The organism is Maritalea mobilis, assembly GCF_004363175.1.
GTDB lineage: Bacteria > Pseudomonadota > Alphaproteobacteria > Rhizobiales > Devosiaceae > Maritalea > Maritalea mobilis.
In genome coordinates this window covers 57,672-115,342 of record NZ_SNYR01000004.1, presented here as the reverse complement: position 1 = coordinate 115,342, position 57,671 = coordinate 57,672, and the positions used below count along the sequence as shown (strand labels likewise).

General features: G+C 49.1%; 43 protein-coding genes and 1 other annotated feature (2 of these 44 cut by a window edge). Of the genes, 15 read left to right on the top strand and 28 right to left on the bottom strand.

The window, feature by feature from the left end; all coding sequences use genetic code 11:
• The 3 genes in view from ATL17_RS16545 to ATL17_RS16535 are tightly spaced (at most 51 nt apart) and all read right to left on the bottom strand, a layout consistent with a single transcriptional unit that may run on beyond the window.
• A protein-coding gene (locus tag ATL17_RS16545; protein ID WP_133573963.1) for an SDR family oxidoreductase crosses the window boundary here: on the bottom strand, positions 1–536 show its 5' portion. 250 nt of this gene lie to the left of the window's left edge; the window shows 536 of its 786 coding nt (coding positions 1–536); its start codon is at positions 534–536; its stop codon lies beyond the left edge, outside the window.
• 51 nt (positions 537–587) lie between these two features.
• Positions 588–1,952, bottom strand: coding sequence for a dihydroorotase (locus ATL17_RS16540; protein ID WP_133573962.1), 1,365 nt, complete (start codon positions 1,950–1,952; stop codon positions 588–590).
• A complete protein-coding gene (locus ATL17_RS16535; RefSeq protein ID WP_133573961.1) occupies positions 1,945–2,610 on the bottom strand; it encodes an aspartate/glutamate racemase family protein in 666 nt (221 codons plus the stop codon). The genes ATL17_RS16540 and ATL17_RS16535 overlap by 8 nt, the downstream gene beginning before the upstream one ends.
• Before the next feature lie 116 nt (positions 2,611–2,726).
• Between ATL17_RS16535 and ATL17_RS16530 the strand changes: the two genes are divergently transcribed.
• The gene (locus ATL17_RS16530; RefSeq protein WP_133573960.1) at positions 2,727–3,413 is read left to right on the top strand and encodes a GntR family transcriptional regulator; all 687 of its coding nucleotides are present in this window, start codon (positions 2,727–2,729) and stop codon (positions 3,411–3,413) included.
• Positions 3,414–3,518: 105 nt separating this feature from the next.
• Here the strand turns inward: ATL17_RS16530 and ATL17_RS16525 are convergent, their stop codons facing one another.
• On the bottom strand, positions 3,519–3,728 hold the full coding sequence (locus ATL17_RS16525; RefSeq protein ID WP_133573959.1) for a cold-shock protein: 210 nt from the start codon (positions 3,726–3,728) through the stop codon (positions 3,519–3,521).
• A gap of 323 nt (positions 3,729–4,051) precedes the next feature.
• Here ATL17_RS16525 and ATL17_RS16520 point away from each other — a divergent pair, with 323 nt between their 5' ends.
• On the top strand, positions 4,052–5,410 hold the full coding sequence (locus ATL17_RS16520; RefSeq protein ID WP_133573958.1) for a sulfatase-like hydrolase/transferase: 1,359 nt from the start codon (positions 4,052–4,054) through the stop codon (positions 5,408–5,410).
• Between the two features lie 6 nt (positions 5,411–5,416).
• Here ATL17_RS16520 and ATL17_RS16515 read toward each other — a convergent pair whose 3' ends face one another.
• Genes ATL17_RS16515 through ATL17_RS16490 form a run of 6 tightly spaced genes read right to left on the bottom strand, consistent with a single transcriptional unit; the run spans position 5,417 to position 11,245 of the window.
• Entirely contained in the window at positions 5,417–5,863 is a 447-nt protein-coding gene (locus ATL17_RS16515; RefSeq protein WP_208111235.1) for a phosphatase domain-containing protein, read from the bottom strand.
• Entirely contained in the window at positions 5,851–6,459 is a 609-nt protein-coding gene (locus tag ATL17_RS16510; protein WP_133573957.1) for a histidine phosphatase family protein, read from the bottom strand. Before ATL17_RS16510 ends, ATL17_RS16515 begins: the two co-directional genes overlap by 13 nt.
• On the bottom strand, positions 6,456–7,526 hold the full coding sequence (locus ATL17_RS16505) for an MBL fold metallo-hydrolase (protein WP_133573956.1): 1,071 nt from the start codon (positions 7,524–7,526) through the stop codon (positions 6,456–6,458). Before ATL17_RS16505 ends, ATL17_RS16510 begins: the two co-directional genes overlap by 4 nt.
• The gene (locus tag ATL17_RS16500; RefSeq protein WP_133573955.1) at positions 7,519–8,580 is read right to left on the bottom strand and encodes an ABC transporter ATP-binding protein; all 1,062 of its coding nucleotides are present in this window, start codon (positions 8,578–8,580) and stop codon (positions 7,519–7,521) included. The genes ATL17_RS16505 and ATL17_RS16500 overlap by 8 nt, the downstream gene beginning before the upstream one ends.
• Positions 8,568–10,277 carry an ABC transporter permease gene (locus ATL17_RS16495; RefSeq protein ID WP_133573954.1) on the bottom strand — a complete coding sequence of 570 codons (1,710 nt, stop codon included), beginning with the start codon at positions 10,275–10,277 and terminating at the stop codon, positions 8,568–8,570. Before ATL17_RS16495 ends, ATL17_RS16500 begins: the two co-directional genes overlap by 13 nt.
• Positions 10,274–11,245, bottom strand: coding sequence for an ABC transporter substrate-binding protein (locus tag ATL17_RS16490; RefSeq protein ID WP_133573997.1), 972 nt, complete (start codon positions 11,243–11,245; stop codon positions 10,274–10,276). The genes ATL17_RS16495 and ATL17_RS16490 overlap by 4 nt, the downstream gene beginning before the upstream one ends.
• 197 nt (positions 11,246–11,442) lie before the next feature.
• On the opposite strand from ATL17_RS16490, the gene ATL17_RS16485 reads away from it, so the two are divergent.
• The 3 genes from ATL17_RS16485 to ATL17_RS16475 all read left to right on the top strand — a co-directional run bounded on the left by ATL17_RS16485 (position 11,443) and on the right by ATL17_RS16475 (position 14,779).
• Positions 11,443–12,222 carry a DeoR/GlpR family DNA-binding transcription regulator gene (locus tag ATL17_RS16485; RefSeq protein WP_166639085.1) on the top strand — a complete coding sequence of 260 codons (780 nt, stop codon included), beginning with the start codon at positions 11,443–11,445 and terminating at the stop codon, positions 12,220–12,222.
• Positions 12,223–12,305: 83 nt separating this feature from the next.
• Positions 12,306–12,363: a sequence feature (sul1 is cis-regulatory element that is thought to sense ions involved in sulfur or methionine metabolism; They are found in Alphaproteobacteria), on the top strand.
• Positions 12,364–12,418: 55 nt separating this feature from the next.
• Complete coding sequence (locus ATL17_RS16480) at positions 12,419–13,909, top strand: SulP family inorganic anion transporter (RefSeq protein WP_133573953.1); 1,491 nt, start codon at positions 12,419–12,421, stop codon at positions 13,907–13,909.
• 9 nt (positions 13,910–13,918) lie between these two features.
• The gene (locus ATL17_RS16475; protein WP_133573952.1) at positions 13,919–14,779 is read left to right on the top strand and encodes a universal stress protein; all 861 of its coding nucleotides are present in this window, start codon (positions 13,919–13,921) and stop codon (positions 14,777–14,779) included.
• Between the two features lie 72 nt (positions 14,780–14,851).
• Here ATL17_RS16475 and ATL17_RS16470 read toward each other — a convergent pair whose 3' ends face one another.
• The 4 genes from ATL17_RS16470 to ATL17_RS16455 all read right to left on the bottom strand — a co-directional run bounded on the left by ATL17_RS16470 (position 14,852) and on the right by ATL17_RS16455 (position 19,804).
• Entirely contained in the window at positions 14,852–15,265 is a 414-nt protein-coding gene (locus tag ATL17_RS16470) for a PilZ domain-containing protein (RefSeq protein ID WP_133573951.1), read from the bottom strand.
• Positions 15,266–15,271: 6 nt separating this feature from the next.
• Complete coding sequence (locus tag ATL17_RS16465) at positions 15,272–16,657, bottom strand: MotA/TolQ/ExbB proton channel family protein (protein WP_133573950.1); 1,386 nt, start codon at positions 16,655–16,657, stop codon at positions 15,272–15,274.
• Positions 16,658–16,771: 114 nt separating this feature from the next.
• On the bottom strand, positions 16,772–17,536 hold the full coding sequence (locus ATL17_RS16460; RefSeq protein ID WP_133573949.1) for a hypothetical protein: 765 nt from the start codon (positions 17,534–17,536) through the stop codon (positions 16,772–16,774).
• 9 nt (positions 17,537–17,545) lie between these two features.
• Positions 17,546–19,804 (bottom strand): ATP-binding cassette domain-containing protein, encoded by a 2,259-nt coding sequence (locus tag ATL17_RS16455; RefSeq protein WP_133573948.1) that lies wholly within the window; start codon positions 19,802–19,804, stop codon positions 17,546–17,548.
• A 117-nt stretch (positions 19,805–19,921) separates the two neighbouring features.
• On the opposite strand from ATL17_RS16455, the gene ATL17_RS16450 reads away from it, so the two are divergent.
• Positions 19,922–21,253, top strand: a complete 1,332-nt coding sequence (locus tag ATL17_RS16450) for an HlyD family type I secretion periplasmic adaptor subunit (RefSeq protein WP_166639084.1) — start codon at positions 19,922–19,924, stop codon at positions 21,251–21,253.
• Positions 21,254–21,291: 38 nt separating this feature from the next.
• Here ATL17_RS16450 and ATL17_RS16445 read toward each other — a convergent pair whose 3' ends face one another.
• Positions 21,292–34,875, bottom strand: coding sequence for a calcium-binding protein (locus tag ATL17_RS16445; protein WP_133573946.1), 13,584 nt, complete (start codon positions 34,873–34,875; stop codon positions 21,292–21,294).
• 589 nt (positions 34,876–35,464) lie between these two features.
• Here ATL17_RS16445 and ATL17_RS16440 point away from each other — a divergent pair.
• Positions 35,465–36,715 carry a TolC family protein gene (locus tag ATL17_RS16440; protein WP_166639083.1) on the top strand — a complete coding sequence of 417 codons (1,251 nt, stop codon included), beginning with the start codon at positions 35,465–35,467 and terminating at the stop codon, positions 36,713–36,715.
• Positions 36,716–36,738: 23 nt separating this feature from the next.
• Here ATL17_RS16440 and ATL17_RS16435 read toward each other — a convergent pair whose 3' ends face one another.
• Complete coding sequence (locus tag ATL17_RS16435) at positions 36,739–37,176, bottom strand: hypothetical protein (protein WP_133573944.1); 438 nt, start codon at positions 37,174–37,176, stop codon at positions 36,739–36,741.
• A 175-nt stretch (positions 37,177–37,351) separates the two neighbouring features.
• Between ATL17_RS16435 and ATL17_RS16430 the strand changes: the two genes are divergently transcribed.
• From ATL17_RS16430 to ATL17_RS16970, 7 genes are all read left to right on the top strand, one after another.
• A complete protein-coding gene (locus ATL17_RS16430) occupies positions 37,352–37,909 on the top strand; it encodes a TetR/AcrR family transcriptional regulator (RefSeq protein ID WP_133573943.1) in 558 nt (185 codons plus the stop codon).
• Positions 37,910–38,121: 212 nt separating this feature from the next.
• The gene (locus tag ATL17_RS16425) at positions 38,122–39,123 is read left to right on the top strand and encodes an IS30 family transposase (RefSeq protein WP_133573942.1); all 1,002 of its coding nucleotides are present in this window, start codon (positions 38,122–38,124) and stop codon (positions 39,121–39,123) included.
• A 405-nt stretch (positions 39,124–39,528) separates the two neighbouring features.
• Positions 39,529–39,849: a helix-turn-helix domain-containing protein gene (locus ATL17_RS16420; protein ID WP_133573941.1), complete on the top strand. Its 321-nt coding sequence runs from the start codon at positions 39,529–39,531 to the stop codon at positions 39,847–39,849.
• Positions 39,850–40,401: 552 nt separating this feature from the next.
• A complete protein-coding gene (locus tag ATL17_RS16415; RefSeq protein WP_133573940.1) occupies positions 40,402–40,824 on the top strand; it encodes a hypothetical protein in 423 nt (140 codons plus the stop codon).
• A gap of 54 nt (positions 40,825–40,878) precedes the next feature.
• Positions 40,879–41,223, top strand: a complete 345-nt coding sequence (locus tag ATL17_RS16410) for a hypothetical protein (protein WP_133573939.1) — start codon at positions 40,879–40,881, stop codon at positions 41,221–41,223.
• A gap of 150 nt (positions 41,224–41,373) precedes the next feature.
• Positions 41,374–41,526, top strand: coding sequence for a hypothetical protein (locus tag ATL17_RS16975; protein WP_166639082.1), 153 nt, complete (start codon positions 41,374–41,376; stop codon positions 41,524–41,526).
• A gap of 38 nt (positions 41,527–41,564) precedes the next feature.
• Complete coding sequence (locus ATL17_RS16970; RefSeq protein WP_166639081.1) at positions 41,565–41,750, top strand: hypothetical protein; 186 nt, start codon at positions 41,565–41,567, stop codon at positions 41,748–41,750.
• 232 nt (positions 41,751–41,982) lie between these two features.
• On the opposite strand, the gene ATL17_RS16405 is transcribed toward ATL17_RS16970, so the two are convergent.
• The 11 genes from ATL17_RS16405 to ATL17_RS16355 form a co-directional block, all read right to left on the bottom strand.
• Positions 41,983–43,176, bottom strand: a complete 1,194-nt coding sequence (locus ATL17_RS16405) for a sugar transferase (protein ID WP_133573938.1) — start codon at positions 43,174–43,176, stop codon at positions 41,983–41,985.
• A gap of 37 nt (positions 43,177–43,213) precedes the next feature.
• Positions 43,214–44,410 carry a glycosyltransferase family 4 protein gene (locus tag ATL17_RS16400; protein WP_208111234.1) on the bottom strand — a complete coding sequence of 399 codons (1,197 nt, stop codon included), beginning with the start codon at positions 44,408–44,410 and terminating at the stop codon, positions 43,214–43,216.
• A gap of 22 nt (positions 44,411–44,432) precedes the next feature.
• Complete coding sequence (locus ATL17_RS16395) at positions 44,433–46,094, bottom strand: heparinase II/III family protein (protein ID WP_133573937.1); 1,662 nt, start codon at positions 46,092–46,094, stop codon at positions 44,433–44,435.
• An 80-nt stretch (positions 46,095–46,174) separates the two neighbouring features.
• Complete coding sequence (locus tag ATL17_RS16390) at positions 46,175–48,301, bottom strand: bi-domain-containing oxidoreductase (RefSeq protein ID WP_133573936.1); 2,127 nt, start codon at positions 48,299–48,301, stop codon at positions 46,175–46,177.
• The gene (locus ATL17_RS16385) at positions 48,298–49,452 is read right to left on the bottom strand and encodes an O-antigen ligase family protein (protein ID WP_133573935.1); all 1,155 of its coding nucleotides are present in this window, start codon (positions 49,450–49,452) and stop codon (positions 48,298–48,300) included. Before ATL17_RS16385 ends, ATL17_RS16390 begins: the two co-directional genes overlap by 4 nt.
• The gene (locus ATL17_RS16380; protein WP_133573934.1) at positions 49,442–50,731 is read right to left on the bottom strand and encodes an MATE family efflux transporter; all 1,290 of its coding nucleotides are present in this window, start codon (positions 50,729–50,731) and stop codon (positions 49,442–49,444) included. Before ATL17_RS16380 ends, ATL17_RS16385 begins: the two co-directional genes overlap by 11 nt.
• Positions 50,712–51,755: a glycosyltransferase family 4 protein gene (locus ATL17_RS16375; RefSeq protein ID WP_133573933.1), complete on the bottom strand. Its 1,044-nt coding sequence runs from the start codon at positions 51,753–51,755 to the stop codon at positions 50,712–50,714. The genes ATL17_RS16380 and ATL17_RS16375 overlap by 20 nt, the downstream gene beginning before the upstream one ends.
• A complete protein-coding gene (locus ATL17_RS16370) occupies positions 51,755–52,798 on the bottom strand; it encodes a glycosyltransferase family 4 protein (protein WP_133573932.1) in 1,044 nt (347 codons plus the stop codon). The genes ATL17_RS16375 and ATL17_RS16370 overlap by 1 nt, the downstream gene beginning before the upstream one ends.
• A 15-nt stretch (positions 52,799–52,813) precedes the next feature.
• The gene (gene wecC / locus ATL17_RS16365) at positions 52,814–54,073 is read right to left on the bottom strand and encodes a UDP-N-acetyl-D-mannosamine dehydrogenase (RefSeq protein ID WP_133573931.1); all 1,260 of its coding nucleotides are present in this window, start codon (positions 54,071–54,073) and stop codon (positions 52,814–52,816) included.
• Positions 54,070–55,200: a non-hydrolyzing UDP-N-acetylglucosamine 2-epimerase gene (wecB, locus tag ATL17_RS16360; protein WP_133573930.1), complete on the bottom strand. Its 1,131-nt coding sequence runs from the start codon at positions 55,198–55,200 to the stop codon at positions 54,070–54,072. Before wecB ends, wecC begins: the two co-directional genes overlap by 4 nt.
• Positions 55,197–55,568 (bottom strand): MarR family EPS-associated transcriptional regulator, encoded by a 372-nt coding sequence (locus ATL17_RS16355; RefSeq protein WP_133573929.1) that lies wholly within the window; start codon positions 55,566–55,568, stop codon positions 55,197–55,199. The genes wecB and ATL17_RS16355 overlap by 4 nt, the downstream gene beginning before the upstream one ends.
• Positions 55,569–55,762: 194 nt before the next feature.
• Between ATL17_RS16355 and ATL17_RS16350 the strand changes: the two genes are divergently transcribed.
• Positions 55,763–57,028: an O-antigen ligase family protein gene (locus ATL17_RS16350; RefSeq protein WP_133573928.1), complete on the top strand. Its 1,266-nt coding sequence runs from the start codon at positions 55,763–55,765 to the stop codon at positions 57,026–57,028.
• Between the two features lie 92 nt (positions 57,029–57,120).
• On the opposite strand, the gene repC is transcribed toward ATL17_RS16350, so the two are convergent.
• Positions 57,121–57,671, bottom strand: partial view of a plasmid replication protein RepC gene (gene repC / locus ATL17_RS16345; protein WP_133573927.1) — the end only. The gene runs 649 nt beyond the window's last position; the window shows 551 of its 1,200 coding nt (coding positions 650–1,200); the start codon falls outside the window, past its right edge — the gene reads right to left on this strand; the stop codon is at positions 57,121–57,123.

Here is a 57,671-nt window from a genome sequence, read left to right as displayed (position 1 = left end):
ATGCCATCTTTACCCACTTCGCGGGCCAAAGTTTTTGACCAGCCCACCAATGACAAACGCAACGCGTTTGAAAGGCCCAAATTTGGAATAGGCGCCACGACGCCTGATGATGTTGAGGTGATGATCCGGCCCCAACCGCGCTCTTTCATGCCCGGCAACACCCGATCTGTGATGGCGATAACGGACATGACCATCATATCAAAGCTTTCGCGCCACAGGTCTGGCGCTTGGCCTGAAACAGTGCTTGGCTTTGGACCACCCGTATTGTTGACCAAAATATCCACTGAGCCCAACTCAGATTCAATTTTTGAAATATTGATGTCAATTTGATCGAGCTTGCTCAAATCCCATTCAAGCGCGATGGCGTCGCCGCCATTGTCGCGAATGGCTTTGGCGTTGGCTTCTGCTGCGTCCAGATTAATGTCGCCAAGGGCCACTTTCACCCCTTCTTTTGCCAAAGAATTGGCCATTGCGCCGCCAAGGCCACCGCCTGCGCCCAACACCAACGCCACTTTGCCCTTAATTCCAAAATCCATGTTTAACTCCTAACTTTAGTCAAGTTTCTCGCAGGCGAAATCACCCGTGTCTTAATCTTCAAACCAATTGCTGTCGCCACGGCGCACATAGCCGCCATCGCCCGCGGCGTTGCAGACTTTTTCGCCATCCCAAGCCAATTGGCCGCGCAAATAAGTGCGGTCCACCGTCACGCTGAAGGTGCGGCTATCAAAGGGGCTCCACTTGAGATCGTCATGGGCTTTGGCTGAATCCCAGATTTGTGGCTCATTTTTCAAAATGGCGAAATCTGCATCGGCGCCCAATTGAATGCCGCCCTTTTGCGGCCAGATGCCGAAAAAGCGGGCCGGGCGTTCGCACAACATTTCTGCTGTCAGCGACGCCGCTTCTAAACCGCGCTGTTCGGCGGCGGTGTAGAAACAGGGCAGCAAGGTTTCGAGGCCGGGAATGCCCGCACCCGCATCAAAGATGGAGGGGGTAAACTTATTGTCGATCGGCCAGCTTGAATGGTCAGAGCTGATAAAGCCGACGCGGCCCGCCAAAATCTCTTCCCACAACGCGTCGATTTCACCGGGGCGAATAGGTGGGTTCACCTTCATTTTCGCGCCCAATTCCTCACCATCAATCTCCGGGTCAAACCACAAATAATGCACGCACAACTCGCCCGTGGCGCGATAGCCATCAAAGGCATAATTGTCCACCAGCTGGAAACCGCGTGCGGTGGTGAGATGCACAATATGTGCGTGGGCGTGTGCCGCCGCGCCCAGTTCCAAGAATTGCGCTGTCGCTGACATTTCGGCAGAAGCCGGGCGGCTTTCAGAATGAGCGACCAGCCCATTTTTGCCCTCAGCTTTTGCTTTGGCCATATAGGCATGGACCATGTCCTGATCTTCATTGTGCACGCCCAACGGAATATCGGTTGGGGCCAATGCTTCAAATATTTCCAAGATTTGCGGCGTTTGAATGCGCGGGAAACGGGTGGGGTTGCTTTCAAAAGTGGAGATTTTAAAGGCCACCACGCCCCCTTCAATCAGCGCACCAATTTCGCTCACATCCTGCCCGGGGGCCACGGTGGCATAAAGCGCCATATCCGCATGAGCGACATCTTCGATCACGCGCACTTTGTCGTCCAACCGCGCTTTAGTGTTCAGCGGGTCTGGATTGTCATAGGGCATATCTACGAGTGTGGTCACACCGCCAGCGATGGCCGAGCGAGTGGTGCTTTCAATACCGGGCAAGCCGCCATAAGAGCAGGCATGGGTTTGACCATCCACCACGCCGGGCAAGATCAACCCATTGGTGACTTTATGCTGCTCTTTCGCATCAGGCGCATCGCCTTCACCGATTGCGGTGATTTTGCCGTTTTTGACGCCAATCCACACATTGTCACGCACGCCTTCCGGCAATACGGCCGTGCCTTGCACCACCAAATCAAACATTGCTTGTTCTCCCATAATTTAAATCGAGGGCATTGATGGCCATGATTGTGCCTGCCTGCACCGGGTCCACCACCGGCACATGCAGGTGCGCTTGCAGCGCCTCACGATAAAGGCCCAAGCCCGCGCAACCCAAAATCACCACATCTGCCCCATTTTGATCCCGCAACGTGGCGCCAATTTCACCCAAGCCCTGGGTGACATCACTGGCCATCAATTCCGGCACGCTGATATTGATCGCGCGGTCGCCCGCCATGCGCTTTTCAAGTTTCAATTTCTCCAAATAGCGAAGGTGCCGTCCAATGGACGAGGGCCCCATGGAGATGATGCCAAAGGCACCGCCCAATCCAAGGGCGGTGAGATAGGCGCTTTCGGCAATGCCAAACACAGGTTTGTTGGTCGCCGCACGTACAGCGTCAATGCCCGGATCAGAGAAGCAGGCGATGACAAATGCATCGGCATCGCTTTGCGCCACCGCGTCCAAAATATGTGGCACTACTTCAATCACATGATCATCATTTTCAATGCCCGGAGGTGATTTTGCCAACTCGATACAGTCTACCTGATGCGCTGTGCGTTGTTTCAACTCTGCCAAACATTCATCCATCGACTTGGTCACCGATTTGGAGCTGTTTGGATTGATCACCAAAATTTTTGCCATTGGGTCCTCCGATGAGTCCGCTTTTAAAATATTACGTAATATATCACAAGCATATTATTTTGACTTTCGGGCAATGATTGGCCAAAAGAGAGAGACAAGACGCGCAGGACGGGCCCATGGACCAAGAGATAAAAACAAAAAAATCTACATCTTTGACCGAGCAAGCCTATTTAGCGCTGCGTGAAAAGGTGATTACGTGCGAGTTGGCGCCGGGGTCGGATGTGTCAGAGCCGGAACTGGCGGAACAGCTCGCCATGAGCAAAACGCCCGTGCGCGAAGCCATGAGCCGCTTGTGCCTTGAAGGCTTAATGGAAGCTTTTCCCCGTCGCGGCTATCGCGTGACGCCGGTTACGGTGAAAGACATGAATGATCTATTTGCCGTACGCGCCATATTGGAAGGGGCAGCCGCAGCACTGGCCGCCACGCATATCAATGCTGATGAGCTATCCGTTTTGGAGGAATTGGCCGAGGCAGAATATGTGATGGGGGAGGGCATGAGCACTAAGGGCTTTGTGGCCCGCAACCAAATGTTCCACGCGGCCATCGCCCAAGGATCAAAAAATCCGCGATTGCACACGCTGATCATGCGGCATTTGGAAGAGGGAACCCGCTTTTTATATATGGGCACCCGCGCCCGAGACGTGAATTTTGAGACCAATAGCGATCACCAAAAAATTGTGACCGCCTTGCGTGAGCGTAATGTTGAGCAGGCGCGCGCGGAAATGGCTCAGCATATTGAAAATACAAGGCAAGGCCTGCTGCAAGCGCTGATTTCGCAAACAGAATTGAACGTAACGTTCTAGTGCAGCACTGCAAATTGCTTTTCAGCTTGCTCACGTGCTTTTTCAGTATCGGTCATCTTGTGACCTTTCAAAAAAAGGGCCGCAAAAGATGCGGCCCAAATCGTCTTAGTCAGCCAAAGAAAGATTGGCAGCAGATTGCTTGCCATCACGGCCGCTCTCTAGCTCATAAGAAACTTTTTGACCTTCAGCGAGGCCAGAAAGTCCAGCTTGTTCAACAGCTGAAATATGAACGAAAGCATCTTTTGTGCCATCTTCAGGTGAAATAAAGCCGAAGCCTTTGGTTGCATTGAAAAATTTAACTGTGCCGATTGTCATGGCGAATACCTTATATAGAAAGCTCAGCGCACATTGGGCGCATGAGCGAATTTCCCCGCAGGCAACATGCCCGAAGGGTGCAACGTTTTTAGAAATCAGGGAGAAGCCAAGCAAACCGGTTAACCGGTAGATCAGATCGCCAATGATGGCGTTAAACGTGCGTCTGTTATGCGCCTCATTGCACAAAATAGCAAGCGCAATAATTTTTAGCCAATAATTGCGACGGAAAAGAATGTGATTTCAACTTCCGCGAGTGTAACCCAAATTTAAGCGCTTGGACGTAGTTTAATCGCCATCTTCGCAATATAGATTTGGAACATAGCTTGTCGAATATTTCAGAACGCACCGTTGAAAACAGCTTCTGGCAAGAATTTCGCGCGCCCGGCGCATGGCTTTTTGCCCTTTGCGCAGTTCTGCTGCCCAATCTAGTGTTCATCGTCCTATCGTTTCTGACCTATATCGACCGGACCGTGGTCCTCTGCCTCTATCTATTGGCGGGAATTTTGGCGCTTCGGGTGCCGATTTGGCTCACGGCCATTCTTTATCTCGGCATTTTGGCCTTTGATGTGATCATCGTCATCTCATCCATATTTATGCTGCATCCCAAATTGCTGCTGCATTCCTTGCATTATATGGTGTCGTTCAACCTGTTTGCCTCGACCACCTATTTGCTGATTGCTGGCGGACTTTTGATCAGTTTCAGCGCGGCGCTCTATCTGCTCAAGCGGCATCGCACTGCCATGCGCGATGTCAGCCTACTGCCTGCCTTCTTTTGCGTATTTGTGATTGTGGGAGCCAATGCGATGAGTGGCGTGCGGCCACTAATGCTGCTGACACACGATCTTGGCGCTCCACCGACCTTCGGCTCCGCCATACAGGAAAGTCAGTTGGTTTCACCAAATGTACTGCCGGAAAACAACGTGCTGTTTGTGATGGTTGAAGGCATGGGTGCCTTCGAAAACCCCGAACACCAAAATTATCTGGCCAGCCGACTTCAAGGTAAGGGACTGGAAAGTCGCTATGAGATTTCAGCCGGCACCGCACCTTATACCGGTTCGACCACAAGCGGTGAAATGCGTGAGCTTTGCGGCCGCTGGGGAGATTATCTCGACTTTCTAGAAGGCCAATCTATCGATTGCTTGCCGCAACGGCTGCAAAAAAACGGATTTGAAACGGCATCCTTCCACGCCTATTTCGGCTCGTTCTTCTCCAGGTCAGATTGGTACCCTAAAGTCGGATTTGAACAATCCTATTTCGCCACAGATCTGGCCAAACGCTATACGGCAGACCAATTGCCCTTATGCGGCGTCACCTTTGAGGGCTTGTGCGATATGGCCGTTGCCGATCAGCTTCAAGCCTATTTGACCGATGGGGCAACCAAACCGCGTTTCACCTATTGGCTGACGCTCAACTCGCACATTCCCATCGCCCCGGATGAAGGCACTGAATATTTCGCATGCGAAACGGGCGGGCCGTTTGGTGATCGGTTCATTTGCGACATGACCGAAATGTGGATGGATGTGATCGATCGTGTTGCTGAAATTGCAAACGATCCAGACCTGCCGCCAACCGACATCATTGTGGTTGGCGACCATCATCCGCCTTTATGGACCCGCAATGGTCGCGGCAAGTTTCAGAAGGATAAGGTGGCCTGGTTCGCGCTGAAAGCGAAAGCCGAATAACTTGGCTTAGAAATCGCCCGGTGCACATTGCAGGCACACCAAGCCTGCATCGCGCCAGAATTGCACAACAGCAGAACGGTCATCCACCACAAGCCATGGGTTGAACCCGGCTTGTCGAATATCGTCCAACAATTTTTGCTTCACGGCCGGATCGCTAAGGTGATCATCTTCTTCATGGCGCAGGAAAATGCCGTCATACGGAATTTCTTCTTGCTGCAACCACGCCTCTGTTTGGGCTTGCCAACCCGCCGGGCGGCCGGAGCAAAGCACGATCTTATCGCCACTTTTATGGAGCTTTTTCAAAAGCGTTGCGACAGCATCAATCACAGGCGCGGTGGCCATTTCAGTGTGGAATTCATCCCAAAATTTGGTTTCACCATGCACCAGATGGCCCAAGCGCGGCGCATCAAAATGCGCCAAGGTGCCATCTATATCAAATATTACGCAGTCCACATTTCTTCCTTTTGATTTTCTGTCATAAGCGCCGAAATATTGGTCGACCGCGTCAACCGATATTCGCGCCAATTTTGTTGCCCATCAGGGGAGTAAAAGATTGGTTGGCCATTGGCCGGGCGGGGGCCATCAAAATCCAAGCCCAGCAAAAACCGGACAGCTCTGATCGTGCCCGAATGCGCCACGATTACAGGCAAGCCGGGAGAACTGCGCAGCAATATTTTGGTGAGCGCACATTGCTTTCGCTCCACAAAATCGGCCCAGGACTCGCCCTTTGGCGGCGTGTGCTGTCGCGGACAAAGCTGAGACAAATCTTGCCCCTCAAGTGCGCCCCAATCCCGCTCTTTCAATTTGATATCGAGAATTGGCTCATGGTCCAAAAAGCCCAATTGTGCCGTTTGCATGGCCCGCTTCAGAGGGCTGGCATAAAGCACCAATTGCGATGGCCATTGAAACTGCCGAAGCATCTTTGCTTCCGCAAGACCTTGCACTGTCAATTCAACATCCCAATGACCTGCAATCAGCCCATCACGATTGGCGACAGTTTCCCCATGGCGAATGAGACAAAAGGTGCGTTTTGGTAAAATCATGCTCATAGAGAAATTCGCTCCGTGCCGATCATCTGAGCGGAAATCTCTGGCCGTTCATTGTACGCTTCCGGCCCATCGCAAAAAAGCGGGGCATAATATTTGGCGTCTAAGCGGTTCAGCATTTTGACCTGATCTTGCAATGGCGGATGCACATTCCAACGGCAAAAATGCCCTTGATATTGGGCCTTAAGATTGCGGGCATGCACCGTCATATGGCCAGTAAAAATCAAGTGCACATCCACACCCAATCGATTTGCTGCGGCGTATTTTTGGGTCAGCTCCCAAGCAAGGCCTCCATCGGCATTCGGGTTGTCGCAAATCAAAAAACGCGCATCGGAATTGAAGGGATGCAACAGGCGCTCTGCCTTGAGTTGCCCTTCGGCGCAAAGCCCATCCAATTCACCCATCGCCAATGCCTGGTTCACTGCGGCTTGGCACGTTTGATCCAAACTCACCTCGCCAAATTGGCTGAGGAACAAGGCCAGTTCCGCTGCACGCCCAGAAGGGGGCACCGGGAACAGCATTTGCCCGTCAAGCTGCGCGATCAGCGCCACCATATTTTGCCGATGCATCGCCTGCGGCACATTGTTTAAATGATAGGAGGCATCGAGCAAAGCAAGCTCCGCTTTAGGCGGCACATCAAAGGCAAACCAGTTGCTTTCCTCTGACCAATCGCCGGAATAGAACAGCCCATCCCCCAATGCAAAATGAAACCACACACCGCCCAAGGCATGGCCATTGCGCCCGGTGGTGAGTTTCACCCCGTCAATTATGGTTTCGCCACGCTCAGGCAACAGATGCAATTTTGCCCCCTCGGGCAAAGCTTTGGCGGTGGTTGCAGTGCAATAGATCGGGATATTGCTCGCGATCACATGGCCCGCGCCGCCAATATGGTCAATATGATCATGGCTAATGAAAACCTTGGCTGCGCCTTCAAGCCAGTTTGGATCAAACGGTGTATGATCTTCCGGCCCATGCCCACAATCGAGCAACCAAATTTCATCGTTAATATGCAGGCGAATACAGGCGGGGCCTTTTGCGCCCAAGCCTGACAGAATTTCAATTTTAGCCATGGCTGACCTCGCCATCGGCAAAGGCCCATGGGGACACAATGTCCAACCCAATGGCCATATCATTTTGCAGGCGATGGGGGCTGAGCGCCACCAGCATTTGGCCGCACAATGTTTCCAATTTCACCCGAAATTTGCCGCCCAAATAGGTGGTGGTTTTCACCTTTGCACGCAAAGGGGCGTCATCATCAAAGCGCAAATGTTCGGGACGAATGCACACATGAGTTGGCGCATCGATTTTGGCCCGCGCCGTAAAGCGATGACCCAAAAACTGCATTTCAATTTGATCATGTGTTCGCGTGCCAATAGCGCGCGCGGGGACCACAGCACCTTCACCCACAAAGTCTGCCACAAAGCTATTGTCCGGCTCATTATAAAGCTGTTCCGGCGAAGCAAACTGACGGATTTTACCTTTTTCCATCACCGCCACCCGATCAGCCATGGCCATCGCCTCGGTCTGGTCGTGGGTGACATAAACCATGGTCGCGCCCGTGCGTTGATGGAACTGCGCAAAGGCTTCTTGCATGGTCGCACGCAATGCTAAATCCAAATTGGCCAAGGGCTCATCCAGCAGAACGGCACGCGGATCCGTGACCAAGCATCGCGCTAGGGCAACCCGTTGCCTTTGCCCACCAGAAAGCGCGGCAGGGGAACGATTTGCATAAGGCCCTAAGCCAGTTAAGGCCAATGCTTCCTCTACTTTTTTGTCGCGCTCTTGCTTTGGCATGCGGCGCACTTCCAGCGGGTAGGCAATATTGCGCTTTACGCTCATATGCGGCCACAAGGCATAGGACTGAAACACAATGCCAATATTGCGCTCTTCCGGTGGCACAAACAGGTTTGAGCGGGCGCACGCGACTTGCTGATCACCAATATGCAGACGGCCTTCGCTTGGCTGTTCGAATCCAGCCAATAAGCGCAGCAAGGTGGTTTTGCCGCAGCCTGACGGGCCGAGCAAAGCAACAAATTCGCCATCTGAAATTTGCGCATCAATGCCCGCAAGGGCAGGCGCGCCATCAAAATGCTTTTGCACATTTTCCATGATTAATTCTGCCATGGCACAACTCCTTTAGGCAGTCTTTGGGCCAGCAATTGAATGCCCCCCATCAGCGCGATCACCACCGCCACCACGGCCACTGAAACAGCAGAGGCCATGACGGTTTCGCCACTATCGTCCAAATTAAAAATCACCACGCCGAGCGTTTCAGTGCCGGAGGACCATAAAAGCGCCGACACAGTGAGCTCATTAAAGGCAGTTAGAAACACAAGGATTGCCCCTGCCGCCGCACTCGGCGCCACCAAAGGCAGCAACACAGTGCGCAACCGCTTAAACAGCCTTGCCCCCACCGCTTGCGCTGCTTCTTCCATGGTGGGATCAAGCTGCGACAGGCTGGATTGAATGGGCCGCAACATCACGGTCATAAACCGCGCCAAATAGGCGATAAAGATGATCCAAATGGTGCCGTATAGACTCCAGTCGGTGAAGGGCAGATTGATGAAGGTGAGGATGCAGGCGATGGCCAGCACAACACCGGGCAAGGCATAAGGCAGATCCACAATTGAATCGATAAAACGCGTCAATTGCGAAGGCCGCCGCTGCATCATCCATGCTAGTGGCAAACACAACGTCATCAACACAATGGCAGCCCCCGCAGCCAGCATAAATGAGTTGCTGAAAGCGCGCATGGTGACGGGCTGACGGAACAACGCTTCGTGCCAGCCCTTAAAGCTCAATGTCTCCAGCGTAAGCGGCACACCATAAGCAGGCACCAAAGAGGTCATCACCAATGCAATCAGCGGTAAAACCAAAATGCAAAAAATGATCAACCATAGGCCCAACTCGGTGAGGAAGCGCCATTTGCCAAGGGAAATAGACAAAGGGCGCGAGGAGGTGCCGACCAAGCCGTAGGCTTTCCGCTTCAACAGCAATTTGTGGGCCAAAACGCCAACGAGAGCGATTGCGCCGATAATCACAGCCAAAACCGCCACTTCGGAAAGAACGGAAGGGCCGAGACCTGCCAAGCGTTGATAGATCAATGTGGGCAATGTGGAATAGCGTGCCGGGATGCCCAGCATGGCGGGAATACCAAAATTGCCCAAAGCGGTGACGAAGGCCATTGCCGTGCCAGCCGCCAAGCTGGGTAGGCTTAGTGGCACAATAATTTGCCACCAAACGCGCAAACCTTTTGCGCCAGAAATGCGCGCCGCTTCAACGGCTTCAGCCGGGATCATCCGCAAGCCAGCGCGCAGGGTGAGGAAAATAATCGAGGTATGTTGGATGCCCAACAAAAGGGCGATGCCCCAGTCAGAATAAAGCGGCTGCGGCGCGCCCAAGGGCGGCGCAAGGCCAACGCTTTTTAATAAAACAGAAGAAGGGCCCATCATTTGCGTCCAGGCCAGCGCGGTGATCTGCGGCGGGATCATCATGGGGATCATCAAGCAAAACACCAATGCTGCTTTACCGCGCAAATCGGTGAGCGCCACCACGAAGGCAAAAAGGCTGCCCAAAACGATAGAAATCAATGTGCCCACACCAGCCGTGAACAAGGAATGCCACAAAGCCGTTTGCGTGCTTTCCGCTGCGAAAATTTTGGCGAAGTGAGACAGCCCCCAACCAGATGGGCCATCAAACGCCTCCAGCAGCAGCCGGGCGACCGGCGCAAGGATCAACAGAATTAGGGGCAGTAAAACAAGAGGGAGCAGCCGATCCTCGAACCGGCTACCCTTTGTATGTGACGCAAAAATTGCGGTCATTTCACACCGAAAGTTTCTGCGAATTTTTCTTTGTTGCTCTCCGCATTTTTCAATGCGTCGGCTGGATCAAATGCCATCAATTTGATCTCGTCACGGCTTGGGAAACCAGCAGGCACAGCCATGTCGTTGCGGGCAGGGATGTAACCCATATCCAGCACCAATTCTTGGCCTTCTTGGCTCAACACAAAGTCGACGAACTTTTGCGCCGCATCCACATTTTTGGCGCTTTCCAAAATAGCCACTGGCTCTGTTACATAGGTTACGCCTTCTTCAGGGAATACGAAATCCACTGGTGAACCGTCTGCCTTGTTGCGGATGGCCAAAAAGTCGACAACCACGCCATATGGCTTTTCGCCAGAGGCAACAGCTTTAAATGTGCCACCATTGCCGCCTTCTGCACGGGCTTCATTGGCCGCCAACTTTTCGTAATAATCCCAACCCAGTTCTTCATTGGCTGTGAGCGCGGCCAAATGGATCAATGCCGCACCTGAATAAAGCGGTGATGGCATCGCCACCAAACCCTTCATATCGTCAGCCGCCAAATCGGCCCAAGCGGTTGGCACTTTGTCAGCGCCCGTATTGTATACGATGCCTGTGGTGATCAGTTTGGTGGAATAATAATAGCCACCAGCGCTAAACAACGCTTCGTCATAGGCGGCCGCTTCGCTTGATTGATAAGCCTGCAACAAGCCTTCTTGCGCCATGCCCTCAAGGGTTACTGTGTCCGCAATCAACAAAACGTCTGGCTGTGGGTTACCCGCTTCAATTTCAGCATAAAGGCGCGCCATCAATTTGGTGGTGCCATCGCGCACCCACTCAACTTCGATGCCGGGATGTGCCGCTTTAAACGCATCAACAGTTTGCTGTGCATCAGCATTTGGCTGCGATGTGTAAAGGGTGAGAGTTTCTGCCTGAGCGACCATTGGGGCCACAAGCGCAAAAGAGGCTGCATATAGGAAGGTTTTCATCATAATCTCCAGTTTTTAACTTTCGAACGAAAATTAGAGGCGGTGTTCGAAGACGACGCACATGGCTTTACCCACGCTAAATGACAGCTAAATGACAGTTTGATTTCTTTATTTTCTCAAAGGAATAATTTTATGGTTGCGCTCATATGACGCTGGATTTACCTTTGAACTGACCAAACTTGTTTTCGAACGAAAATATGAGATCAAAAGTGCGCGCGCAGGAAAAAGCCCGACGGCGAGACCAAATTGTCGACCTTTTGTCACGCTATGGCGAACTGTCTGCCGGGCAACTGGCCGATTTTTTAAACGTCACCGTGCAAACGGTACGCACGGATTTGCGTGAGCTTGACGAGTTGCAACTGATCAAACGCCGCCACGGCAATGCCAGCCTCAGCACCCCGGCAGAAAATATCGGCTATTTGCCCCGCACTAGCTTAGCGCAAGATGATAAATGCCGGATCGCTGCGAAAGTGGCTGAACTTGTGCCTGAAGGCGCAAGTCTTGCCATTGGCACCGGTACCACCGCCGAAGAGGTGGCCCGCGCCCTGATCAACAAACAAAATCTGTTTGTGGCCACCAACAATATCCATGCTGTTTTGGCCCTGCGGGCAAACCCATCCGTCACCATCACCATGGCTGGCGGCAAAGTGCGGTTGCGCGATTTGGATTTTATCGGCGCGGAAGCAATTGAGTTTTTTGCGAAATATACTGTCGACATTGCCATTTTCAGCATTGGCGGCCTGGCGGAAGATGGTGCCATACTCGACTTTAATCAGGATGAAGTGCGCGCGCGCCACGCCATCGCCAATTGTGCCAAACAGCGCATTCTGGTGTTGGACAGCACAAAAATCGGCCGCGCCGCCACCTGCTGCGACGGACACTTAGCGGACTATGATATTGTGGTGCACACTGGCACCTTGTCGCCAACCGCCATGAAACGCTGCGCCGACCAAGGCACAAAATTGATCGCGGTTTAAGCGACATATTTTTGAAATCTAGGTCAGATAAATCCGGCAATGGATTGACGATTAGCTTCAAACCAATATAACGAGCGCAACCATTTGGACCTTGGTGAGATGCCAGGGTGGCTCTTCCAGCCGCCGATCCGCTGGATAATCAGAATAAAGAACTCCAAACACAAATAAGCACAACGCTTATGGGTACAAAATCATTATGTTGACTCTCTCTCAATATCGCCAGCAATGGTTCGGCAACATTCGTGGCGATCTCCTTTCAGGTATTGTGGTGGCCCTTGCCCTTATTCCTGAAGCTATTGCCTTTTCCATTATCGCAGGTGTTGACCCAAAGGTCGGTCTTTACGCCAGTTTCTCCATTGCGGTGATCATCGCTTTTGTGGGTGGTCGCCCCGGCATGATCTCTGCCGCGACCGCGGCCACCGCCGTGTTGATGGTGACCCTGGTGAAAGACCATGGTTTGCAATATTTGCTTGCCGCCACTGTGTTGGCTGGTTTGCTACAAATTGCAGCCGGCTTTTTGCGCCTCGGTTATGTGATGCGCTTTGTGTCCAAATCGGTAATGACCGGATTTGTGAACGCGCTGGCCATCTTGATTTTCATGGCGCAATTGCCGGAGCTGGACCCAAGCAAGGTGCCGCCATTGACTTATGGCTTGGTCGCGCTGGGCTTGGCGATTATTTATCTATTCCCCCGCCTCACCAAAGCGGTGCCATCTCCATTGGTCACCATCATCATCTTGACCATTTTGACCGTGGTGCTGGGCCTTGACGTGCGCACCGTAGGCGATATGGGCGAGTTGCCCGATACGCTACCTGTATTTTTGATCCCGAACATTCCGTTGAATTTTGAAACCTTGCAGATTGTTTTCCCATATTCTTTGGGCGTTGCTGTTGTGGGGTTGCTGGAAAGCTTGATGACCCAGCAAATCGTGGATGATTTGACCGACACCAATTCAGATCGCAATCAGGAATGTATTGGCCAGGGCATCGCCAACACGGCCACTGGCTTTATTGGCGGCATGGCAGGCTGTGCCATGATTGGCCAATCCATCATCAACGTGAAATCGGGTGGCCGCGGGCGCTTATCTGCCTTTATTGCTGGCACTGTGTTGTTGATCATGGTGGTGATCCTTGATGATATCGTATCCATCATTCCTATGGCTGCGCTTGTGGCGATCATGATCATGGTCTCGATCGGGACTTTTTCTTGGTCCTCCATCAAGAATTTGAAAGAGCATCCCAAATCATCGTCCATCGTGATGGTGGCCACGGTGTTTTTCGTGATCTACACCCACAATCTCGCCATTGGCGTGCTGGTGGGCGTGCTGCTCTCTGGCATTTTCTTTGCGTGGAAAATTTCTCAATTGTTCCGCGTGCGCACAGAGATCAACGAAGATGGCAGCCACCGGACTTATGTTGTTGAAGGCCAGTTGTTCTTTGCATCGAGCGAAGACTTTATGAAAAGCTTTGACTTCAAAGAAGCACCTGAAAAGGTCACCATTGATGTGAGCCGTGCCCATATCTGGGACATTTCGTCTGTGGCCGCATTGGACATGGCGGTGCTAAAGTTCCGTCGTGACGGGGCAGAAGTGGACATTGTGGGGCTGAACAAAGCCTCTGAAACCATTGTCGACAAGCTCGCCATTCACGACAAACCCGGCGCCCTTGATAAATTGATGGGCCATTAAAGGAGCGTAATGATGCAAAGCCAAACGATTTTAGCCTTGGTTGACGGATCTGCTTACTCAGAAAGCGTCTGCCATTACGCCGCCTGGATGGCGCAACGCACCCAATCTAAAGTGAAGGTCTATCACATTATGGGCCGCCGCAATGCGGCCGATAGTGATGATCTAAGCGGTGCCATTGTGCTTGGTGCGCGCACCCAATTGCTCGACAAATTGAGTGCGTTGGATATGGAGCGTTCAAAGCTTGCACAAGAGCATGGCCGTGCCATTTTGGAAGATGCAAAGACCATCATTCAGGGCGATGGCGACATTGAGGTGCAAACCCGATTGCGCCAAGGCGATCTGGTGGAAACCATCGCGGCCAAGGAAGAAACCGGCGATGTGATCGTGGTGGGCAAACGTGGCGAAGCACACAAATTGGCCACCGGCCATTTGGGTTCCAACCTTGAGCGCGTTATCCGCGCCAGCCATAAGCCAGTATTTGTGGCCAACCGCTCTTTCACCCCGGTGAAGAAAGTGTTGGTGGCATTTGACGGCGGCGCTTCGTCGCTCAAAGCTGTTGAATTGGTGGCGACATCGCCCCTCTATCAGGGTCTTGATGTCACGCTGGCTTATGTGGGCAAACCTTCTGACAAGGTGCAGGCCGCGCTCGACACCGCAACGCAAAAGCTGCAAGCGGCGGGCTTGACCACAGAACAGCAAGTACTTTCCGGCGATGCGGATAAGGCACTGGCCGACCTCGCCAATAATCAGGAATATCAATTGCTGGTGATGGGGGCTTTCAGCCACTCACGCCTGCGCTCGCTCTTCATCGGCTCCACCACCATGGAAATGATCCGGGCCTGCAAAATCGCGATTATGTTGGTGCATTAAATGTTCAAATATGACGGGCGCGTTCATTGTTGAGCCGCCCGTTATTAAAAGTTGAAATGGGCAGCGATAAATCTAGGTTTTTACGCCATAATTTTGCAAAATATGGTCCATCTCTTCTGGTGACAGCTTATCCAAAAGCTGAATGCCGTATCCGTCTGCCCGAGAAGCACGGATCACGCCACTTGATTGAATTTCATCAATCTTGACGGCAACACGGTCTCCATTCCGCTCTTGCAGGAATGATGAGGCTGGACGGAACTTCACGCCACCAGATGATACTTCAGTTACCACACCATCAAAAATGTGCGAATTGTCTAGCAGCATCAACGTTGCCACAGCGAATGTAGGGTGCCGCTGAAATTTTCGCTTGTGAGCGTTTTTCTCTTGGTCTTTATCGATACGTCGCCGCAGCGTTTCTGATTGCTTTGCGACCAATTCATTGACTGGCTTGGCCTGCATTTCATGAGCATGAGGGTTGTTCATCATGATCTCCTATTGCGCTGCGTTTGTGGCTTTGCGGTGTTCTGGCTTCTGCTCAGACTCGCTTTTTTGGGCCGCTGGCGCCTCATGTTCTGCCATGTGGTGGCGCACGCCTTCCATATCGCCTTCCGCTAGGCTTGCTTTGATGTCCTTCAGCAATGCATATGGGTCAAGTGCATCAATCTCATGCTCAACCTTCAGCACCTGCTCGTGATTGCGGTTGAGGCTGGCAATTTGTAGATCAATGTTTCTGAGCTGATCAGTTACGGCCTCATCGCGCAGTTCAAGCTGTCGTGATAAGCTGTTAGCCGTCTCAACCAATTCATTTTTCATATTTTGATTGGCTGAAATGAAGTGCACCGCATCAATGGTTTTGTGCATAGCACCATGCAACAATCGGTGAGATTCATTGGTTTGTTTTTGCACCATAATAAGCGCATTAAGCGCTTGGCGCTGCTCACGCGTATCCAAGGTCAAATCTTCAATCGCATCGGTCAAGCGTGAAAGCTTCTCGTTAATGCGAGTGTTAGATGCTGCGCTGAGACGTGCTGTCCGCATGATCAAGCTTAGACGTTTTTCTTCAATCATTGCTTGTGCCGCTGGGGTGCCCGCTTTTACTTTGCTTTCCGCATCAATCTCCACAATGGTGGACATCCAGCCTTCAATATCCTGCACAAACTCAGAAAACGCCATAGAGCAGAAACGCACCATCAGACCCAATACGAGCGAGGTCACCAAGCCAAACAAAGACGAGCTAAAACCTGTTGCCATGCCTTGGAGTGGAACTTGAAGTTTTGTCATTAGATTTTGAATGGCTGCTGATGGGTCTCCACCCGTTAGATCGATCGCCGCCAAAATCTCGCCAACAGATGCCAGTGTGACCATAAGACCAAGGAAAGTACCAATCAGACCAAGGAGCACTAGAATGCCAGCAACATATTGGGTCAATGATTTCCGATCAGCCAAACGCGCATCAATTGCATCTAGCAGGGTCTGCATGGTGGCAGGCGAAAGATTAATGTCCTTATTTCTCATCAATTCTTCGGTGATGAGCTGGTAGGTAGGGCCAAGAACTTCAGGCTTGTGGTAAACTGCAGCCAATTCTTTACAGCGGTAGTGGCGCCACAATGGATCCATCACATTGCCGCGTTTCTCGATCATGCAATCTTCATAATGTTCGCGCATGGCAAGATAGGCCAATTGCTCATTTTTGAGGCGAAGAATGTTGCGATAGGTAAGCGCCACACCAAAGAAAAATGTCGCAAAAATCGTGACATTTAGCATCACATTGGCTGAAGTCGCTGTAATAATGAACTCATATTGCCAAGCCGACAGCAGCATCAGCACGCCAAATACGACGGACATACGGATAAGCGGAGTGTGAATGGTTTTGATCATTCGAAATTACCTAAAATACGCAAGCTTTGGTTCCAAGGCTGACAGGGATAGATGCAGATTTGGTTAAGAAAAACTGCAACTAATTGTTCGGATTTAGATATTCAGTTTTAAGAACTATTCACCGACGAAAACCCGCACTTGGTCAATTTCCTCAGCGGTTGGGGCAGGGCGCACATTAATGGTGAGGCTTTCTCCCTCAAATCCTGAATTGATCAACACGTTGCGCACAGAGAGCACCCGGAAGTAGGCTTTGCGTTTGGCTTGCGACTGTGCAGTAGCTGCAGGATCGTAAAAGCCCCAAGCGGTTAGCTTTGCACCCCGCAATTGGTCGCGATTTTCTTCCAAGAAAGTTTGAATTTCCGCGCCTGCATCCTCGGTCACTTCAAGGCCTTTGCCTTTGAATATAACCGTCAGAATTTGTGCAGCACTTTCGACCACGACTTCATCGGGCGTTTCTTTTGAAGCTTCCTCTTCAGTGGCCACCACCACTTGCTTCTCCTCAATCACCCGTCGCGATTGAATTTGCAGCTCATTTTGAGTTTCAACAGCTTCTGCTTGCGTCAGCGTATCGCTTTGCTGGGGCTCTTTAATGCCAACATCGCTTGGAGCAGGGGTGGGTTGTTTTTCCACCGGCTCGCCCTCCGGCTTCACTTCGGCGACCTGAGGTGTGTTCTCGTCTAAAACATCATTTTCGATTTGTTCGGTGGGCGGTTTGCCAGAAACTTCTGCAGTCACCACTGTTTTTGCGATCTGCTGAGAAATAGCAAAAATCACAATGCCCAGAATAATCAGCAGAAACGTCACCACCATCACAATCGTGGAGAGCGCATCCACAAAGCCCGGCCAGTGGTTATCTTCTTCCTCAAGACGGCGTGCCATGATTATCTCCTAACTCGCCTTTGACTGCAATTTTTGCAGAACTTGATCGCGGGGGCCATCGGCCATGATGACACCGTTTTCGATCCAAATAATCCGATCAACCAAACGCAAAAGCTGCATGCGGTGGGTGGCCACGATCAATGTGCGATCTGTCAAGACTTCCGGCATTTTTTGGATCAACGCCGCCTCAGTGGTGTTGTCCATTGCTGACGTTGGCTCGTCCAACAGCAAGATTTTTGGATTTGCAGCCAGGGTGCGCGCCAGACCGACAGCCTGCCGCTCACCGCCCGATAAATGTTCACCCCTTGGACCAACTGGTAAGTTGAATCCCTGCGGATGGCGCTGCACAATTTCACCAACGCCAGAAATATTTGAGATCTTCGCTAACCATTCAGGGGCCGCGTTCTCAACGCCATTAAGAATGTTAGCCCGCACACTATCATTCATCAGAACCGTGTCTTGGCTCATATATCCGATAGACTGGCGTAATATGAACGGTGAGATTTGCCGTGCATCATAACCATCAAACATCAGCTGCCCCTCGGTTGGGGCATAGAGGCGCGGAATCAATTTAAGCAAAGTCGATTTACCACCGCCATTTCGGCCGATAATGCCGATCCGCTCGCCAGCACGTATGTCTAGATTGATATTTTTCAAACTAGGGTCAGCGGCGCCTGGATAGGAGAAAGATAGGTTGCGTAGGGAGATATTGCCCTCGATTTGTGCGCCTGAATGGGTACTATCTCCGCCAGCTTCTTCCGGCAAATCCAACAAAGTCATCGCTTTGGTAATGCCGCTTTTCAAGTTGCCAATTTGGCCCAATTGCATAATCAACTGGCTGATGGGAGAGATAATACGCCCAACAAGCAAGGTTGCTGCGGCCAAGTTGCCCAATGTCATCATGCCAGCATTTACCTCGATGGCGCCCACCACAATGGTCATCACAATTGTGAGCTGGGTGATGTTGAGCATTAACTGCGTTGAGAACGCGCTGGCTTGCCGAGTTTTATGGTTGAGATATGCACTATTGTCTGTGCGCCGCTCCCATCTATCAAGCAATAAATGTTCCGTTCGCGTCGCTTTTGCCGTAGCCAACGTGGCGCAGGTTTCATTCGCCTGATCTTGCACTTCTACGCGGGCATCATGCGTCGCACGCGCATTTTTTTGCGTATTGAAACTACCCCACGCAACTGCCGCGCCAATAATCAAAATGCCGCAGATAGGCACCAACACCACAACCCCAGTAAGCGTGTAAACTAGCGCAAGCATCAAGATGACAAAGGGAAGGTCCGCCAAAAGGCCTGTAACAAGGGTCGGCACAAGCAAGGAGGCATGATCCATTTCATTTATAGTGGAAGTGAAGCCCTTGGCAAATTGTTGCCCAGTGGCCAAGGGAACACTAACGAGCTTTCGATAAAGCGCAGATTGCAAATTGAGACCAAGTTTAACCCCAATCGCTTCCTGCATATTTACGCGCGACGCACGCAAACCGACATCGATCAACAAGGCTAGCACCACGCCCAAAGTGAGCGCAGTCAGCGTTTCAAAAGCGCCATGCGGCACCACACGGTCATAAACAATCGTGATAAAGAGTGGCAGCACCACCAACAGCAAATTCGACAAAAAAGCCGCCGTTAGAAGTCGCACAAAGAAGGGACGGTAATTTTGTGTGGCCATCGCCGTTAAGCGTTTCAACGCTGGCCAAAGTGCAGGTTCTTGCGGAGGATTGTTTCGCTGCTCCGCGTCATGATTGGCCCGCTGATCAGCCTTAATGGTTTGATGGACGCGCAGCCAATTGCCTGTGAGATTATGCAACAATTGTTCGGCGCTGATTTTTTGACGGCCAGATTCACCCAACACATTAAAGTGGTTTTGCTCAGCACTTAAAATGATCAGCGCTTTATTGTCCTTCAACTCAGCCAGTAGGGGAAAAGACTGTCGCAGCAAATGCTGTGGGCGATCCCGATGAAAGCCAAGTTCGGCCTGCACCTCTTTGGCGAGGCTCTTCAGCGTTTCCTGCGCCGGATAAGCACCAAATCTCGCTAAAATCTCGCTCTCAGACGGGGCATTAACCCCCAGCCAAGTTTTAGCAATTTTGCACACGGCCACCGGAAAGAAAAATCCTGCAAACTCGATTTTTTGGGCATCGCGCGTGCTTTGGCTTTCCGTCCACTTTCCCTTGCGCAAGTCAAGCTCACCCACCGCCACTGGCGATGTTTCATTTGACGCTGCGCCCGCATCTATCGATTTGGCCAATTGCTGAGACAAAATATGTAACTTTTTAAAATCTTTATATTATTTCTACCTAACCTGACCTGTTTAAAGATTTAGTTAAGGTTAATAAGGTCTAATCATTTCATTCGCGAAATGACTCGGTTTTCATTCATGGACACTGCAAATCCAACATTGCCAAATAAGGTTGGCACGGCCCGACAGGACTCGAGCTTTGCCCGGCGCACCGATCAAATTGATCGGCACGCAAATGGATTGTTTTTGCTCGTTATTGCAGTAGGACTGCTGCTGTTTCTAATCTGGTCCGCCTTCACGAGCCTCGATGAAGTGACGCGCGGCGGGGGCCGGATTATTTCCACTGAGCAAAACCGCAATATTCAGCATATGGAAGGAGGCCTAATTTCCGACATTTTGGTACAAGAGGGCGACAGCGTTGTGCAAGGCGATGTGCTACTGCGCATCGAAAACAGCTTTTCAAAAGCTGAACTCGAACAGACACGCTTGGAACTGGCCTCTCAACGTGCCCGGCATGTGCGACTTATGGCCGAAGCAGAGGGGGCCAGCCAAATGGTGCCGCCTGATGATTTGTTTGCAGATCAACCGCAAGCAGTTGCCAATGAGCAGCAAATTTTTGAACGGCGCCAAGCGAACCTGAAAGATCAATTTTTGATTTTCGAAGATCAGGCGAGACAGCAACGGCTAAGCCTTTCCGAACATAAATTGCGGCTAGAAAATAAACGCAAAGAATATGACCTACTGTTTGAGCAAGTTGAGAGCTATCGCGGCCTTGTCAAATCTGGCGCCGCCTCACGCAATGAACTTTTGTCACGCGAAAGCAGCTTGCAGCAGGTAGTAACACAGATAAATGATCTCGAATTTAGAGTGCCGGCTATTCAATCTGAGTTAGATGAAGTGCTGAGGCGACAAAACGAATTGACCACACGAGCGCGCGCCGATGCAGAAAAAGAAGCCGCCGAAGTGGCAGTGACCATAGCCAAACTAAACGAAGCAATCACCGCGATGGTTGATCGCAAATCACGTACAAATGTTGTGGCCCCAATTGACGGGCGGATCAACCGGCTACTGGTTTCCACAGTCAATGGCGTTGTTCAACCAGGCCAAGTGTTGGCCCAAATTGTGCCTGATGACCTCTCAATCGCGGTGGATGCGCGCCTGTCGCCTAAAGACCGTGCCAATGTGTGGCCGGGCTTGGAAGCCGTGATAAAGATCAGCGCGTATGACTATACCGTCTATGGCGGGCTGAAAGGTGAGGTGGTAGAAATCTCCCCTGATGCCTTGCAGGACGAAAAGGGTAATCCTTATTTCCGCGTGCGGGTGCGCGCAGACGGTGCAACATTGGGCGACAATAACCCTATCGTGCCCGGTATGTTAGCCGAAGTGAACATTCTCACCGGGTCACACACCGTGCTGGACTATTTGCTCCGCCCGGTTCGTCGAGTTCAGTCCAACGCTTTCCGACAATAATCTGGAATAAGGTGCCGAAACTTTCGGCACCTATTTACTTAGCTATTGACCACCAGCTGAGCAATTTCAGTAGTGTGGGTGGCATCGTCATATATCGTATAGGTAGTTGTGCCCGCCCCGGCGGTAACGACAACATTTGTACCAGGATCGGTTATTGAGATGCTGTCGCCTGCATCTGTTTCCAACGTCAGCACATTGTTGCCGTCGGTCATATTTTGAATATCGGTTGAGCTTAGGGCCAGATCTGCATCAACACCGGCATTTGTGAAGTCGATTACTTCTATGTCGGTCAAAAGGCTGTCTAGAATGGCCTCGTCATCAATTGTGCCTGTACCGGAAGCAAATTCAACACGGTCATTGCCTGATCCGCCATCAATAGATGCTGACAAGTCTAACGTATCTGCATCCACCAAGAAGCTATCGTCACCACCTGCACCAAGCAGATTGTCGGCACCACCATTGGAGGTGAAGCTTTCATTAGCGCCTGTGCCATTGATCGTGTCATCAAAGGCGGAACCAATGACATTTTCTACACCAGACACTTGGTCGCCAGTTGCATCTCCGCCAGAAGAGGTGGAGCCATCCAAATTAAGGATGATTCCCGATCCAGAAGCGGAATAGTCCGCGGTATCAGCGCCTGCGCCACCGATAATTATGTCTGCGCCTCCACCGCCGATCAGCGTGTCATCCCCAGCGCCACCATCCAGTGTTTCGTTGGCGTTGGTGCCGTTGATCACATCTGCATAATCAGACCCGATAACTTGTTCAATACCGTTAAGTTGGTCCCCGGCGGCATCACCGCCAGCTGAAACAGTACCATCAAGATTTACCGTGACGCCTGCGCTCGATCCAGAATAGTCCACGCTATCCGTATCGGCACCACCAGAAATGATGTCCGCCCCCGCATCGCCATAGAATACATCATCGCCAGCTCCGCCATTCATCACATCGTCGCCGGCGCCCGCATTGAATTCGTCATTGCCCGCACCACCGTTGAAGGTTTCGCTTGCGCCTGTACCGTTGAACACATCATTGCTCGAAGAGCCCGTAACTTCTTCAATATTGCTGAGTTGATCGCCGGCCGCATCACCTCCGCTGGAGGCTGATCCATCCAAACTTACTGTCACACCGGAAGCTGACCCGCTATAATCCATATGATCATCGCCGCTGCCACCATCAACAATATCGACGCCCGCGCCTGCGATAATGGTGTCATGGCCACTACCAGCGTTGACAGTATTGTTGCCAACGCCAGCTGTAATCGTATCGTTGCCACCTCCGGCATTGATCACATTGTTGGCACTTGAGCCGGTCAAATCGTCTGCGTGGGCTGACCCCGTAACATTTTCAAATCCAGAAATTGTATCGCCGGTGGCATGTCCCCCGCTTGCCGAGTTATTGCCAAGATCTACGGTGACACCCGCATTGGAGTTCGTGTAGTCCAACGTATCATTGCCGCTGCCGCCTTGCAGCACATCGCCGCTGCCACCGCCCGCAATCACGTCATCGCCGCTGCCACCAATCAATGTATCTGCGCCTGCAGTACCATTTAGCTGATCGTCAAAAGCAGAACCTGTGACTTGTTCAATGTTGGTCAACACATCGCCCTGCGCATCGCCACCAGATGAGGTAGTGCCATCTAAATGAACGGTCACGCCGCTGGCTGATGTTGAATAGTCAATCTGGTCATTGCCAATGCCGCCATCCATGGTGTCGGCACCCTCATCTGCGATGAAAATATCGTCGCCTGTGCCGCCATCCATCACATCATCGCCTGCGCCAGCATTGAGCACGTCTGCGCCCGCACCGCCTTCAAAGGTTTCGTTGGCCGCCGTGCCGTTCAACTGATCCGCAAAGTCAGAGCCAATGACGCGTTCCACATTGGTCAGAACATCACCAGTAGCCTCGGCGCCAGCAGACGCGGTGCCGTCCAAATTTATAGTTACAGCAGACGCGGCGGCGCTATAGTCTGCCGTGTCAGTGCCTGTGCCGCCGTCAATTGTGTCTGCGCCAATGTCAGCGGTGAAAATATCATCGCCAGCGTCACCATCAAGAATGTCATCTCCCGCGCCCCCGGATATGGTGTCATCATCATTGCCGCCCGAAATCGTGTCGACACCATCGCCGCCTTGTAGATCATCATTGCCGTCACTGCCGATCAATGTGTCATTGCCCGCACCACCGGTAATCGTGTCATTACCGGCATGACCGTCCAATACATTATTGCCAGCATCGCCAGCAATCGTGTCCGAAACTAGGGAGCCTGTGACGTTTTCAATATTGGAAATAGTGTCGCCCTGCGCGTCGCCGCCTGTGCCAGTCCCGGCATCAAGATCAATTTGGACCGAAGTACTGGAATCTGAATAGTCAATCGTATCCGTGCCTGCACCACCATCAAGCGTGTCCGCGCCTGCACCACCATTCAAAACATCGTCGCCGTCGCCACCGTTTAATGTATCGGCGCCGCCATTGCCGCTTAGCGTATCGTTGCCGTCACCACCAGAAAGCACTTCATCTGCGCCAACACCGGTAATAATATCGTCAAATGCTGATCCAGTGACATTTTCGATTGAGGTGAGCAAGTCGCCTTCTGCATCGCCACCGCTGGATGTCAAACCATTCAGTTGCACATTTACGCCTGCGCCAGATGCAGAATAATCAACACTATCCGTACCGCTGCCACCATCCAATTGATCCGCACCTCCGAGGCCGATCAAAACGTCGTTGCCCGCACCACCTGTCAGATTGTTGTCGTTCGCATCCCCCGTCAGACCATCATTCTGGGCCGAACCAATAACATGTTCAAAATTTACGATGGCGTCGCCAGTAGCATCGCCACCACTTGCGCTATTGGAGTTCAGGTCAATCGTGACGGCAGCGCTTGAAGTGGAATAATCAAGCGTGTCATTGCCCGTGCCGCCATCAAGATTGTCAGCACCAGCACCACCAGCAATTATGTCGTCACCAGATCCGCCATCAATTATGTCGTCACCAGCCTCGCCAAACAGCTGGTCTTGCTCGTCACCACCGTCAATCGTGTCATTGTCATCGCCACCATAAATGATGTCATCATCATCATCACCAGACAGATTGTCAGCGCCTGCACCGCCATAAATGGTATCATCATCTTCGCCGCCAGAAATTAGGTCATTGCCATCACCACCATAGATGGTGTCATCACCATCTTCACCGTCAATGGTGTCATTGCCTGCGGCGCCATCCATGGTGTCATCACCCGCGCCACCATCAAAATCATTGGCGTTGGCGTCACCTGTCAGGTCATCATTCCCAACTGTACCGATAATATTTTCGAAGCCAGAGATTGTGTCGCCTGTGGCGTTGCCGCCTGACAATGTGTTGCTGGCGAGGTTGATGGTCACCGCAGATGCTGACGCCGAATAGTTGAGCGTATCAACCCCAGCGCCGCCAATCAGTGTATCATTGCCGGAAAGGCTCGCAACATTATCGTTGCCGTTACCGCCATCAAAAATGATGCCAGTGGTGCCACCCGTGAAGCTATCACTACTATTTGAACCAAGAATGCGTTCAATTGAAATAAGTGTATCGCCAGCGGCATGGCTACCGGTATGCGTGCCGGTGGATAGATTAATATTGATGGCACCGGACGCAGAATAATCTGCAGTGTCTGTGCCATCACCGCCGTCGAGAACGTCACCTCCACCTCGACCATTTAAGCTGTCGTCGCCATCGCCACCGGTTAGTCGGTTGTTGCTGGCATTGCCCAAAATTGTATCGTTGTGGCTCGAGCCAATAACCCGCTCTACCGAGTTGTAAGTGTCGCCTTCTGCTGTGCCGCCGGTGCTGGTGCCCTCTAAATCGACATTAACGGCAAAGCCTGAGCCTGAATAATCAACTGTGTCGGTGTTGCCACCGCCGAAATATTGGTCACTGCCGGCATCGCCAATAAACATATCATTGCCATTGCCGCCAGAGATGTAATCATCACCGTCACCGCCGGTAATGGTGTCGCTGCCATTATCACCATAGAGGCGATCGTCACCCGCGCCGCCATCAATAATGTCATTGCCATCATCACCGTGAATTTCGTCAATTCCGGTTCCACCAGTTACAACATCATTGCCATTTTCAGCATAAATCAAATTGCCGTTATTATCTGCGGTGAGGGTGTCGCTGCCCTGAGAACCGTACAAGGTCTCTATATTGGCATAAGTGTCGCCATCAGCATTGCCGCCTGTGCCGGTGCCGTTAAGCAGATCAACATTCACAGCGGTATTTGAATGATCGAACCGCAATGTATCCGTTCCGGCACCACCATCAATGGCGTCACTTCCCGCACCACCATAAATTTCATCATTACCGTCGCCAAGATTGTGGGTATCGTTGCCAGCGCCGTCATAAACCAAATCATTGCCGGTCCCAGCATTCACCACATCATCGCCATCCAGGTCGTAAAGCGTATCTGCGCCTGCGCCGCCATCAATCTGGTTGTTGTTATTATCGCCTTCAATCGTATCGCCGTAATTAGTGCCGGTCACATTTTCGATTGAATTGAAACTGTCGCCAAGCGCGTCACCTGCAGTACCACCATTGATCAGGGAGATACTTACAGATGTGCCACCAGTTGAATAGTCTGCCGTGTCAATGCCCGCACCCCCGTCCAGCGTATCGCTACCTTCGCGGCCAGACATAAAATCATCGCCATCTCCGCCTGAAATCACATTGTTGCCGGCGCCGCCGATCAGAGTGTCATTGAAGTCGGAGCCAGTGATATTTTCGATCGAATTAAACGTGTCGCCAAGAGCATCGCCAAGTGTTCCAACATTGGCACCTAGATCGGCTGCGACTGCTGATAGTGCATCGGAATAATCAACCGTATCAACACCGGAACCACCATCAATAACATCGGCGCCAATACCCCCGTTCAGTGTGTCATCACCGTCGCCACCGTCCAAGTTATCATCGCCTGCACCGCCATAAAGCGTGTCTGATCCATCGCCGCCGCTAAGTGTGTCATCGCCTGCTTCGCCATAGATTGTGTCGTCGCCGGAATCACCGCGCAAGTCATCATTCCCATCACCACCATAAATGGTGTCGTTGCCGCTGGACCCGCGAATTTCGTTGACATTCGCATCGCCTGTCAGAACATCGCCATATCCCGAGCCAATGAGATTTTCGATCTCGCTTAAACTATCGCCTTCGGCAAATCCGCCAACCCCGGCTCCGGTGGTCAGACTGACTGTCACGCCTGCTGTAGAACTGGAATAGCTGACCGTATCAGTGCCATTGCCGCCAACATAAATGTCTGCGCCCATGGAGTCATTAAAGCGATCATCGCCATCGCCACCCTCAAAGCTTTCTGCACCCGCTGTGCCATTAAACACATCGTCATAGTCGCTGCCGATAACATGCTCAACATCATAAAGGCGGTCGCCTTCGGCATCACCGCCCGCGCTTGCGGCGCCAGACAGGAACAGCACAATTGCCGCACTCGAAAGTGAGTAGGTGACTGTATCGGTCCCTGCGCCGCCATAAATATTGTCGGCACCTGCGCCACCTTCTAATATGTCGTCACCCGCATCGCCCTCCAGCGTATCGTCGCCATCGCCACCAAAAATTTGGTCATTGCCTGCATTGCCAGACAAAGTGTTGGCGTTCGCATCGCCGGTTAGAACATCTGCAAAGCCAGAACCTTCAAGATTTTCAATGGAGATGTAGCTGTCGCCAAGCGCATCGCCCGTATTGTTGGATGGTGTGCCCAGATCAGCGGTAAGACCGCTCGCCGCGTTGGCATAACTTGCGGTGTCAGACCCCACACCGCCATCAAGTACATCGGCACCGGCAGCCCCTTCAAGACTGTCGTCGCCATCACCACCGGTGAGCGAATTGATACTCGCATCGCCAATTAGTGTATCGTCAAAAGTAGAGCCTGTCAGGTTCTCAATTGAGGTGAGGCTATCGCCCTGTGCATCTCCGCCAATGCCTGCGCCCGTGGTCAGATTGACCGTGACTCCTGCGCCTGAATTGGCGTAACTGGCTGTATCATTGCCAGTACCTCCGTCCAAATTGTCAGCGCCAATGCCGCCATCAAGCACATCATCGCCTGCACCACCGTCCAGATCATTGTTCTGAATATTACCTGTTAGCTGGTCATCCAGACCACTGCCGACCAAATTTTCAATTGATGAAAGTTGATCACCTTGGGCATCACCGCCAGTACCCGTTCCCGTTGTCAGATTTACCACAACACCGGAGGCCGAAGCCGCATAGCTTGCGGTATCCGTGCCTGTGCCACCATCGATATCATCTGCGCCCGCGCCACCAATAATGCTGTCATCATCAGCGCCACCATCAATGGTGTCATCACCGTCACCGCCAACAATTATGTCATCACCGTCGCCGCCGTCCAGAGTATCGTTGCCTGCCGCACCGGTGAGATTATCGTCTCCATCCATGCCAAGCAAAGTGCTGCCCCCGGCAGCCGCGGTGAGGGCATCATTAAAGGCGGAACCGATAACACGCTCAATTGAAGTGAAACTATCTCCGGCTGCGTCGCCGCCAGATGCACTATTGGTCGCCAAATTTATTGTTACGGCTGAAGCAGATCCAGAATAGTCTACGCTGTCTGTGCCTGCGCCCCCAACAAAAACATCACCGCCGCCCAAGCCAATGAGCGTATCATCCCCGTCACCACCGGTTAGCACATTGGTACCTGAATCTCCCGTAAGAGTATCGGCAAAACCAGACCCAATAATGTTTTCAACATTCTGGATAAAGTCGCCCTGAGCTTCGTTGTTTGTGCCATTGCCTGTGGTCAGCGACACATTTACGCCTGCTGTGGCGTTAGTGTAAGTGATCGTGTCATTGCCCGCACCACCATCAAGGCTGTCAGCACCGCCTGCGCCTTCCAGCAAATCGTCGCCGTCGCCGCCGATCAGTTGGTTCACTGCGCTGTCACCCACCAAACTATCGTCATAGTCAGACCCCGTGACATTTTCGATATTGGACAATGTGTCGCCAGCGGCGTGACCGCCCGTTCCGGTGCCTGCTGCTAAGTTGATCTGCACCCCATTGTCAGACGCAGAATAGTCAGCGGTATCTGTTCCTGTGCCACCGTCAAGATTGTCCGCACCACCGAGGCCGGCAAGCGTGTCGTTATTGGCTCCACCTTGAAGGTCGTCAACACCAGCATTGCCAGTTAGCACATCATCGCCCGCGCCGCCGATAAGCGTATTTCCGGCAGCGGCCGCGGACAAATTATCCACATGGGATGAGCCAATAATCGTCTCAATAGAATTGAAGCTGTCGCCTTGGGCATCGCCGCCTGTGGAGGTGCCTGCCGCCAAGTCGATATTCACGCCAGCCAATGAGGAGGTATAGGACGCGGTATCCGTACCTGTGCCGCCATCAATCACATCGGCACCGCCTTTACCTTCAATGAGGTCATCACCAGCATTGCCATAGAAACTTTCATCGGCAGACGAGCCAGTCAGCACATCATCTTGGCCTGAGGCATTAATAACTTCAATGCTTGTCAGCCTATCGCCATCGGCATCGCCGCCTGATCCGACGGAACCATCGGTAGAGATATCCACCCCTGTAGCTGACGCGGAATAGTCTGCGGTATCGATGCCTGATCCACCGTCCAGCGTGTCTGCGCCGCCAAGACCAATCAGGGTGTCATCACCCGCACCGCCGCTCAGGGTGTTGGCGTTGTTGTCGCCTGTCAGGCTGTCGTTAAAGTCAGACCCTTCAAGGTTCTCAATGGAGGTAAAGCTGTCCCCTGCGGCATCACCGCCAGATGCGGTGTTGGTGGACAGGTCAACAGTAACCGCTGATCCTGAACCTTGATAGGTTGCTGTATCTGTTCCGGTGCCGCCATCTAAGGTGTCCGCCCCCGCACCACCTTCAAGAATATCATTGCCAGCTTCGCCCTGAAGATCATCAGACCCGCCATTGCCGGAAAGATTATCATCACCATCGCCACCTAAGAGTTGGTTGTCCAAGCTGTTGCCGGTCAAACCATCATCTTGAGCGGAGCCCACAATGTTCTCAATCTCAGAAAGCGTGTCGCCTTGCGCATCCCCACCAGAACCTGTGCCGGTGGATAGGTTTACATTCACCGCGCCAGAGGAGGCAGCGTAATCTGCTGTGTCTGTTCCGGTGCCACCAATAAGGGTATCCGCACCCCCAAGGCCCACCAGACGGTCATTGCCCGCGCCACCAGTTAAACTGTTGTCAGAGCTGTCGCCGGTCAGATCATCATCAAAGTCTGAGCCTAAAATGTTCTCAATGGAGGTAAAGCTATCCCCAGCCGCATCCCCACCAGACGCGGTGTTGGTGGCCAGATTGATGGTCACCGCTGATGCTGAGGCGGAATAATCTACACTGTCTGACCCTGAGCCACCATCTAGAGTATCCCCGCCGCCAAGGCCGATCAAAATATCATTACCGGACCCGCCAGTGAGGCTGTTGGCATTGGCATCACCTGTTAGCGTGTCATCACCTGATGACCCCAATAGGTTCTCAATATTGGTGAGCGTATCCCCAGCTGCGTCGCCACCTGTGCCAACACCTGTTGAAAGGTTCACATCAACCGCAGAGACCGACCCGGCATAAGAGGCTGTGTCTGTACCCGCACCCCCATCAAGCGCATCAGCACCAGCACCACCTTCTAACGCATCGTCCCCCAAGCCACCGGAAAGCTCATTGATGGATGCATTGCCCGTCAACACATCATCATAATCGGAGCCAATTGCATTTTCGACATTGGCAAAGCTGTCGCCTTGGGCATCACCGCCAAAGCCCATGCCAGAAGCAAGGTTGATGGTGATGGCGGAAGCCGAACTAATAAAGGACACTGTGTCGACGCCTGTACCGCCATCAAATGTGTCAGCGCCCGCGCCGCCGATCATTAAATCATTGCCTGCGCCGCCCAACAGAGTGTCCGCGCCGTCCATGCCATAGAGCGTATCGTTGCCCGCGCCGCCTGATAACGTGTTGGCATTGGCATCACCAGTCAATAGATCAGCGAGGCTTGATCCTGTGATGTTTTCTATATTCGTTAGGACATCACCAGCCGCGTCACCACCCGAATGGATATTGGTGGTGAGGTTGATGGTGACTGCAGCGCTTGAACCAGAATAATCTGCCGTGTCGAAATCGGCGCCACCGTCAAGCACATCGGCACCCGCACCACCTTGCAACACATCATTGCCAACGCCGCCGGAAAGGCTGTCGTCACCAGCCATACCGGAGAGCACATCATCGCCCGCATTGCCAACCAAGCTGTTCGCAACGGCACTACCTTCCAAACTATCATCAGCAGCGGAACCAATGATGTTTTCGATGTTGGAAAGCGTATCGCCTTGGGCGTCGCCGCCCGAACCTGTGCCTGACGACAAGCTAACGTTTACGGCTTGGGCGGAATCTGCATAATTTGCAGTGTCGTTACCGACCCCGCCATCAAGTGCATCACCGCCTGCCGCACCCGCCAACATATCGTCGCCAAGACCGCCGGACAGACTGTTGCTTGAACTGTCTCCGGTAAGATCATCATCGAAACTTGAACCGATAAGATTTTCAATCGAGCTATAGCTATCACCCGTAGCGTCGCCGCCAGCGCCACTAGATGTGGCCAAGTTGATGGTAACGGCAGAGGCGGAATTTTGATAGCTTGCCGTATCTGAACCAGTTCCGCCTGCTAGACTGTCAGCACCCAGTCCACCTTCCAGCACATCATTGCCACTGCCACCAGAAAGGCTGTCGTCGCCAGCTTGCCCCAGCAAAGTATCATTGCCTGCGCCACCAATCAGCGTGTCGTTGCCTGCACCGCCTGCAATATTGTCATCGCCACCAAGGCCAGACAAAACATTGGCATTGCCGTCACCCGTTAGATCATCATCTTGCTGTGAGCCTTCTAAATTTTCAATGTTGGCAAAACTATCGCCTTCTGCATCACCGCCAGCACCTGTGCCCGCCGCCAAATCTACAGTGACACCATTGGTCGAGCTCTGATAGCTAACGGTATCAGTGCCAGCGCCTCCGTCTAAATGGTCGGCGCCTGCACCGCCTTCAAGCTGATCAACTCCGTCGCCGCCTAACAATACATCATTGCCTAGACCACCATTGAGATCATCATCACCTTGGCCACCGCTTAGGCTGTTATTGGCTGCATTGCCGGTGAGGTCATCATCATAATCTGTGCCAATAATGTTTTCGACAGATGAAAAACTGTCCCCTTCAGCATCCCCCCCAGTGGCCAAGTTTGCAGCCATATCAACTTGCACGGCCGCGCCAGAGCCTGAATAGTCAGCGGTATCCACGCCGCTGCCACCTTCCAGTATGTCAGCACCGCCGCCGCCAATCAAAGTGTCGTTGCCGCTGCCACCAGATAAAGTGTTGGCTGCGCCATCACCAGTCAGACTATCAGAAAAGGCAGAACCTATGACGTTCTCGACATTATTGTAGGTATCTCCCGCAGCATCCCCGCCAGTAGCCGAAGACGTCTGCAAATTGATTTGCACGGCGGCACCGGAGCCTGAATAATCCACCGTATCAATGCCGGCTTCACCGTCTATATCGTCCGCGCCTGCGCCACCTTCTAATGTGTCGTTGCCATCACCGCCGCGCAAAATATCATCGCCTGCGCCACCGCGTAAAACATCATCGCCTGCTTGGCCGGAAAGCGCGTTGGCATTCGCGTCACCCACAAGAATGTCGGCATATCCACTGCCTTCGACATTCTCGATTGATGCAAAGCTGTCTCCAGCCGCATCGCCAGAAGACCCCGAGTTGGTTGCAAGATTTACACTGACGCCGCTACTTGCTCTATCGTAGGAAACTGTGTCAGTGCCAGCGCCACCGATCAACACATCAGCACCGCCTTCACCGGCCAGCACGTCATCACCCGCACCGCCTTCAAGGCGATTAACGCCAGCATCACCCGATAATTGATCGTCAAAATCCGTGCCGATGATGTTTTCAATAGAGTCGTAACTGTCCCCAGTTGCATCGCTGCCTGAGCCTGTCCCTAAGGTCAAATCAACATTTACTGCGGTGGCGGCACCTTGGTAGCTCGCTGTGTCAAATCCTGCGCCACCTTGCAAATTGTCAGCGCCTACGCCGCCAATCAATATGTCGTTGCCCTCGTTGCCCATCAGGATGTTGTCGTTGGCGTCACCTGTTAGACTGTCGTTAAAGGCAGACCCTTCAACCCCTTCGATGTCAATATATGTGTCGCCATCTGCATCACCACCAGTGCCACTAGAAGTCGCCAAATTGACGGTGACCGCGCTCGCGGAAGAGGCGTAGCTGGCCACATCTTGGCCTGCGCCGCCGTCCAAAACATCGGCACCGCCACGGCCTTCCAGATTATCGTCACTCGCACCACCTGATAATATGTTGGCATAATTGTCGCCTTTGAGACGATCAGCAAAACCGGTGCCCAAGATATTTTCAATATTGGAGAGCACATCGCCTTCGGCATCGCCGCCAGAACCTGTGCCTGCTTCTAAGTCAATATCTATGGCGCTTGATGCAGCGCTATAATCTGCAGTGTCATTGCCAGCACCGCCATCCAAATTGTCGGCACCTGCACCGCCAACAAATTGGTCATTGCCTGTGCCGCCGTGCAGATCGTCGTCACCATCTTGACCAACTAATTGGTCATCGCCTGCGCCACCAAAAATTTGGTTGTTGTTGCTGTCGCCAGACAAAATATCTGCAAAATCTGACCCGGTGATATTTTCAAACTCGGCAATTATGTCACCAGCGGCATCCCCACCTGAAACAACACCACTGTCTAAATCAACATTCACCGCACTGCTTGATTGTCCATAACTTAGGGTATCTGTACCATCGCCGCCAGTAAGCTGGTCGGCGCCCGCGCCGCCCTCAATTGTGTCATCGCCAGTGCCACCTGACAAAATATTGGCGTTGCTGTCGCCAACTAAAATGTCGTCATGCACGGAGCCAATCACATTTTCAATATTGATCAGGCTATCGCCTGCGGCATGACCGCCGGTGCCAACACCTGAGCCAAGGTCGACATTTACACCTTCGTCAGATTTTGCATAACTTGCCGTATCGTTGCCTGCACCACCGTCCAATTGATCGCCACCAGCCAAGCCCTGCAAAACATTGTTGCCCGCATCACCAGAAAGTTGATCCGCAAAGCTAGAGCCTTCGAGATGTTCGACATTTGAAAGGCTGTCGCCTTCCGCATAACCTCCGCTCGCTATTCCTACATTAAGGTCAATATCAACCCCGGCATTTGACATGGCGTAGGATACGACATCGCTGCCCGCGCCCGCGTTGATCTGATCTTCGCCAACTGCTGCATAAATTTCATCATCGCCTGCACCAGCATTGATGATGTTGCCTGGAGGACTAGCAGAGATTACAGCTATTGGCTCTCCGGTCAGCGGGTCAATAAACTCAATGTCACCATCCGAGTTTATCTCACCAACGCCCAACTGCGCTGAGGCACTGGAAGCGCCCACGCCGCCATTGCCATCATCCATAGTGTATTCAATGCCAATGGACCCTAGATTGTAAAAACCATTATCATCTGGCACCAAGCCAGAACCTGGCACATCAAAACTGATTTGAATTTGTTCTTGCAGCGGTGAATTTGGATCGACGGGAATCACCCAGCCCTTGTCCGTTTCGGTGGCGCCAATCACGCTCATGCCCGGCGGCAAACTCGTCACCGTGATGGTGGTTGGTGTCCACCCTTCAAACGGGAAGGTTACGCTAACTTCTAATGCCACTGCACTGGTGCCGCTTTCCACAAGGTCGGGACTATCTGCGAAGATTATGTCCGCACCCGCGGTACCATTAATCACTTCATCCGCGCTCATCGCGCCATAACTTGGATCTGTATCGGCAGGAGGCTGGTGGGTCGCACCTTTGATGATGGTGCGCCCATCAAGCGCGGTTTCCATCACCTGTTCAGTTATGCCAAGTACTTTAAGTGTAATTTCCGCTTCTGGCAGCGTTTCGATGCCTGCCTCCACTGGCGAAGAGGAGGCCGATGCCGTTTCGCTAAACTTGCCGGTAAGCTCCTCGGCACCCACATGGTCATCAATCTTCGAGCGATCAAACTCGTTAAAGTTGTCACCTTTTTTCTTATCGATTAAATCTTCGGGTGTGGGCTTGTTTGGGTTTTGAACTTGTTCAGCAGGCTCTACGGGTTCGGTTTCTTCGGCTTCAACCTTCTCCTCGGCGTCTGCTTCACTTTGTTCAACTTGCTGTTCACTTTCTTGCAAAGACGAGAAGGTGCTAGCCGCCTCAGTTTCTTGCGCTTTAAATTCACCAACCCTGCCGATAATTTCTTGGCCAGAATAAATTTTGTCAGCAAAATCCATGTCGGGTGCATCGCCGATTGTGGCCATCAACCCATATTCAAGGATAACGAGCTTTGAACCATCAGGAAACTCGATGATCAAATCCACATCGGAAAGGGCAACATTCGCATCATCAAGGTTGAACGCGAATTTGAGCCGTGTATCTCCGCTCAGTTCGATAATTCGTGTTTCACCTGCTTGAGGTTTTTCAATTAAATCAATGCCAGTTGATTGAGGCGCGGATTCGCGCTCCAAAGACGTCTTTTCCTGCTGGATCTGATCTTCTTGCGCCATGCAATACCCTAAATTTTAGCTCAGAACCCTGTGTGATGTTCGGATTTTGTCGAACTTGGTGCGTGTAAAGCGAAGCGAGGGTTTTGCCGCGAATTTGTAAAGAAAAATGGTTAACGAAAATAAAATTAAAGTTCTTGTGCAAGTAAGAGACAGTTTCCATTAAAACAATTTACTCTTAAGTTTTTGCAACTATCTAAATTCGCCATATTGTCAAATAATTCCGAAAACAGAATGTGATAAAGCAATGAAAAAATGTAACTTTTTTTCATTGCGTCATTTTGGTTTTTATTTTGAGATTAGCGCAGACTTTAAGTGTTTTTTAACTGCGTTTATTAAACTTTAGGGCGGTTCAAAGGGATAGGGAACAACCGCTTTGCGCGTTGCAATTTGCAAAAACTGGCTAAAATGGAGCATAATATTTGGCGCGCTTTCGGGCCAGATAATGCTTGCTGGCTGCGCCTCTAAGCCCAAAACAGCACCATGTTTAAGCACCGGCAAAACTTTATGTGAAGAGCCTCGGGATTTGATGGTCGCTGATTCGAAAAATTATTTAGATGCGTCAGCAACCAGTCATCCGCAACTAGAACAAATGGCTGCGCAGAACACAAAAAAGGGTGCAAAGATCAGCCTTCAGCAAGTGGCATTGGTAGCGTTGCAGACCAATCCAACAATTGACATTGCACGTTGGCAAAAAAGAGATGCTGAAGCAGGTGTCGGCATTACCACCGCAAAATTCAGGCCAAAAGTCGAATATAATATAGCAAGTGGCCCTGAGGTAACGTACGACACAAAAACCGAAATAGGGGAGGACCATACCCGCTCTGAAATCGGGCTTACACTAAGCCAGTTATTGTTTGATTTTGGCAAAACCAATGCAGAGCTAGACTGGTCAAAGGCCCTCGTCAGCTCTGCGGATTGGCGCTTCAAAGATAAAGTTGAAAACACACTTTACGAAATCACGGATATTTATCTGACAGTTTTAGAATTGGATATGCTGTTGCAAAATAGCTATGCCAACCAGGCTGCACATAAGGAGACATATCGGCTGGTTAAGTTAAACGCTGATGCGGGAAACGCTACACAGGCGGATGTGCAAAAAGCCTATACAAGGCTTGAAAATTCTAAAACCCAATCAATCGAACTTGTCTCTCAAAGGCAGCGTAATGAGAGCGAGTTTAAAAGACTTACCGGCTTGGTGCCGGGTAACCTCACCATGCCTGATTGGCGCAAACATGACGCCCAATTCCAGTTAGGACAAAGCGAGAGCTATGTGCGGCGCAATCCCAAACTGCGCAGCATTTTGGCGGATATGGAAAGCCTTCGTAAGCAGCAAGAGGCACTGCAACGTTCCTACTTACCCCAAATTACACTTGAGGGTTCAACTTCAATCAAGCAAAACATTTTGGGCGAAAACCCGGTGCGAGGCGACGCAAAGGCACAAATTGTGCTGCGCGGTTCCCTTTATGATGGCGGTGATCGATCTGCCAAAATTGATCAAATCAATGCACGCCTAGGCGAGGCAGAAGCTCGTTACCGACAGGCGCGACGTGATCTTGAGCGCGACATTCGCGACGCCGCACGCATTTTGCGCACTGCAAAAGACCGGCAAAACTCAATTTATCAGCGGATCAACGCCAGCGAAGATGTCGTTCGCCTCTATGGCGAACAATTCAAAGCAGGTAACCGCACTATTTTTGAATTGCTGGATGCACAACAAGAATTGTTTACCGCCAAAGCTGAGCAAATCACCAATCAATTCGATATCTTGCGAGCCAAATATGCCGGACACCAATTATCAGGCACGCTTGGCCCAACCCTATTGGGCGACTTGGACATATAAAAGCAAATAGGTTCACTGACGACTTAGATCAGTTGATGACCATGTCGGCGCAATCGCCAAAAATAGGTGAGAATCAGGATCACAAAGACCAGATCGCCCAAGATGACAACCATGGCAAAGTCAGACGTCCAGCCATTTAAAAACATCACCAGCAGATTGAGCGCAAAAAGCGTTTTGCCTAAACCACCCATGATCACAATTCCTGTGTGACGCACCGGATTATAGGCAACCAATAAAAAGCCCAACCCATATAAAAAAGCGGTGCCCCAAGCACCGCGATAAATCGCGATCATAACCGGGTCTGTCAGCGCATTGCCGAACTCGCGCTCATACATGCCTGCCGTATCCAACAAGCCGGGAAAGGCGCCTGCAAAATTCCACAGGGCAGCAATCACAAAAAAGGCACGCATGAGCCGAAGCTCCACAATACCCATTGCAAAACTATCGTTTGAAGTTGCCATTCGAATTATCCCTTAATTAGCTTGAAGTCAGTGGATTATTAAATTATAACGCGTTATATTTTAAATTTCATCACGCTGTCAACCAAGCCAAATTTTTGCAGGAGTGACGATCATTTCACCATCAAAGAAGGCCACCAAAGGGCGCCCTACGCTGACAAAAGATGATATTGAGCAAATGCGAGATCATATCGCAGCAAGCGCGTTGCGGCTTTTTCACGAAGATGGTTTCGACGCCATTTCCATGCGCAAAATCGCGAAAGAGGCCGACTTAACGCCGATGACGATCTATCGTTATTTCGATGGGAAGATCGATATTCTCAGCAAGATTTGGATCGAAATTTTCGCCGAATTGTTTGATGAACTAGAAGCGCACGCAAAGGCAGAAAAGAACTCCGAACAACGCCTGCGCAAAGCGGCGTTGGGATATGTGAATTATTGGTTGGAAAACCGAGAGCATTATTTTCTGGTTTTTATGTCAAAAGGCATCAAACAAACCGATGTGCAAAGCTTCATTGAACACAAAGAGACTTTGCAACGGTTCGACTTTTTTACTCAGTGCCTTGATGAGATATCTACACCAAAGCTAGGCGAAGCGACCCTAAAACTCAAATCAGAACTACTGATTTGCACCTTGAATGGCATAGCGCAAAATCTGATCACTGTGAGCAGCTATCCCTGGTCAACACCGGAGGAACTTATTGATCAGGCGATTGGAGGCATAATTGCCTGTTAGCGGAGAACAGCATAACCTTAGAATTAATTTGCACTAAACTATGTTTATACAACTCCCAATTTTGCCCGACTCAGGTTCACCAAACTCTTGCTGTCAAAATCAAATGTTCCATAAGATATATTATATGAATAATATATGTAAGCGGGTGCGCGCTACCTTGAAGTGCGACTTTTGTTTGAAAACAATGAGTTATCAAACGGAAGGATTATGCCATGGGACAAGCTTATTCGCAACTCACCCTTGAAGAGCGTCGCAAGATTGAACGCTGGCGCCATGCACGCGTATCTGTTGATGAAATCGCAAAGACCTTAAATCGTCACCGATCAACAATATTTCGAGAGCTGCGGCGCAATTATTTTTCGGATCCTGAGTTACCTGATGTGAGAGGCTATTTTGCGGTTGCAGCGCAAACGCGTTCATCAAATAGACGTACTCAGCAACAAAAGCTGATCAGATTTCCTGATCTATGTCGCCGCATTGTGGAGAAGATAAAAATTGGCTGGACGCCGGAGCAAATTGCCAACCGGATGATTTATGAGGATGTACAACCAAGGGTTTACCAGGAAACAATCTATCGCTACATCTATTCTGAAACTGGCATAGAACAAGAATTGTGGTGGTATTTGCCCCTGCACCGCAAATCACGCTTACCCCGCAAAGCCCGAAAGAAGTTACCGTCTAAATTCCATCGTGATATCAGTATTTTATTCCGTCCCGAGGCTGTTGCCCATCGCCGTCAATTTGGGCACTGGGAGGGTGACTTGATGCTGTTTAAGCAACATTTTGGTCAAGCCAATATCACATCGCTTGTGGAGCGTGTCAGTCGATTTACGGTGCTGTTGCGCAACTCGAGTAAACACACAAACCCTGTAATGAAAAAGATTGCTTCAGCGATAGGCACCCTGCCCTTTATTGCGCGTCGCTCTATCACGTTTGACCGCGGGACAGAATTTGTATCCTGGCCGCACCTACATTCGGAAATCGGGACACAAGCTTGGTTTTGTGATCCATCAGCACCTTGGCAAAAGGGCACGGTAGAAAACACCAATAGAAGAATAAGACGATGGCTACCTCGCCAAATCAACCTCAAAGCGATCACAGATCATGAATTGAAAATAATCTGCGATCGCCTCAACCAAACACCCAGAAAATGCCTTGGGTGGAAAACGCCGGCCGAAGTATTCAAAGAAAAGATTCTGGAGCAAACTGAATGAACGCGTTAAAAAGGAGAACAAAAGTCGCACCTCACTTAGCGGTCATACGCAAGCTAACATGTCACACATGAGCAAAGCGGAAGTGTTACTATTCTTCAAGTCTAGCTTGGAGGACTTTGGCCATGGGTTGGGTAACGATGAGCGAAAGAGAACTAAATCGAGTTGAGATCATTAGTCAGGGGTGCAAGCGCTATCGCCACAATGGTCCATCAGGTTTGTGTCATGTCGTGCGCGGAAGAACACCAAACTACCAGATTATAGGCGCGCAGTTATGCAACGCACACTATCTAAAATATCGGCAGGCCTTATTTGCAAAACACCAGACGGCGTTTCCAAATTGATTTCTGATTTGTATATTTGGGAAGGGGTTACCTTAGCCCTCCGCAAAGGGAGTGAGACAAAGTCATGAATGAGTTTGAAAGAGACATCATCAATTCAATGCAAGAGGCAGTAGATATGCAAATGGGTAAACCGATCGGCAGAACCACCGTTATTTCCAGCCCCAAACAGGTGCGGAAATTAGCTAAGCTAACCCAAAAGGAAATGGCGGAGCTTATGGGTATGAGCCTTTCTACCTATCAAAAGTGGGAGCGAGGAGTTCAGACGGCGGAGTGCCTACCTTTAAACCTTTTGCGAATAATTGAGAAAGACCCAGATGCGGTAATCAACACTTTGAGTAGTAATGAGAAATCGCACAGCGACAAAATGGTTTCTAATGGCGCCTAACGCCATAAACTGCACAACTATCTCAAGTTGCAGTTCTCTTGCTGCTCTGGCTCAGAGGGATAGATCAACTTAAAACACAAGCAATACTTACAATTAAAAAAAGACAAATGTTTACGACGACATTGCATCCCCAAAACGCGACCCAACGCATAATGCCATGCCCTTGTACACCCTAAAGTTTCCAAATCTCTTCGAAAAATTGGGCAAAATCCAGCAACGTATTCAGGTTATTTATAAACCAGAAAAGAGATCTAATTGTACCGCGCCTACCCGAAGAATATGACGGGACAAATTGGACCATCAGCTGGGACAGGCTGGACCACAGCTTGTGACCGCTGTCACAGCCTTGCATAAGCAATTGAAATATCTAGCAATTTTTTAGGGCTCACTAAATTCACTCTATGAACAAACTAACCCTTTGAAAATAATTACCTTTTTGATCCCGCATTGGGGGTGCGTAACGTGTGCATCTTAATGAGGAACGAAGTTCCGAATTTCATAAAAAAACTTACTCTGTGCCGGAGATACAAAATCTCAAGGCTCGCCGTTTTAATGCGCAACAATTTTCTTGCTGCTCCACTTTGGGGCGGGTTGGCATCCCCCTCACCAATCGAAAACAAAAGCACGGCTTTTGCTGGGCTGGCCGGCCTCAATCCATCTCAAATCTTGAATATCAATTTTGCCGCTACAGCCGCCCTAATGATTAGTCTTTTGAGTGCGGCTGAAGTTAAAGCAAATGATTGGTCTACTTCAGGTGATTTCAAACTGTCTGTCCGCAAGCCTTTGCAGATTGAATGGGGGCTTCCTACTGAACAATGGAAAAAACAGCACTTCTTTGAGGAGTCGGTTCGCGAATATGAATTTAAGCTGGCAAAACTGCCTTCACGGTATGAGGGCAAGACAAGGCGTGATCAGCTTCTATCACTGATGGCCTCAGTCGAAGCCCCTCACCGGCAATATGACGCGGTCCATTAAAAAGCAAAGATAAAGCCCCCTGCTCTGCCTTCAACCTTGACCATAGGGAAGATATTGCGGTGGATCGAAGATACACTAGGGCAATATCATGCCATTGGCCGGTATCAGATCATTCCTGATACCTTGGCCTATCTGATTGAGGCTGAGTCAATCTCACATACGGCTGTGTTTGATAAAAGGCTTCAAGACCAGCTCGCCATTCGCCTCCTGATGGACACAGGGCTTGGAAAGTATGAGACCGGAACGCTCACACTAGATCAGTTCATGGACCGCGTTGCTGGCGTATGGGCTGGATTGCCACTGCAAAATGACAAGTCAGCCTATGATGGGATTGCGGGTAATCGCGCCATCATCAACCGCGAGCAATATAAAGCCGCTATGAGCGCGATTTATGGCTAGCAGCTACATCGACACCAAAAAGATGAAAAAACGCCTGTATGGCCAAAATAATGGCCATATCAGCGAAATTTTCACGGTCTGAAGCACCGCATTTCCTCAAATTGACAGAACAGACCGCCAAATGGGGAGACAACGTACAAAACTACAAAGGTGAAAATTAGCAAACGTACAAAATCGCAAAAAGACAAGGATGTAAATCTACCAAACAGCAAAACAGCAAAACAGCAAAACAGCAAAACAGCAAAACAGCAAAACAGCAAAACAGCAAAACAGCAAAACAGCAAAACAGCAAAACAGCAATGATGCATGTTGGCAAAACTACAAAATGGCAAGCATGAAAAATGACAATTCTACAAAATAGCAAAGCTGCAAAAAGCTGCTCGCCTTCAAATCATCAGGAGGCGGTCAATGACGGATTTTCAAATCCAGTCATTGCCGAGGCCGATGCTTTTGAGCTGCGATTGCTGATTAAGCCTGATCAAGACCTTAGGCAAAAGTTTGAGGCATTTGATCGTGATGAACAATAAATGCTGACCATCAACGGTTGGCTCTTCTCAATTTATGACGACCCTGAAGGTCGAAAAATAGAGGCGATATGAAAACCATTTCTATCGTGCACAAAAAGGGTGGCGTGGGAAAACCACCCTCGCCTATATGCTTGCATCAGGTGCGGAAAATCTTAGTCTCAAAAGTTATCTTGGAGACCATCGCAATGTGTGCTTATGTAGATTGCGGTTAAGTAAACTTAACCCTTGACCATTAGCGCGTTTTATCACTCATCCCACTACCAAATGCCGTAGCGATTGCAATTTTACAATCTAGAACCAAGCCTCTTAAACCAACGTAAGCCGCGTCTGTTTTTGCGAGAAATACGGGCTCGCTCATGTCGATATTTCGAATTTGAGCATAACCGCTAATACCCGGTTTAATTTCTAACACGCCACGAATCCTACGTTCATGGATAAGCTCCTCCTGTACAGGCAAACAAGGTCTTGGGCCGATAAGACTCATCTCTCCTTTTAGGATATTGATGACCTGAGGTAACTCATCCAACTTGAACTTTCTAAATACACGACCTACTCTAGTAACCGCACTTTTTGACACTTCATGTGTTCCTCGTTGCGCCGTACCAACAGTCATCGTTCGAAATTTGTAGCAAGTGAATTCGTTACCAAACTGGCCCACGCGTCTTTGCGCAAAGATTCCAGGGCCGCGAGAATCAATCTTCACAGCAATCCAAAGAGCGATCAAAAGCCACCAAAAGACAATGATCACCAGAGCCGCAAACATTAGATCCACTGCTCGTCTCACAAAATGATAAAAACCATTATTCTCTTGTCGGCTACTAATGATTTTGGGGGCAAACGCCTCCCCATTTTCATCCAGAATTTCATCTACAACAGTATCAATTTGAACGGTTGGTTTTAGCGCTGCGAGAAGCGCGAAAACTGCTCTGGCGAGAGGCTTTGGCAATTTGTTCAAAAACTCAAGTTTTCCCGACCATTTTTTTCCAAAAACACTAGGCAGGTACACGGAAAAATAATTATCCAAGCACATCGCTTTCAGAAGATTAGCTCCCTCTCTTTTTGAAACAGCATAATTGCCATTATTCTGCTCATCGAGGGCATGTACCGAGCTAAAGTTTATGAATTTTGGAATTTGGATATCATGACATCTCCGGGCAAGATCTTGGAGTAGATCTCTGTTCACCGCATAAAATTCCTGTAGGGATTTATTGGAGTTAGAATTCACCGTCGCAAGATTTATGGCGAGATCATACAGCGACGCCTGATCAGCGAAATTCGCATATGTCGCGGCTTCAATTCCCGGGAAAGCACGCTTGATTTTGTCCTTATCTCTACCCACAATCAGCAAGTGATGTCCACGACTTTTCAGAAGTGGAACCAATTGCCTGCCAACAAATCCGGTCGCCCCAAAAACTATGATTTTCAACGTCTTGCGCCCCAAATATTTAAATATTGCAATGCCGTTATCCTACGTTTTCGACTGTATTGATAATATCGTTTAAGAGCATTTTGCTTAGGATGAGCCGATCATATTTTGCCACAAAATCTCGCCGATCTATATGACCAGAGCTGTTATTTTTTAGACTCAAAAAGCTCTCGACTAGAGCCTCTTCATCAAGGGGTTTAACAATAATCGCACCACGGATATTTTCCTCAGCAAAGCTTGCAGAATAACCTGGGATTGCTGCAATGATGGGCTTCCCAGTTGCCGCATATTCAAACAATTTTGATGGTAGAACTTTTTTAAATGCCGGATAGTCATTGAGCTGCAGAAACAAAACATCGGCATCTTTATAGAGATTTCTAACTTCTGACCTTGAGACAGGGGGATGTAGATGAACATTAGTTGCCCCACATTTGGCGATATTTTCTTTTAGCGCGCCAAGACGCCCCCCACTGCCAACAATGTGAAATTCCACAATTCCATCTAGCTTTCTTGCAACATTAGGCACCGTTAATTCCAGCCCCTGTCCCTCGCCAATATTGCCAGCATATAGAACTTTTAGATGTTCATCAGCAGGATTAGCAGGAAGTGGCTCGAGAAACTCAATATCGATGCCATTTGGTATAACGCCAATTTCGACATTCGGCGCAACCTTGCGCACATCTTCAACGAAACCTTCAGATACCACATTTATTTTCTTCGCACGGCGGAATGTCCATTTTTCGAGCAAAGAAAGAAATGGAAGTATTAGCTTGGCCTTTTTCCTAGCGAGCACTCCTTTCATTGTGTCTACAAACAAATCTCGAATGTCGAGATAAAGTGGTTTTTTCATACGCATTGCGCAGAAGGCACCAAGCGCACCCGTCATCAAACGCGATGAGGTGGCCACAACGATGTCGTAGTCTTTTCGAATTGAACGCAAATGCTGCCGCACGAACCAAGCATAGTTTAGATATGATCTGATTTGCCCCAACATGCTGTTGCCGTGCTTCGGCAACTTGGTTCGAAATATTGCGACATTATCGACTTCTTCGAACTCTTTGGCTTCTGCCTCAAATTCCTGGTACCTGTTGGGCAATGTTGTGAGGCAATCGATCTCTATCACATCATTGCGTTGTCTCGCTTCTTCAAGCAGCGCCCCAACTCGAAAAGATCCGGCACTTAGATCCGGCGGTGCGTAGAAGGTCAGCAACAATATTTTGATTTTTTTGCTCATCAGAAAATCTTATGGTCTTTACTTACCAGCTAAATTTGGCCGACCAGCTAGTATGCGTGGGTCGAAGTTCAATACAAAAGTTCGTTTGCTGAACACTAAATTCCGGATACCAATAGGTTTTCTTTAGTTCAGCTTCGGCGTTCATAAACTCCGACAAAAATTTCTGATCCGCTTTGCCGAAATAAATGCTAAAGCCCGTTCCACCTTCATTTTCCTGAACCCGACAATCGGGATGCAGGTAAAAACGTGCTGTCGCTTGCAACGGTTTATCTATCTCATCATAAACGCACAAGCTGTTGTCACTTAATTCAAACTTTCGCTTATGCTTCACGGGCGTCTTTAATCGACAATAGCCATCATGTTCTGCTTGAGCGATCGAATTTACTTGTTCCTCAAACTTTTTGTTTTTCACCCGTGCCCGCTTTGCAACCCGGAACCCACCCCAGACCTCAGAGCTATTTTCACCCTGAACTTCGACAGTATTATGTGCCGCGGTGCTCCTTTGAAAGGCTCGCAATTCGCCTGTTTCATATACTGATGTGCCCGAGTTTACGAATACTCGATTTGGTCCAATCGAAAATTCAAAGCACAATGTATCCGCATGTGCATGCCCGGGAATGTAACTCGGTCCCACTTCCGCAAAGTCCGCAATTACAACCGCATCCCCTTTTTTCATCCGGCAATAGCCACTTTCCAGCAACCGTCCCGACGCCTGTAGATCAATCTCTATGTTAAAACCGAGCCGCTGGGCGAAATCAGCCAACTCTTGATAAGTCGGCGCAATACCTAACCCGGCATCATTGAAGAAGGCGTAATCCCCGTCGGGATGTACCATATGTGCAAGCCAATCAAACATCTTTGGAAGGATGCTCGCAATTTTCTCCACCAGATCACCAACAAGTTGATTCCGCCGCTGGGGAAAAAGCCTTGCAATCGCTACAATTTCCAAAACACCTTCCAGAATGAGCGCATGATACATCGGCGAAAGCTCAAAATGTGCACCATCTTGCAAAATCTGCTCATCGATCTGTTTGAGCAGAATTCTTGCGCCTTGATCTCTGAGTTCGTCGGCCCTCTTACCATCGAAGAACAGGCCACCGATGAGAAGTGATTTTCCGTTCTCAAAAAGATGGTTGCCCAAAAGGTGCCACTCAACAGTTTGAGACAAAAAACAAAGCTGCTTACGCAAAGAAGAAAGTGCTGCAGGCTCCAAACCTGCTTGAGATGAGGTTAAGCGCTTCAGGTGAGCATAAATCCAGTTTACGGCGCGGAGCGAAATGGGATAGGGATCCCAGGCAATTTTTGAACCGGGCGCTTTGTCCTGCACCCAACTTGCAATCATCCGATTTTGGATTTCAATATCAGTTGTTCTGCGTAACTCTGCAAAATAGTGAAGGCTGTAATGCCACAATAATGATTGTGGATAGGAACCCCATCTATGCGCTAGAAAATCATCCTGGATATTAAGAAACTGAACGGTGCCGTCCTCAAACCATTCTTGCCGTCTTGGAATAAAGCTGCTGATACTTCCCTTAACATCGGAGCAAGGCATCTCTTCGGCAGGAATTTCAACTATTTTTGGCTTAAAAAACCTTCTGTAAACACGGTTATAAAGCTGCACCGGGCGCAGATATTTTAGTGTATGAAAATAGAGGCCGAGCTTCTCGATTTTTTTTCTCACCATCAGGCGTTCTTTCTCGGCAACAGTTTTGATGGCGGGCAACCTATGGCAGAATAAAGGTGCGATGCCACCGCGCCCGTACCTTACAATTGATTGTTCAAAAGCTGAGCAACTTCGATACTCACACGCGCAACTTCAAAAAGTTCATCAGGTGCAATTGGCGCTTCTGCTCGTCCCTCAACAGCATCAACAAACGTTTTTGCGCAAGCATTCTGTCCTTTGTCCTGTCGCAAAAGGTTTTGCTTAGAAAAGTTAGGCCAGTTAAAGCCGCGTAGCTTCAAAAAATTATCAAGTTGAAGGGTTGCACCGGCAGCGAACACTTCAATTCGCTCTTTAGGAAAAGATGCACCGCCATTGGCTAGATAATGGATTGTGCCAAATGATCCATCCTCAAAACCCAGTATTATTGCTGCCTTATCGTCCACAACCTGTTCGGCATTATTGTCGCCCATACGTCGCGCCTGAACTGACGTGATAGGGGAGCCAGCCAAATGCCGCATTAAATCGATAAAATGGCACGCCTCGCCGATAATCCGTCCGCCCCCTACTTCGGGATCTTGCGTCCAATGATCTGCAGGAATAGGGCCAGCATTCATTACCATAACGAAGCTTTTCGGCGCATGCACACTTTGCAATAGCTTCTTCATGGTTTGAACTTGCGGCGCAAATCGACGGTTAAATCCGACCATCAAATGGCTTTCGCCTTGTTGGTAAGCTTGCTCGACTTCTGCCAACTCTTCATGGCTCAATGCTAAAGGCTTTTCGACAAACACATGCTTGCCTGCCTGCAGCGCTTTTGCCGTTAAACTGGCATGACTATTATGACGAGTCACAAGGGCCACGCTGTTGATCTCTGGATTTGCTATCAACCCGGCCGTATCAGAAGTTGCCTGCCTAAACCCGGCTTTCTTACCGTTGACGACGGCGCTGGTGCCTCCGGCGGATGCGATAGAATGCAACTCAGCACCCGCATTTTTAAATGCCGGAACCAACATGCGTGATGCATAATTCCCGGCCCCCACAAAACCAACAATTGCTTTTTTGACTGGCTGCGTTTGGCGCTCGACATCAGTTAGCTGCACAGACTTCGTATGCCGTGCCTCATTGTCATGTTCGTAAGTCAGCAAAATGCCCAAGGCAGCTTTGTCTGTGGTCAACAGTTCATATGCTTTTGGAGCGTCTTCAAAGGGGACACGATGGCTAATGAGCGGCGAAACATCAATTTGACCCGATGACATCAAATCCAAAACGGCCTCAAAGTTGCGCTGTTCTGTCCACCGCACGAATCCGATGGGGTAATCATTTCCCTTTTCTTCATAATCAGCATCATATCGGCCTGGACCATATGAACAGGACACTTGGAATGTGAGTTCTTTTTCATAAAAGTCTGCGCGATTAAGTTCGAGACCTGTCACTCCGACAAGAATGATCCGGCCTCTTTTTCTGCACATCCGCGCCGCTTGGGTGATTGGGTCATTGCTCTTAGTGGACGCTGCAACGATTACACCGTCCACGCCCAGCCCTCGGCTGAAGGACATGCCTGCGGCAACTGGATCTTCCCCAGTGCCTGGGTTACAGATTTCCGCACCAAACTGCTTTGCGAGGTCTAGCTTGGACTGATCAAAATCAATTGCGAGCACACGACAACCTTGTGCTCTGAGCATTTGAACCGTGAGAAGACCAATCAGGCCCACACCAGTCACCACAAAGCTCTCGCCAAGCGTCGGCCCTGCTAGGCGAATACCCTGCAACCCAATGCTGGCGACAACTGTAAACGCGGCGGCCTCATCCGTCACATTATCCGGAATACGCGCACAAAGGTTTTTACCGACGCAAACCACATCCGCATGTGGCCCATTAGAGACGACGCGGTCCCCTACCCGAAACCCATCTTCTGCGCTCTCACAAACCACGCCAACATTACAATATCCCAACGGCAATGGCTGACCCAACTTTGAACGCACCGCATCCACCGTAGTCATCAAACCATCAGTCTTCACCTTCTCCAGCACTTGGCGCACTTTTTCAGGCTGTTGCCGCGCTTTTGAAACAAGGCCGGCCTTCCCGAAATCAACCAGCATGCGCTCGGTGCCCGTTGAAATCAGCGACATTGTAGTATCAATCAACAAAGCCCCACGCCGCGCCTGCGGCACTGGCGCTTCAACCAACTCCGATTGTCCAGTTGAGAGATTTTGGAGGATTTGTTTCATGATCTTCGTCTTCTTTTTAATAAAGAGATCTGCGTACTTAAAACAATAACTAAGACAACTGAGGTTTTGAGCATCGTAAGGGGCGATGCAGCAAGAGACGCCGCACAAAATCCAAGCGTTTGTGCGAGAAGTAGTTTACCCTCTGACATATAGAAGCTTTTGCAGGCAATTAATAGAAGGCTGATGAGTACAAAGACAAAACACAGAAAGCCAACGATACCAAACTGGATAAAAAAAACTAGATATTCATTGTCCAAAATCAAAAATTCACTTTTAAAAGCACCTCGACCAATTAGAAATATCGTCAAATTTTCCGTCAATGCCGGCAGCGCCGATTGCCACAATTCGACCCGTCCAGCTAAGTTAATTGAGAAAAAATATCTCTCCATAAGGAAGTCTATTTCTACATATCCCAGTAATGATAAAAAAGAGGCTATTAAAGATATAGCTACGAAAATTGTGATGTATAGTTTAAAATCACGTATTCCATAGTATACAAAAAGCATAATAGCGAAAACAATAGCAGCTGTACGCGATTGGGTCGCTAGTAGAACCGCCAAAGTCATCGCAAAAGACAATTTAGCCGCAATGGTCTTTTCTCCGAAAAAAACAGACGCAAGAAAGACCGTTGAAATGCCAAGTGCATTTGGATTTCCAAAGGTACCTCCAAACCTTGTTAGAAAATACCCATAGAACTCCTCGAAATTTGGATTATTATAATAAATGTTAAACGCGAATCTCGCAAATATGTCACATGAATTATACAAAACAAAAAAGATAAAATTAAATATCCATATTACAAACGCAGCAGTTTTTATTTGATCCTTTAACTCTATTGGATAAGAGTGATGTACGTTTAGAACGATAATAAGTAACGTCCCAAATCTAAGCACATCCTTAGCTAAATCTTCAATATTTGAAATAGAAATAGCCAAATGCAAAACCAATAGAGCTATTGATGCAAAAAATAAAAACACTAGTGGATTTTTTGCAATAGAATTGACATACAACAAGGCACAAGCCAGCGATATCAAACTTACTATCAGGAAATCAAAATACTGTAATGGCGTGTCCACGAGCGACGGAAGAATTGATGATATAACAAGAACAAAAGCTATGGATTTGCCTAAAAACAAACGATTAATCAGCATGAGAGTTCCTTTGCGCCCCTTTTCGTGTGAGCGCGAAAAGAAGAAGACCTATGCCAAACAGAATAGAATAAGCGACTATAAGATGTGAAACGAAGCTTACCATTGTCGGAATTGAATCTGTTATTATTAGCACTATCAATATAAAGCTCCAAATTATATTGAGGGAAATATTGATATTATACTGTGCATGCACGAAAAAATATTGACCTTGAATCGACGCCGCAGCTGCAATAGCCGATGAGACGACCATTAATTTGATGCCCTGAACCATTAAAGACGTCATATCTCGATATATAGCTGCTATGATTTCCGCACCAAAATACAAAGCAAGGGTCATAGTAGCCACCACCATCAGTTGGATTATTAGGTAGTGCACCCAACCGACGCTTCCGCTGCGTTTTGAGAGTTTTGGCAGGAAAAACTGACTCACTGAGTTTGGCACAAGCGCAACCAAATTGCGCAATTGAAGCACCAAATTGAACGCAGCGCTTTCCATTGGCAATGCTGTTTTTGCAAGTACAAACGACATGATAAAGAATGTTGGCGCAACAAATATGTTAGAGAGGAGGTTTTTAAGGGATTTACAAAGCAAGCATCGCCAAACTTGATGTTGGTTTTTAAGGGTCTTCGTTTTCACGCTTTGACCAGCTGTCGCCAACAAAACAACGGCGCATATCAACGACAACAAGGAAGCGATTAGCACAGTTGTTGGCATTATCAATATATTTCCGGTGAAATATAGAAGAACAGAACCTGTCGAAAAGACTGCAAAATTAACCAATCCGACAAAGAAATAGAATTCAATTCTTTGATACCCAATCAAAATAGAAAGTAACAAATTCAGTGGCATCAGCGAAGAAAGAGACGCAGCAAAAAGCACACACTCCTCTACATAATCATAGCTCTCAGTGTATAGTATAGATAGCCCAAAAATGAACAATACTAATATTGTATATATTGTAGTCAAACTAAAAAAAGTGCGCCTTATCACCTCGGAAAAAAATACATTAGTAGAATAGCGGGCGACGTACTTTGTGGCAATTGCATTGATTCCTCCGCCCGCGACATTTGAAAGAAAGAAAACACTCAAGTACATTGTGGTTATTCGACTGACTTCTTCTGCATTTGCGACATACGTGAGGCAAATGCCGATAAAAACAGGGCCAGACCTTAACAAAAGAGTCGCGGCCAATAGTAAAGTGCTCTGTTTCAAGACAGTTGCTAAAAATTCCGATATTTTGCCTCTAATTTTACTGGTCTCAGTCAGCCAGAAATTCATCGTAAAACCTTGCAATTTTTGGCCAGTTATCTGAAGGGGAGAATTTAGTCGTGTGAACAACTTTTAACATTCTGTCTAGAAGTGTAGCCATTTGTGAGTAGTCTTTATTCTTGTAGACTACACAGCCATCAGCTCGTTTGCAGGCATCTGACGCTAGTACAGGTACACCGAAGCAAATCGCATCTGCGGCGACTATGCCAAACGAATCGACCTCAGCTGGGCGTACGTAGAGTGCGCTATTCGACAGATAGCGATTGAATTCTAGTTCAGACATTTCTGGAAGAAATGATATTCTTTTGCTTTGACTTGCTGCAGACTTTAGCTCGGATATATATTCTTGATCTTTGTTCCCATAACATGAGATATATAAATCCAAATCAGGTTTTTTTCCGACCCAATACCTGATAAGTTGATCGAATCTATTTTCGCGAACGCCAACCCCCGAAGTCAATACGTACCTAACGTTCTCACACTCCGCTTTCGACAAAAATGAAATTGTCACAGGCATTAAATGAGTGTTAAACACTGAAATTCTATGTGGCGGGATACCAAGTGAGTCTTGAAAATACAAACGTTGATCTTCGTTGAGCGCATGAAACCTGTCAATTCTCGAAGCTATCCTTGTTCTTAGAGATTTCACCAAAAATCGTTGCACTACGCCGTGCTCCAAACGACCGTGGTGTAATGTAACCGCGAACCGGCTTCCGGTCGGTTTTAGAATTAACGCAAGAAAGACCAATGATATCACGTTTGAGAAATGAAAGTGCAAGTACCTCGGTCGAACCCGCAATACCATCCAGATAACCCAAGCTAGTGTTAGAAGTTTAGAGTTAAATGGGGTCAGAATTGAATGTCTACCTTCCTTTGCTTTGCTCTTTTTTTTTGTATCCCATAAAACGACATCGTATTTTTCTTGCAACTTAGGAAGAAGCCGAGAGATAAAAACAGAAACACCGCCGATGGGTGGCGGAATTGTACCAACAATGGTTACCTTTTTCCTGCCAGTTTTCTCTCTTGCATCCATTAAAATAACCTCATTGCTTGCCTGTACGCATTTGCAGTTTGCTCAGCGACAGAGGCCCAACTAAACGAATTCGATATGGTCGCTACTAACTCGGCTTTTCGGCTCTGTGTGTCTTGTTCATTCCAAGCGCGCGAAAGCTGTTTTTTAATATCAAGTTCCGAATACGGATCCACATACTTTGCGCCATTACCGAAATAGTCCTCTGCGCCGCCGATCTTAGTTATAACCACATTTGCCCCATTTAATGCGGCCTCTAATGCAGCAATCCCAGGCGTTTCGTAGTAGGAAGGCAGGCAAAATACACGACAGCTTCGGTACAAATAACCGAGTTGAGGCGAGTTTACGTCTAGGCTGCCCATCAATGTAATATCGGCGCCAGATCGTTTAAGCTGCTGCAGTCGCTTCTGTATTCTCTTGTCCACAAATGGCCCAGCTATAACTAGTGGTAATTTCAGCTGAACACACACATTGGCAAGTTTTAGTAGGTTTTTTCTCTCGCTGATTACGCTGCAGCAAAACACGAAGTCCTTAGCCGGTATATAGCTTGCATCGGCTTTCAAAACTGCAGTTTCGATTCCTGAGAAATGATTATCAGCTCCGTTAGGTATAACTACACATTTCTCGACATCGACACCAATCGCTTCCTTAAGCCACTTTTTTTCCTGATGGGTGTTTGGCAAAATAAGAGTAGCAGTTTGGGACATTTTACGACAAGCGACTACGTCATTCAGAACCAGATGCGGCGATTTCATCATGAGTTCAACGAGGAATCTAATTCGAAGCCTCGAACCATTTCTCCACATGACCGACGAATACACGACGGGGAGCTTCCCAACCACAATTTGGCTCTTAAAGTAACTTGGCAGATTCATAGAAAAGACGTGACAAACGTCGAATTTCTCCAAGTTGTATTCTTTCCAAGGGTCAAAGTACTCGATCTCGTGTCCTAGATGCCGCAGCTCCTGACAAGTTCGCACTACTTGAGTTCTGAGACCACCAGCTCTTGTCATTAGCTGGTCCGGTGCCATTACCAACACTTTCATCGAAATTCCTCGTCATTATATTATGGTACAGGAGAAATCTAACCAAACCACATTTTTATTACGTTTTTTGTGGAACTCCTTATGAGAGACAAGGAGTACACACATATCCGCCTTCTCAATACCGTTTTGGTTCAACTCAATAGACCCATTTTGTAGCGAGGCAGGTAAAGTAGCGATGTTTGGTTCTACAACGACGATTTGCCCTGAAAAGCTGCCGCAAAGCCTACGTACGATTTCCAAGGCCGGACTTTCCCGCAAATCGTCAATATCGGGCTTAAATGTAATCCCATAGCAAGCAATGGTCACATCGGCCGCCGTTTTTTCGGGATGTTCAAGCAAGAACTTGCCAATTTCCGCGTGGATCTTTTCCAAAACCCATTCCGGCTTATAGTCATTCACTTCGCGGGCTGTACGAATAAGCCGCGCCTCATCGGGTGACGAGGAAACAATGAACCACGGGTCAACGGCAATGCAGTGTCCGCCTACGCCCGGGCCTGGTTGCAAGATGTTTACTCGTGGGTGGCGATTGGCCAGGCGGATAAGTTCCCACACGTCAATATCTTGCTTGTCGCAGATCATTGAGAGTTCATTCGCAAAGGCGATGTTGACATCTCGAAAGCTGTTCTCAGTCAATTTTGCCATCTCGGCAACTCGAGGCCCGCTTGCCTCAACACATTCGCCTTCAACAAAGGCCTTATAAAGCTTGGTTGCTTGCGCCGAGCATTTGGGCGTCATCCCGCCGATTATGCGATCATTTGTAATGAGTTCCTGCATCACTTTGCCCGGTAAGACGCGTTCTGGGCAGTGAGCTACACGAATATCTGAATCCTCACCTGCAGATTGCGGAAAAGTTAGGTCAGGCCGTGCTTCTGCCAACCATTCGGCCATTCTTTCGGTTGCACCGACAGGCGAGGTAGACTCCAAAATAACAAGATCGCCACTTTTCAGCACCGGAGCTATAGATTTTGCAGCAGCTTCGATGTAGCTGAGATCTGGCTCATGATTTTCGCCTTTAAAAGGCGTCGGCACGGCAATTAGGAAAGCCTCCGCCTCTTCTGCTTGAGTAGTTGCGCGCAGAAATCCTTGTGAAACGGCCGCATGTACCACCATATCCAGATCAGGTTCTACAATATGAATTTCACCACGATTGATCGTATCAACCGCTTTTTCATTCACATCAACACCAACAACCTTAATTTTGCGCGCAGCAAACATGGCAGCAGTGGGCAGGCCAATATATCCTAAACCAATGACTGAAATCTTTTCGAAGCTCATGAAACATCCACCAAAATATTACAAATGCGCGCGCACGCTTTCCCGTCGCCATACGGATTATGAGCATAGCTCATTTCCTGGTAAGCCGTGCTGCTTTCTAATAGGTCAGAGATATTTTCAACGATCCGGTTAACATCTGTTCCCACCAACTTTACAGTTCCGGCTTCAACGGCCTCCGGTCGTTCAGTTGTATCACGCATAACCAATACTGGTTTGCCAAGGCTTGGTGCTTCTTCTTGAATCCCACCGCTATCGGTTAGAATGATATGTGCTTTGTTCATCAAATAAACGAAGGGCAAATAATCAAGTGGATCAATCAAATGGATGTTTGATGCGCCAGCTAAAATACGATGAACTGGCTCCTGCACTTGTGGATTAAGATGTACGGGATAGACAATCTCAACTTGCTCACAATGTTTTTCAGCCAGTTTATGTAAGGCCTGACAAATATTTTCAAAGCCCTGGCCAAAACTTTCACGCCGGTGACCCGTCACCAAGATAATTTTCTTGTTAGGTGACAAGAAAGAAAACTGGTCAGCTAATTTCTGATTGAGAGAGGCGTCTGTCAAAACCTTATCTTTAGCCATCTGAAGCGCATCAATAACTGTATTTCCCGTTACAAATATTTTTTCGTCAGGAACATGCTCTGAACGGAGGTTTTCTGCGGCCCATTCGGTTGGCGCAAAATGATAAGACGTAATGGCGCCTGTAATCTTTCGATTGCCCTCTTCCGGCCAAGGTGAAAATAAATTGCCAGTCCGAAGGCCGGCTTCAACATGACCGACAGAAATTTTGTTAAAATAGGCGGCTATGCCGGCGGCAGATGTCGTGGCAGTATCACCATGGACAAGCACGATATCTGGACAAAAATCATCAAAGACTGGTTGTAGGCCCGTTAAAATTTTAGCGGTGACCTGCGTCAATCCTTGCCCTTTCTTCATTATATCGAGATCATAATCAGGGTCGACTTCAAACGCGGCGAGAACCTGATCCAACATTTCTCTATGCTGCGCGGTCACACAGACTTTTGCATCAAAACGGCTATCAGCTTGTATCTGCTTAACAAGTGGCGCCATTTTTATCGCTTCGGGCCGTGTCCCGAACACAAATAGAATTTTCTTGTTCATTGAATTTTACCGGTACCAAGAGGTTGCTGTAGCGCGCCAGCTTCAGAAGTGAGTTGATCAATCTCGTTCTTTAGTTCGTTAAACTCAATTCGCTTCAATTCAAGAAACTTAAGGGTCAGTCGCGCTTTTTCGCTAAAGCCCTTCGGTGTCAATAAATATGCGTAATTAGATTTTTTTCCAGATGACTTGAAATTATTTAGTTTAATCAACCCCTTATCAATAAGGGCATTAATGCAATAATATGCAGCACCGTTGGAAATCCCAACTAACTTTGCAATCTCACGTGAGCTTAAATTTGGATCGCTGTCAAAATGGCGGAGGACACGCAAACGTGTCTCTTCCTGTACCTGCTCTCGTCGACTTGCCATCTCACCGCCAAACAAACATATTCAAAGATAGTAAATTTTTAAAATAACGAGCGAATCAAATTCATTTTGCCGCTCAAGTTTGAACACCTAACCTTCATTTATCTCTCAATCAAGATAGCTTCTTCGTATTTTTTTCTCGCAAATGGTCAATTTGTTCGATAGTCGATGCAATTAAAATTTGATTAGGTGGGGCGATGTTTCACAATTCTCTTTCAGTGATTTTTATATTTAGCATGTTCGGACTGCCAATTGTATTTGGCTCACTAGCCGGCGTTGTACCTCTTATTTGTGGACTAATTTGGCTTGTTTTTTACCTCACAACCTGCCAATGGCGAAAAGTAAATTTGCCGACTTTCCAGAAGATTTGGCTGCTAGTAGCGATTTGCTTTTTTGTTCAATTCGCAGCTGTCGATTTCAGTTGGAATAGCGTTCAGTACGGCTTTAACACAATGGCCTACATTTTAGCGATTGGTGTCTTGTCTAACTTTGTTGTTTCAAGAGAAAGTACTAATTTCTACATTGTCATTGCATTTGTCGCGCTAACCGGACTTTTAATTGGTTCAGGTTGGGCAATTTACGAGCATCATTTTTTAGGAAAATATCGAATTGCCCCAATTGCGGGTGGTGGTCCAAATTTAATCGCTCGAATTGCTGTAATATTGGCCATATTTTCGTCGACAATGCTTCTTTTGAAAAAAATATCGCTTCGTTTCCGTATCATTTCATATGCTCTCGGATGCGGCGCATCAATTTTGATTGTCTTATATTCCGGTTCGAGGGGAGCCATTTTGAGCTTCCCAATATTGCTTTTAGCTCCACTTCTATTTGCATTACCAAAAAAATGGGCGTTTTCATTTTCAGGATGGCTTGCAGTTTTTACATTTGTAATTTTGGTGCTTACATGTGTGGCGCTTTTTGACCAAACAGGCTTTATTGATAGCTTAAACGTCCGTTTAATTTCCGTGATATCTGGCGAAAACATGGATGCCTCAACATTGATCCGCTACCAAATGTGGCAGGTGGCGTTTCAGTCTTTCTTAGAACATCCGATTATCGGCACAGGTTGGCACAGTTTCATTGCCGTAACTGAGGGAACCATGTTGGAGAGCTTCGCGGCCAAAGGACAATACTTCAACTTCCATTCCGACATTGCCAACTTCGCTGTAGCTGGCGGCATTGTTGGCTTGACCCTATATTTCCTACTTCTGTTTGCACCGCTTCTCCTCTGGGACACGCCCAAAGATCATCCTTACTTCCGGGTGCGTTTTTATTGGGCGGTGACGATGCCTATTTTATATCTTGTGTTGGGCCTGACTGATATGGTGATGGGGTTTGACTATCCGACGATGTTCTATGCCTTTTCCTTTGCAATTATCTGGGGGCTGACAGAGCAAAAGAAGGGATTGGACATTGAAGATGTGGCACAGGTTTCTGCAGATGAAACAGGTCCCTCCAAGTGACGAAAAAATTGGTCATCATTTAATATTGCCTTTTATTTTATATAGATAGCAGAACTCCATCTTGCTTATTGCGTTGGGATTTAGGCGCTGTCCTAAACTGCACAATTTTTGTCTCTGGATAACCGAGCGAAGATGCTGCGGCCGAGGTTAAGTGTGCCAATTTGTGCTTTTTTCGCCATGCCGGACAGATATCCTGCTGGGTTCTGGACTTCACCGGCAATGTGTTTTTCGTAAGTTAAGCCGATTGCAACCGCGGAAGGATAGATTCCGAGCTGTGTGGTTAGGCGGTTCCAATGATCTGGTGTGATGCCAATCATCAATCCCATTTGCTGTGATGCACTTTTTAGGTCTTCCCAACCTCTGAGCTGACCACAAAGCTCTGTCGCTAGCTTTATATAATTGGGACATACCTGATTGAATGTTTCAAACGTGAATCCACGCTCCTGCGGTAGATTATCCGGCACGGCTGGCTTAGTTTTACAGTTTAAATGAGAATGATTTGTATTTTGTATATGGGGTTCAATTTTGAGCTGGCTGGGGTTCGTATTTTCGGTTATTTTTTCGGATGATGCTTTTTGTGTTGAGGGCAAATCCAAAGCGCCGGCGAACAGTTCTTCGATGATGTGATAGAGATTAGTGAGCT

Coding starts and splice junctions, on each gene's coding strand:
- ATL17_RS16370 (WP_133573932.1), bottom strand. CDS start 52,798: ATGAAAGTGTTGGTAATGGCACCGGACCAGCTAATGACAAGAGCTGGT.
- ATL17_RS16540 (WP_133573962.1), bottom strand. CDS start 1,952: ATGTTTGATTTGGTGGTGCAAGGCACGGCCGTATTGCCGGAAGGCGTG.
- ATL17_RS16400 (WP_208111234.1), bottom strand. CDS start 44,410: ATGAGCAAAAAAATCAAAATATTGTTGCTGACCTTCTACGCACCGCCG.
- ATL17_RS16445 (WP_133573946.1), bottom strand. CDS start 34,875: ATGGCGCAAGAAGATCAGATCCAGCAGGAAAAGACGTCTTTGGAGCGC.
- ATL17_RS16510 (WP_133573957.1), bottom strand. CDS start 6,459: ATGAGCATGATTTTACCAAAACGCACCTTTTGTCTCATTCGCCATGGG.
- ATL17_RS16375 (WP_133573933.1), bottom strand. CDS start 51,755: ATGGATGCAAGAGAGAAAACTGGCAGGAAAAAGGTAACCATTGTTGGT.
- wecC (WP_133573931.1), bottom strand. CDS start 54,073: ATGAGCTTCGAAAAGATTTCAGTCATTGGTTTAGGATATATTGGCCTG.
- ATL17_RS16500 (WP_133573955.1), bottom strand. CDS start 8,580: ATGGCAGAATTAATCATGGAAAATGTGCAAAAGCATTTTGATGGCGCG.
- ATL17_RS16380 (WP_133573934.1), bottom strand. CDS start 50,731: ATGAATTTCTGGCTGACTGAGACCAGTAAAATTAGAGGCAAAATATCG.
- ATL17_RS16490 (WP_133573997.1), bottom strand. CDS start 11,245: ATGAAAACCTTCCTATATGCAGCCTCTTTTGCGCTTGTGGCCCCAATG.
- ATL17_RS16450 (WP_166639084.1), top strand. CDS start 19,922: ATGGACACTGCAAATCCAACATTGCCAAATAAGGTTGGCACGGCCCGA.
- ATL17_RS16430 (WP_133573943.1), top strand. CDS start 37,352: ATGCGAGATCATATCGCAGCAAGCGCGTTGCGGCTTTTTCACGAAGAT.
- ATL17_RS16475 (WP_133573952.1), top strand. CDS start 13,919: ATGATGCAAAGCCAAACGATTTTAGCCTTGGTTGACGGATCTGCTTAC.
- ATL17_RS16395 (WP_133573937.1), bottom strand. CDS start 46,094: ATGGTGAGAAAAAAAATCGAGAAGCTCGGCCTCTATTTTCATACACTA.
- ATL17_RS16420 (WP_133573941.1), top strand. CDS start 39,529: ATGAATGAGTTTGAAAGAGACATCATCAATTCAATGCAAGAGGCAGTA.
- ATL17_RS16485 (WP_166639085.1), top strand. CDS start 11,443: ATGAGATCAAAAGTGCGCGCGCAGGAAAAAGCCCGACGGCGAGACCAA.
- ATL17_RS16470 (WP_133573951.1), bottom strand. CDS start 15,265: ATGATGAACAACCCTCATGCTCATGAAATGCAGGCCAAGCCAGTCAAT.
- ATL17_RS16390 (WP_133573936.1), bottom strand. CDS start 48,301: ATGAAACAAATCCTCCAAAATCTCTCAACTGGACAATCGGAGTTGGTT.
- ATL17_RS16535 (WP_133573961.1), bottom strand. CDS start 2,610: ATGGCAAAAATTTTGGTGATCAATCCAAACAGCTCCAAATCGGTGACC.
- ATL17_RS16970 (WP_166639081.1), top strand. CDS start 41,565: ATGACAATTCTACAAAATAGCAAAGCTGCAAAAAGCTGCTCGCCTTCA.
- ATL17_RS16415 (WP_133573940.1), top strand. CDS start 40,402: ATGCGCAACAATTTTCTTGCTGCTCCACTTTGGGGCGGGTTGGCATCC.
- ATL17_RS16440 (WP_166639083.1), top strand. CDS start 35,465: ATGGCTGCGCAGAACACAAAAAAGGGTGCAAAGATCAGCCTTCAGCAA.
- ATL17_RS16385 (WP_133573935.1), bottom strand. CDS start 49,452: ATGCTGATTAATCGTTTGTTTTTAGGCAAATCCATAGCTTTTGTTCTT.
- ATL17_RS16465 (WP_133573950.1), bottom strand. CDS start 16,657: ATGATCAAAACCATTCACACTCCGCTTATCCGTATGTCCGTCGTATTT.
- ATL17_RS16460 (WP_133573949.1), bottom strand. CDS start 17,536: ATGGCACGCCGTCTTGAGGAAGAAGATAACCACTGGCCGGGCTTTGTG.
- ATL17_RS16505 (WP_133573956.1), bottom strand. CDS start 7,526: ATGGCTAAAATTGAAATTCTGTCAGGCTTGGGCGCAAAAGGCCCCGCC.
- ATL17_RS16525 (WP_133573959.1), bottom strand. CDS start 3,728: ATGACAATCGGCACAGTTAAATTTTTCAATGCAACCAAAGGCTTCGGC.
- ATL17_RS16480 (WP_133573953.1), top strand. CDS start 12,419: ATGTTGACTCTCTCTCAATATCGCCAGCAATGGTTCGGCAACATTCGT.
- ATL17_RS16350 (WP_133573928.1), top strand. CDS start 55,763: ATGTTTCACAATTCTCTTTCAGTGATTTTTATATTTAGCATGTTCGGA.
- ATL17_RS16435 (WP_133573944.1), bottom strand. CDS start 37,176: ATGGCAACTTCAAACGATAGTTTTGCAATGGGTATTGTGGAGCTTCGG.
- ATL17_RS16355 (WP_133573929.1), bottom strand. CDS start 55,568: ATGGCAAGTCGACGAGAGCAGGTACAGGAAGAGACACGTTTGCGTGTC.
- ATL17_RS16425 (WP_133573942.1), top strand. CDS start 38,122: ATGGGACAAGCTTATTCGCAACTCACCCTTGAAGAGCGTCGCAAGATT.
- wecB (WP_133573930.1), bottom strand. CDS start 55,200: ATGAACAAGAAAATTCTATTTGTGTTCGGGACACGGCCCGAAGCGATA.
- ATL17_RS16495 (WP_133573954.1), bottom strand. CDS start 10,277: ATGACCGCAATTTTTGCGTCACATACAAAGGGTAGCCGGTTCGAGGAT.
- ATL17_RS16530 (WP_133573960.1), top strand. CDS start 2,727: ATGGACCAAGAGATAAAAACAAAAAAATCTACATCTTTGACCGAGCAA.